53 protein-coding genes are annotated in these 56,483 nt (G+C 63.2%); 26 read left to right on the top strand and 27 right to left on the bottom strand.

What is annotated here, in order from left to right:
- Window positions 1–87 precede the first annotated feature (87 nt).
- The 5 genes from AC1DXU_RS06505 to AC1DXU_RS06485 all read right to left on the bottom strand — a co-directional run bounded on the left by AC1DXU_RS06505 (window position 88) and on the right by AC1DXU_RS06485 (window position 3,295).
- Window positions 88–942 carry a tetratricopeptide repeat protein gene (locus tag AC1DXU_RS06505; RefSeq protein ID WP_477365793.1) on the bottom strand — a complete coding sequence of 285 codons (855 nt, stop codon included), beginning with the start codon at window positions 940–942 and terminating at the stop codon, window positions 88–90.
- A gap of 140 nt (window positions 943–1,082) precedes the next feature.
- Window positions 1,083–1,361 (bottom strand): 30S ribosomal protein S21, encoded by a 279-nt coding sequence (gene rpsU, locus AC1DXU_RS06500; protein ID WP_023671138.1) that lies wholly within the window; start codon window positions 1,359–1,361, stop codon window positions 1,083–1,085.
- 176 nt (window positions 1,362–1,537) lie between these two features.
- Entirely contained in the window at window positions 1,538–1,924 is a 387-nt protein-coding gene (locus tag AC1DXU_RS06495; RefSeq protein ID WP_477313535.1) for an SET domain-containing protein, read from the bottom strand.
- 124 nt (window positions 1,925–2,048) lie between these two features.
- Window positions 2,049–2,819, bottom strand: a complete 771-nt coding sequence (locus AC1DXU_RS06490) for an SDR family oxidoreductase (protein WP_477365790.1) — start codon at window positions 2,817–2,819, stop codon at window positions 2,049–2,051.
- A 107-nt stretch (window positions 2,820–2,926) separates the two neighbouring features.
- Window positions 2,927–3,295, bottom strand: coding sequence for a YrdB family protein (locus AC1DXU_RS06485; protein WP_477365787.1), 369 nt, complete (start codon window positions 3,293–3,295; stop codon window positions 2,927–2,929).
- 216 nt (window positions 3,296–3,511) lie between these two features.
- Between AC1DXU_RS06485 and AC1DXU_RS06480 the strand changes: the two genes are divergently transcribed.
- From AC1DXU_RS06480 to AC1DXU_RS06455, 6 genes are all read left to right on the top strand, one after another.
- Complete coding sequence (locus AC1DXU_RS06480; RefSeq protein ID WP_477365784.1) at window positions 3,512–4,765, top strand: sarcosine oxidase subunit beta; 1,254 nt, start codon at window positions 3,512–3,514, stop codon at window positions 4,763–4,765.
- 8 nt (window positions 4,766–4,773) lie between these two features.
- Window positions 4,774–5,184: a hypothetical protein gene (locus tag AC1DXU_RS06475; protein WP_477365781.1), complete on the top strand. Its 411-nt coding sequence runs from the start codon at window positions 4,774–4,776 to the stop codon at window positions 5,182–5,184.
- Window positions 5,184–5,480 (top strand): sarcosine oxidase subunit delta, encoded by a 297-nt coding sequence (locus AC1DXU_RS06470; protein ID WP_477365778.1) that lies wholly within the window; start codon window positions 5,184–5,186, stop codon window positions 5,478–5,480. The genes AC1DXU_RS06475 and AC1DXU_RS06470 overlap by 1 nt, the downstream gene beginning before the upstream one ends.
- Entirely contained in the window at window positions 5,477–8,470 is a 2,994-nt protein-coding gene (locus tag AC1DXU_RS06465; RefSeq protein WP_477365775.1) for a sarcosine oxidase subunit alpha, read from the top strand. The genes AC1DXU_RS06470 and AC1DXU_RS06465 overlap by 4 nt, the downstream gene beginning before the upstream one ends.
- A complete protein-coding gene (locus AC1DXU_RS06460) occupies window positions 8,463–9,044 on the top strand; it encodes a sarcosine oxidase subunit gamma (protein ID WP_477365772.1) in 582 nt (193 codons plus the stop codon). The genes AC1DXU_RS06465 and AC1DXU_RS06460 overlap by 8 nt, the downstream gene beginning before the upstream one ends.
- 78 nt (window positions 9,045–9,122) lie before the next feature.
- A complete protein-coding gene (locus AC1DXU_RS06455) occupies window positions 9,123–9,353 on the top strand; it encodes a hypothetical protein (RefSeq protein ID WP_477365769.1) in 231 nt (76 codons plus the stop codon).
- Window positions 9,354–9,463: 110 nt separating this feature from the next.
- Here AC1DXU_RS06455 and AC1DXU_RS06450 read toward each other — a convergent pair whose 3' ends face one another.
- The 6 genes from AC1DXU_RS06450 to AC1DXU_RS06425 all read right to left on the bottom strand — a co-directional run bounded on the left by AC1DXU_RS06450 (window position 9,464) and on the right by AC1DXU_RS06425 (window position 13,769).
- A complete protein-coding gene (locus tag AC1DXU_RS06450; protein WP_477365766.1) occupies window positions 9,464–9,700 on the bottom strand; it encodes a DUF680 domain-containing protein in 237 nt (78 codons plus the stop codon).
- 185 nt (window positions 9,701–9,885) lie between these two features.
- Window positions 9,886–10,530 carry a TetR/AcrR family transcriptional regulator gene (locus tag AC1DXU_RS06445; protein ID WP_477313517.1) on the bottom strand — a complete coding sequence of 215 codons (645 nt, stop codon included), beginning with the start codon at window positions 10,528–10,530 and terminating at the stop codon, window positions 9,886–9,888.
- A 92-nt stretch (window positions 10,531–10,622) separates the two neighbouring features.
- Complete coding sequence (locus AC1DXU_RS06440; RefSeq protein ID WP_477365763.1) at window positions 10,623–11,399, bottom strand: SDR family NAD(P)-dependent oxidoreductase; 777 nt, start codon at window positions 11,397–11,399, stop codon at window positions 10,623–10,625.
- Window positions 11,399–12,433 (bottom strand): phosphotransferase family protein, encoded by a 1,035-nt coding sequence (locus AC1DXU_RS06435; RefSeq protein WP_477365760.1) that lies wholly within the window; start codon window positions 12,431–12,433, stop codon window positions 11,399–11,401. The genes AC1DXU_RS06440 and AC1DXU_RS06435 overlap by 1 nt, the downstream gene beginning before the upstream one ends.
- Entirely contained in the window at window positions 12,430–12,957 is a 528-nt protein-coding gene (locus tag AC1DXU_RS06430; protein WP_477365756.1) for a MaoC family dehydratase, read from the bottom strand. Before AC1DXU_RS06430 ends, AC1DXU_RS06435 begins: the two co-directional genes overlap by 4 nt.
- Window positions 12,954–13,769 carry an SDR family oxidoreductase gene (locus tag AC1DXU_RS06425; protein WP_477365753.1) on the bottom strand — a complete coding sequence of 272 codons (816 nt, stop codon included), beginning with the start codon at window positions 13,767–13,769 and terminating at the stop codon, window positions 12,954–12,956. The genes AC1DXU_RS06430 and AC1DXU_RS06425 overlap by 4 nt, the downstream gene beginning before the upstream one ends.
- A 126-nt stretch (window positions 13,770–13,895) precedes the next feature.
- Between AC1DXU_RS06425 and AC1DXU_RS06420 the strand changes: the two genes are divergently transcribed.
- On the top strand, window positions 13,896–15,137 hold the full coding sequence (locus AC1DXU_RS06420; protein WP_477365750.1) for an acyl-CoA dehydrogenase family protein: 1,242 nt from the start codon (window positions 13,896–13,898) through the stop codon (window positions 15,135–15,137).
- A gap of 58 nt (window positions 15,138–15,195) precedes the next feature.
- Window positions 15,196–16,233, top strand: a complete 1,038-nt coding sequence (locus tag AC1DXU_RS06415) for a zinc-binding dehydrogenase (RefSeq protein ID WP_477365747.1) — start codon at window positions 15,196–15,198, stop codon at window positions 16,231–16,233.
- Window positions 16,234–16,248: 15 nt separating this feature from the next.
- Here the strand turns inward: AC1DXU_RS06415 and AC1DXU_RS06410 are convergent, their stop codons facing one another.
- Entirely contained in the window at window positions 16,249–17,076 is an 828-nt protein-coding gene (locus tag AC1DXU_RS06410) for a MurR/RpiR family transcriptional regulator (protein WP_477365744.1), read from the bottom strand.
- Between the two features lie 147 nt (window positions 17,077–17,223).
- Here AC1DXU_RS06410 and AC1DXU_RS06405 point away from each other — a divergent pair, with 147 nt between their 5' ends.
- From AC1DXU_RS06405 to AC1DXU_RS06360, 10 genes are all read left to right on the top strand, one after another.
- Window positions 17,224–18,042 carry an N-formylglutamate amidohydrolase gene (locus tag AC1DXU_RS06405; protein WP_477365740.1) on the top strand — a complete coding sequence of 273 codons (819 nt, stop codon included), beginning with the start codon at window positions 17,224–17,226 and terminating at the stop codon, window positions 18,040–18,042.
- Window positions 18,043–18,060: 18 nt separating this feature from the next.
- Window positions 18,061–19,602 (top strand): amino acid permease, encoded by a 1,542-nt coding sequence (locus AC1DXU_RS06400; RefSeq protein WP_477365738.1) that lies wholly within the window; start codon window positions 18,061–18,063, stop codon window positions 19,600–19,602.
- Between the two features lie 69 nt (window positions 19,603–19,671).
- Window positions 19,672–21,228, top strand: a complete 1,557-nt coding sequence (locus AC1DXU_RS06395) for an amino acid permease (protein ID WP_477365735.1) — start codon at window positions 19,672–19,674, stop codon at window positions 21,226–21,228.
- Between the two features lie 88 nt (window positions 21,229–21,316).
- The gene (locus AC1DXU_RS06390) at window positions 21,317–22,687 is read left to right on the top strand and encodes a glutamine synthetase family protein (protein WP_477365732.1); all 1,371 of its coding nucleotides are present in this window, start codon (window positions 21,317–21,319) and stop codon (window positions 22,685–22,687) included.
- Between the two features lie 161 nt (window positions 22,688–22,848).
- Window positions 22,849–24,237 (top strand): aldehyde dehydrogenase family protein, encoded by a 1,389-nt coding sequence (locus tag AC1DXU_RS06385; RefSeq protein ID WP_477365729.1) that lies wholly within the window; start codon window positions 22,849–22,851, stop codon window positions 24,235–24,237.
- An 18-nt stretch (window positions 24,238–24,255) separates the two neighbouring features.
- Window positions 24,256–25,428 (top strand): iron-containing alcohol dehydrogenase, encoded by a 1,173-nt coding sequence (locus AC1DXU_RS06380; protein ID WP_477365726.1) that lies wholly within the window; start codon window positions 24,256–24,258, stop codon window positions 25,426–25,428.
- A 241-nt stretch (window positions 25,429–25,669) separates the two neighbouring features.
- Window positions 25,670–26,776 (top strand): ABC transporter substrate-binding protein, encoded by a 1,107-nt coding sequence (locus AC1DXU_RS06375; protein ID WP_477365723.1) that lies wholly within the window; start codon window positions 25,670–25,672, stop codon window positions 26,774–26,776.
- Between the two features lie 63 nt (window positions 26,777–26,839).
- On the top strand, window positions 26,840–27,754 hold the full coding sequence (locus tag AC1DXU_RS06370) for an ABC transporter permease (RefSeq protein ID WP_477365720.1): 915 nt from the start codon (window positions 26,840–26,842) through the stop codon (window positions 27,752–27,754).
- A complete protein-coding gene (locus AC1DXU_RS06365) occupies window positions 27,751–28,542 on the top strand; it encodes an ABC transporter permease (RefSeq protein ID WP_477248506.1) in 792 nt (263 codons plus the stop codon). The genes AC1DXU_RS06370 and AC1DXU_RS06365 overlap by 4 nt, the downstream gene beginning before the upstream one ends.
- A gap of 30 nt (window positions 28,543–28,572) precedes the next feature.
- Complete coding sequence (locus AC1DXU_RS06360; RefSeq protein ID WP_477365717.1) at window positions 28,573–29,637, top strand: ABC transporter ATP-binding protein; 1,065 nt, start codon at window positions 28,573–28,575, stop codon at window positions 29,635–29,637.
- 36 nt (window positions 29,638–29,673) lie between these two features.
- Here AC1DXU_RS06360 and AC1DXU_RS06355 read toward each other — a convergent pair whose 3' ends face one another.
- The gene (locus tag AC1DXU_RS06355; protein WP_477365714.1) at window positions 29,674–30,300 is read right to left on the bottom strand and encodes a glutathione S-transferase family protein; all 627 of its coding nucleotides are present in this window, start codon (window positions 30,298–30,300) and stop codon (window positions 29,674–29,676) included.
- A 119-nt stretch (window positions 30,301–30,419) separates the two neighbouring features.
- On the opposite strand from AC1DXU_RS06355, the gene AC1DXU_RS06350 reads away from it, so the two are divergent.
- The 3 genes from AC1DXU_RS06350 (at window position 30,420) to AC1DXU_RS06340 (ending at window position 33,822) form a co-directional block, all read left to right on the top strand.
- Window positions 30,420–31,973, top strand: coding sequence for a cation:proton antiporter (locus AC1DXU_RS06350; protein ID WP_477365711.1), 1,554 nt, complete (start codon window positions 30,420–30,422; stop codon window positions 31,971–31,973).
- 87 nt (window positions 31,974–32,060) lie between these two features.
- The gene (locus AC1DXU_RS06345) at window positions 32,061–32,969 is read left to right on the top strand and encodes an endonuclease/exonuclease/phosphatase family protein (RefSeq protein ID WP_477365708.1); all 909 of its coding nucleotides are present in this window, start codon (window positions 32,061–32,063) and stop codon (window positions 32,967–32,969) included.
- A gap of 7 nt (window positions 32,970–32,976) precedes the next feature.
- Window positions 32,977–33,822, top strand: coding sequence for an EamA family transporter (locus AC1DXU_RS06340; RefSeq protein WP_477365705.1), 846 nt, complete (start codon window positions 32,977–32,979; stop codon window positions 33,820–33,822).
- Here AC1DXU_RS06340 and AC1DXU_RS06335 read toward each other — a convergent pair.
- From AC1DXU_RS06335 to AC1DXU_RS06275, 13 genes are all read right to left on the bottom strand, one after another.
- Window positions 33,809–34,126 carry a Dabb family protein gene (locus AC1DXU_RS06335; RefSeq protein ID WP_477365702.1) on the bottom strand — a complete coding sequence of 106 codons (318 nt, stop codon included), beginning with the start codon at window positions 34,124–34,126 and terminating at the stop codon, window positions 33,809–33,811. The two genes, AC1DXU_RS06340 and AC1DXU_RS06335, sit on opposite strands and share 14 nt — an antisense overlap.
- 17 nt (window positions 34,127–34,143) lie before the next feature.
- On the bottom strand, window positions 34,144–35,772 hold the full coding sequence (locus AC1DXU_RS06330) for a GMC family oxidoreductase (RefSeq protein WP_477365699.1): 1,629 nt from the start codon (window positions 35,770–35,772) through the stop codon (window positions 34,144–34,146).
- Between the two features lie 12 nt (window positions 35,773–35,784).
- Window positions 35,785–36,546 carry a 3-ketoacyl-ACP reductase gene (locus AC1DXU_RS06325; RefSeq protein WP_477365697.1) on the bottom strand — a complete coding sequence of 254 codons (762 nt, stop codon included), beginning with the start codon at window positions 36,544–36,546 and terminating at the stop codon, window positions 35,785–35,787.
- Window positions 36,543–38,060: a GMC oxidoreductase gene (locus AC1DXU_RS06320; protein ID WP_477365694.1), complete on the bottom strand. Its 1,518-nt coding sequence runs from the start codon at window positions 38,058–38,060 to the stop codon at window positions 36,543–36,545. The genes AC1DXU_RS06325 and AC1DXU_RS06320 overlap by 4 nt, the downstream gene beginning before the upstream one ends.
- 5 nt (window positions 38,061–38,065) lie before the next feature.
- The gene (locus AC1DXU_RS06315) at window positions 38,066–39,181 is read right to left on the bottom strand and encodes an ABC transporter ATP-binding protein (RefSeq protein ID WP_477313465.1); all 1,116 of its coding nucleotides are present in this window, start codon (window positions 39,179–39,181) and stop codon (window positions 38,066–38,068) included.
- 4 nt (window positions 39,182–39,185) lie between these two features.
- Window positions 39,186–40,130: a carbohydrate ABC transporter permease gene (locus tag AC1DXU_RS06310; RefSeq protein WP_477365691.1), complete on the bottom strand. Its 945-nt coding sequence runs from the start codon at window positions 40,128–40,130 to the stop codon at window positions 39,186–39,188.
- Window positions 40,127–41,083, bottom strand: coding sequence for a carbohydrate ABC transporter permease (locus AC1DXU_RS06305; RefSeq protein WP_477313461.1), 957 nt, complete (start codon window positions 41,081–41,083; stop codon window positions 40,127–40,129). Before AC1DXU_RS06305 ends, AC1DXU_RS06310 begins: the two co-directional genes overlap by 4 nt.
- 135 nt (window positions 41,084–41,218) lie before the next feature.
- Window positions 41,219–42,472 (bottom strand): ABC transporter substrate-binding protein, encoded by a 1,254-nt coding sequence (locus tag AC1DXU_RS06300; protein ID WP_477365688.1) that lies wholly within the window; start codon window positions 42,470–42,472, stop codon window positions 41,219–41,221.
- Window positions 42,473–42,530: 58 nt separating this feature from the next.
- Window positions 42,531–44,042 (bottom strand): aldehyde dehydrogenase family protein, encoded by a 1,512-nt coding sequence (locus AC1DXU_RS06295; RefSeq protein ID WP_477365685.1) that lies wholly within the window; start codon window positions 44,040–44,042, stop codon window positions 42,531–42,533.
- A 16-nt stretch (window positions 44,043–44,058) separates the two neighbouring features.
- Window positions 44,059–44,835, bottom strand: a complete 777-nt coding sequence (locus tag AC1DXU_RS06290) for an enoyl-CoA hydratase/isomerase family protein (RefSeq protein WP_477365682.1) — start codon at window positions 44,833–44,835, stop codon at window positions 44,059–44,061.
- On the bottom strand, window positions 44,828–46,429 hold the full coding sequence (locus AC1DXU_RS06285; RefSeq protein ID WP_477313453.1) for an acyl CoA:acetate/3-ketoacid CoA transferase: 1,602 nt from the start codon (window positions 46,427–46,429) through the stop codon (window positions 44,828–44,830). Before AC1DXU_RS06285 ends, AC1DXU_RS06290 begins: the two co-directional genes overlap by 8 nt.
- A complete protein-coding gene (locus AC1DXU_RS06280; RefSeq protein ID WP_477313451.1) occupies window positions 46,426–47,442 on the bottom strand; it encodes a Gfo/Idh/MocA family protein in 1,017 nt (338 codons plus the stop codon). Before AC1DXU_RS06280 ends, AC1DXU_RS06285 begins: the two co-directional genes overlap by 4 nt.
- The gene (locus AC1DXU_RS06275) at window positions 47,439–48,482 is read right to left on the bottom strand and encodes a LacI family DNA-binding transcriptional regulator (protein ID WP_477313449.1); all 1,044 of its coding nucleotides are present in this window, start codon (window positions 48,480–48,482) and stop codon (window positions 47,439–47,441) included. The genes AC1DXU_RS06280 and AC1DXU_RS06275 overlap by 4 nt, the downstream gene beginning before the upstream one ends.
- 240 nt (window positions 48,483–48,722) lie before the next feature.
- On the opposite strand from AC1DXU_RS06275, the gene AC1DXU_RS06270 reads away from it, so the two are divergent.
- The 4 genes from AC1DXU_RS06270 to AC1DXU_RS06255 all read left to right on the top strand — a co-directional run bounded on the left by AC1DXU_RS06270 (window position 48,723) and on the right by AC1DXU_RS06255 (window position 53,457).
- A complete protein-coding gene (locus tag AC1DXU_RS06270) occupies window positions 48,723–49,877 on the top strand; it encodes a dihydrodipicolinate synthase family protein (protein WP_477365680.1) in 1,155 nt (384 codons plus the stop codon).
- A gap of 99 nt (window positions 49,878–49,976) precedes the next feature.
- On the top strand, window positions 49,977–51,047 hold the full coding sequence (gene gmd, locus AC1DXU_RS06265) for a GDP-mannose 4,6-dehydratase (protein WP_477365677.1): 1,071 nt from the start codon (window positions 49,977–49,979) through the stop codon (window positions 51,045–51,047).
- A gap of 18 nt (window positions 51,048–51,065) precedes the next feature.
- The gene (gene fcl, locus AC1DXU_RS06260; RefSeq protein WP_477366058.1) at window positions 51,066–52,025 is read left to right on the top strand and encodes a GDP-L-fucose synthase; all 960 of its coding nucleotides are present in this window, start codon (window positions 51,066–51,068) and stop codon (window positions 52,023–52,025) included.
- Window positions 51,970–53,457 (top strand): hypothetical protein, encoded by a 1,488-nt coding sequence (locus AC1DXU_RS06255; protein WP_477365673.1) that lies wholly within the window; start codon window positions 51,970–51,972, stop codon window positions 53,455–53,457. Before fcl ends, AC1DXU_RS06255 begins: the two co-directional genes overlap by 56 nt.
- 4 nt (window positions 53,458–53,461) lie before the next feature.
- On the opposite strand, the gene AC1DXU_RS06250 is transcribed toward AC1DXU_RS06255, so the two are convergent.
- Entirely contained in the window at window positions 53,462–55,798 is a 2,337-nt protein-coding gene (locus tag AC1DXU_RS06250; RefSeq protein ID WP_477365670.1) for an alginate lyase family protein, read from the bottom strand.
- A gap of 224 nt (window positions 55,799–56,022) precedes the next feature.
- On the opposite strand from AC1DXU_RS06250, the gene AC1DXU_RS06245 reads away from it, so the two are divergent.
- On the top strand, window positions 56,023–56,229 hold the full coding sequence (locus AC1DXU_RS06245; RefSeq protein ID WP_477365667.1) for a hypothetical protein: 207 nt from the start codon (window positions 56,023–56,025) through the stop codon (window positions 56,227–56,229).
- The last annotated feature ends 254 nt before the right edge of the window (window positions 56,230–56,483 follow it).

The following is a 56,483-nucleotide window of genomic DNA, read 5'->3' as shown; positions in this document are numbered from 1 at the left end:
GCGCGCTTTGCGGCGAGCCGGATCAGGACTAGAACACTGTTGAAAAAAAGCCGTCGCTGGTGACGGCAGGCGTCGCGCCGGCTGGTATCAGCCGGCGGCGGCGCTGGAAGTGCGCGACAGGCCGTCCTTGGCCGGCTGGTAGGTCGGGTCGAGATGGACCGCCTCGCGATAGGCCTTCGACGCCTTGACCTTGTCGCCGCGCCGCTCATAGACCAGCGCCTGGTTGGCCCAGGCCTCGGCATTCTTGCCATCGAGTTTGATGGCCATGTTGAAGTCGGCGAAGGCGTTGTCCTCGTCGTTCATGGCGAGGTAGGAGAGGCCGCGGCCGTTGTAGGGTTCGGCAGCGTCCGGCGCCAGCGAGATGGCGGTGGAGAAATCCTCGATGGCGAAAGCGTGCTGGCCCTGGCTCTGATAGATCAGGCCGCGATTGTGGTAGGCGCGCGCATCGGTCGTGTCGAGCTGGATCGCCTTCTGGAAATCGTTGAAGGCGTCCTGGGTCTTGCCGGCCTTGCGATAGAGATTGCCGCGGCCGATATAGGCGGCGTCATAATTCGAATTGATCTGGATCGAGCGGTTGTAGTCGGCAAGGGCCGCTGCCTGATTGCCTAGGAAGCGCTGGATGAGCGCGCGGTTCGAATAGGCCTGGTAGAAATTCGGATTGAGCTGAATGGCGGTGTCGAAGTCGTTCAGCGCCGCCTGATACTGGCCGCCGCGGCCATAGGCCGAGCCGCGCACATTGTAGCCTTCCGGATCCTGGGGGCTGCGCTGGATCACAGCCGACAGCGAAGAAATGTTCTCGCTCGAGCCCTGTGCCTTGTCGATGTTGTTGAATTCGCCGGTCGGGGCCGTCTGGCAGCCAGCAAGCGCCAACCCGGAAATCAGGGCTGCCGTCAGGGCGAAACCGCGCAATGCAGTCCTGCGCTTTACGCTGATTGCGTTCATGTCTGCCCTGTCCTCACTTCAGTCGCGTCGCTCGGTCCGGGTCCCCCCTCCGGGCCGGGTCACACGTCAAAACAAAAAGGTGGCGGCGATTCCGCATCGCGCCACCTTGGATATCCTTCAAAAAGGACGAAAAATTGGCGTCAGAACCGCGGCGGACGCGGAGCGCCACCAGGACCGCCGGCAGCACCAGCCGCCACGGGGCGCGGCGTCATCGGCAGCAGACCTTCGCGCTGGGCACGCTTGCGGGCCAGCTTGCGGGCGCGGCGCACGGCCTCAGCCTTTTCACGGGCGCGCTTCTCGGAAGGCTTCTCGTAATGTCCGCGCATCTTCATTTCGCGGAAAATGCCTTCGCGCTGCATCTTTTTCTTGAGCGCGCGAAGCGCCTGATCAACATTGTTGTCGCGGACGAGTACCTGCACGGGCAATCCTGTCTTTCGGGTTTGATATCAACAGGCAAGGGGCCATAGCCACTAGCCTCCGCGGCGGTTTACACCACGAATTGTGGCGGCTGATAGCAGAATCAGGCCGCGCTGTCCACAGCCGAAATGCATGTCAGCGGCCAAAGCGGCGCTGGTTGCCATGATAAGCCGTCAACCTAGGCCGTAGCCAGGTGAAGCTCTTCGAAACCCTCGAAGAATTCGCCGTAGTCGCAGGTAATTTCCTCGCCCGCCGCGATGTCGCGGGTCGCGGTGGCTCCGCCATACTGCGAAAAATCCGTGTTCGGCCTGTCGGCATGGTTCATGAAGCGCCCATTGTCGACCTCATAGACCATGAAGCCGGGCCGGTCGGGGCTTGGATAGGCATATCTGTCGAGCAATTCCCTCAGATGCGAGGGTGCCGCCTCATATTTCTCCATCGGGATCAGCCGGTCGAAATCCGGATCGAGCCGCCAGATCGACGCCCCCTTGCTGATCGGGTCGGCGGCGAACACGCCGACGCCTTCGATTGCACTCGCCGCAACATAGGTTCTGATCAGCAGCATGGTTCCCGCCCGTCTTCGAACAGAAGTCTTCGAAGACAGACGGAATCGCCAAATCGCGCCGAAAAAGCAAGGCCGGTTTTGAGACATTGTGGCCCGCGCGCGGGCGCGCCGGCCACAAAATGCATCACGTCCGGTTGATCGAGACGCCGCCATCGGCAAACAGCGCCGTTCCGGTGGTGAAGCTCGACGCGTCCGAAGCCAGATAGAGCGCCGAGCGGGCGATCTCTTCCGGCCGCGCGATGCGCTTCAGCGCATGCAGGCCTTCGACGAAAGCCAGCACCTCGGGACCGGCATCCGGCGCGTTGGTGATGCTGGCCGGCGTGTCGGTGCCGCCCGGCATCAATGCGTTGACCCGCACGCCCTTGGGGCCATATTCGGCGGCCAGCACCTGCGTCAGTCCGATCAGTCCAGCCTTGCTCGCGGCATAGCTGGTCATGCCCGGCATGCCGACCGTGTGGCCGACAAAGGTCGAGGTGAAGATCAGCGAGCCGCCGCCGCGTTCGACCATTGCCGGCACCTGATACTTCGCGCCGAGGAATGCGCTGGTCAAATTGGTGTCGAGCGCCTCTTGCCAGCCTTTGAGTGACAATTCCGAGATGGGACCCATGGCGCCGACCGAGCCGACATTGTTGAAGGCGATATCGAGCCCACCGAACCTGCCGACCGCCAGTTCGACGAGGGCTTTTGCATAGGCCTCCTCGGTGACGTCGCCAGCAAGGGCGATTGCGGTGCCGTCGGCGTCTTCGATTTCAGCGACGAGGGCATCAAGTTCCGCCTGGCGGCGGGCAGCGACGATGATCCTGGCGCCTTCCTCGGCAAAGAGTTTTGCCGTGGCGCGGCCGATGCCGGAACTGGCGCCGGTGATGATGGCGACCTTGTTGGCGAGTGCGAGCATTTTTCTGCATCCTTTTGTTCGCGCCAGCTTCGCCGGCAATTGGACGCTTTGGTCGCAGACAGGGGCGGCGCGAGCCACCCGATACCTGCGAAGGCGGTCAACACGAGCTATTGCTTCAGCAGCCAGCTGAGGCGATCGAGCGAAAACGCGTAGCTGATGACAATCAGCAAGGCGACGACGATGCCCGTGGTCACGTAGCCGGCCGCATAGAATCCGGCTGCGCCGCCGAACAGGATGACGAGTTCAAGCACCAGCCGCACCGCGCCGGGAACCGGCACCGGTGCGCGCCCCGAGCGGCTTGGATCGTTGAGCACGGCAAAGGTTCCCCAGAGCGCGGCCGCGATAAGTGGCACGGCCAAGGCGAGGAGCCAGCGCCACCACCCACCGGAAAAACTCCAGCCTGCCATGCCGAGGCCGAGCAAAGCGGCAAGCTCCAGCAAGAAGCGCAATGTCAGATTCCACCAGGCGTTACCCAATCGTCCTCCGAATCCCTGAACCGGAGGGATAGTGGCGAAAGGCGGTCCGATCGGCCAGCCCCGGATGCGTCATTTTGGTCGCGGCGCAAAACGGCAAGCGCCGTCGCAAACAGCGCAAGGGTGGCAGCGCTGTTTCGCTAGTGATACACCTCGCGCGCCGGAGCCTGAACGAATGCCCGGCGGCAATCCGCGAGACCTTTGGCGCGAGGCTGGAACGTGAAAAAATATTCGGTATTCGCCATCGCCCGCGAGGCCATGCGCGGCCACAAGGGCTGGGAGGAACAGTGGTCCTCGCCGGAGCCGAAGAAGGAATACGACGTCATCATCGTCGGCGCCGGCGGCCATGGGCTGGCGACGGCCTATTATCTCGCCACGGTGCACGGCATCACCAATGTCGCGGTGCTGGAAAAGGGCTGGCTCGGCGGCGGCAACACTGGCCGCAACACCACCATCATCCGCTCCAACTATCTCTATGACGAGAGCGCCGGCATCTACGATCACGCGCTGAAGCTGTGGGACGGGCTCAGCCAGGAGCTCAACTACAACGTCATGTATTCGCCGCGCGGCGTCATGATGCTGGCCCATAATGTGCACGACATCCAGGTGCTGAAGCGCCATGTCCATGCCAACCGGCTGAACGGCATCGACAATGAATGGTTATCGCCGGAAGCGGCGAAGGAATTTTGCCCGCCGCTCAACATCTCCAAGGACGCCCGCTATCCCGTCGTCGGTGCGGCGCTGCAGCGCCGCGGCGGCACGGCGCGGCACGATGCGGTTGCCTGGGGCTATGCGCGCGGCGCTTCGGCGCGTGGCGTCCACATCATCCAGAACTGCGAAGTCACCGGGGTAAAGCGGGCGCTGAACGGCGCGGTCATGGGCGTCGATACGACGCGCGGCTTCATCGGCGCCAAGAAGGTTGGCGTGGTCGCGGCCGGCCATTCCTCAGTGATCATGAACATGGCCGGCGTGCGCATGCCGCTGGAGAGCTATCCGCTGCAGGCACTGGTGTCGGAGCCGGTCAAGCCGGTGTTCCCATGCGTGGTGATGTCGAACACGGTGCACGCCTATATCTCGCAGTCCGACAAGGGCGAACTGGTGATCGGCGCCGGCACCGACCAGTATGTCTCCTATTCGCAGACCGGCGGCCTGCACATTCTCCAGCATACGCTCGACGCCATCTGCGAGATGTTCCCGATGTTCACGCGCATGAAGATGCTGCGCTCGTGGGGCGGCATCGTCGACGTGACGCCCGACCGTTCGCCGATCCTGGCCAAGACGCCGGTGTCAGGCCTCTATGTCAATTGCGGCTGGGGCACGGGCGGCTTCAAGGCGACGCCAGGGTCGGGCCATGTCTTTGCCCACACCATAGCCAACGACAGTCCGCACCCGATCAACGCGCCTTTCACCATCGAGCGCTTTCGCAGCGGCCGCCTCATCGACGAGGCGGCGGCGGCGGCGGTGGCGCACTGAGCACCGCAATGACGCGCAAGACCCACACCCTGCTTTTCGGATTGGCCCTTCTCGGGGTCACCGTGTTGTTTGCGCTGTTGGTGGTTCGGGAGATTTTGGTTCGATTGGTTGGGTACGAGGCCAATGGGGTCGATCCCGTCATGTTGGCCGTGTTTGCAATAGTCGCAGTGCCGACCTTTGGCTGCGTGGTGGTGTTTATCTTGCCGAAATTTTTCGCGAACATGTATCTGAACGACATCTATACGAGACCTTTCTCTGGGCCCAGAAAGCAGGTGGATGTCGATCGAGCCAGAGCGAATTTGCAGTCGCTAGGATTGCTCCTTGAAGACGGCCCTTCCGAAGAAAATGTTGCGACCAAGCGTGGCAAGCATGACGGCTCTGCGCACGGTGCGTCGATCAAATCCAAGAAAGTTGACTGATGCTTCTCATCCGCTGCCCCTATTGCGAGGAAGAGCGTCCGGAGCTCGAGTTCCGCAACGCCGGCGAGGCGCATATTGCGCGTTCGGCCAACATGGCCGGCGAGAGCGATGACGATTTCGAAAAGTTCTTCTTCATCCGCTCCAACCCCAAGGGCATCATCTATGAGCGCTGGCGGCACATGCATGGCTGCGCGCGGTTCTTCAACGCCGTGCGCGACACCGTCACCGACAAGTTCCTGATGACCTACAAGGCCGGCGAACCGAAGCCGTCAAAACTGCCGGGAGTTGCCAAATGAGCGGCGCGTTCCGCATTCCCGGCGCCGGGCGTTTGAAGCAGGCCAAGACCGCCCGCTTCAGCTTCGACGGCCAGTCCTACATCGGCATCGAAGGCGACACGCTGGCTTCGGCGCTGCTTGCCAATGGCGTCCATCTGGTGGGACGTTCGTTCAAGTACCACCGGCCGCGCGGCTTCCTGTCCGCCGGCGCGGAAGAGCCGAACGCGCTGGTCGAGATCAAGCGCGATGCCGCGCGCAAAGCGCCGAACATTCGCGCCACCGTGCAGGAGCTCTATGAGGGGCTCGACGCGAGCTCGCAGAACCGCTGGCCGTCGCTGGCCTTTGACGTTGGCGCGGTCAACGACATTGCCTCGCCGCTGTTTTCGGCCGGCTTCTACTACAAGACCTTCATGTGGCCGAAGGCGGCCTGGAAGAACCTCTACGAGCCGAAGATCCGGGCCGCGGCTGGTCTCGGTGTCGCCCCCGACAAACCGGATCCCGACCACTACTCCGCCCGCTTCGCCCATTGCGATGTGCTGGTGCTGGGCGGCGGTGCTGCCGGCATTGCCGCAGCACTCGCCGCGGCCGAGACCGGTGCGCGCGTCCTTCTTGCCGACGAGCAGGCGGATTTCGGTGGCAGCCTGCGTTTCGAATCCGGCGCCAAGATCGATGGCCAGGATGGCTATGCCTGGGCGCAAGCCACGGTGGCCAAACTGAGGGCGATGGACAATGTCCGCGTGCTGTCGCGCACAACCGCCTTTGGCTACTACGCGCAGAATTTCGTCGGCCTGGTCGAACGGGTCAGCGACCATCTGCAAAGCCCCGGCCGCGACCTGCCGCGCGAGCGGCTGTGGCAGGTTCGCGCCAGACGCGTTGTGCTGGCCACCGGCGCCATCGAGCGCCACATGGTGTTTGCCGACAATGACCGTCCCGGCATCATGCTGGCGTCCGCCGCACGCACCTATCTCAACCATTACGGCGTCGCGGTCGGCAAAAATGTCGGCGTCTACACGGCCAATGATTCGGCTTACGCGGCGGCGATCGACCTGAAGAAGGCCGGCGTCAATGTGGCGGCTATCGTCGACCTGCGCGACAACCCGACCGGACCGGTGATCGACGCGGCGAGGGCGCTCGGCATCGAGGTCAATTTTGGCCGCGCGGTGATCCGCGCCGGCGGCAAATTGCGCGTGTCGTCGATGACCGTGCAGCCGAAGAATGGCGGCGGCGAGCGCACCATTCCGGTCGATGCGATCCTGATGTCGGCCGGCTGGACGCCGTCGGTGCATCTGTTCTCGCAGTCACGCGGCAAGGTTGCCTTCAACGACGAAACCAAGCGCTTCGTGCCGGGCACATATGCGCAGGACTGCGTCTCGGTTGGCGCCTGCAACGGCACTGACGGGCTGTCGGCGACGATCGACGGGGCCTATGCGGCCGGCGCCAATGCGGCGAAGGACGCCGGCGCCAAGGCGGCCAAGGGTACCAAGCCGAAGGTCGATGCCTCGGAGAGCTGGTCGCGCGGCATGCTGGGTGCTGCACCCGGCGCCGGGCCTGATACGACGGTCAAGGCTTTCGTCGATTTCCAGAACGACGTCACCGCCAAGGATATCCGCCAGGCGGTGCATGAAGGCATGCGCTCGATCGAGCACGTCAAGCGCTTCACCACCAACGGCATGGCGACCGACCAGGGTAAGACTTCCAACATGCACGGGCTGGCGATTGCCGCCGAGACGCTGGGCAAGCCGATCCCGCAGGTTGGCCTGACGACGTTCAGGGCGCCCTACACGCCAGTGACGTTCGGCGCCATCATCGGCCACGCGCGGGGTCCGCTGTTCGATCCAACCCGCAAGACGGCAATCCATCCGTGGGCGGCAGCCCAGGGCGCGGTGTTCGAGGACGTCGGCCAGTGGAAGCGCGCCTGGTATTTCCCCAAGGGCGGCGAGGATATGCATGCGGCCGTCGATCGCGAATGTGTCGCGGTGCGCAAGACCGCCGGCCTGTTCGATGCCTCGACGCTGGGCAAGATCGAAGTGGTCGGGCCGGATGCGGCCAAGTTCATGGAGCTGCTCTACACCAATCCGTGGGAGAAGCTCGAGCCCGGCCGCTGCCGCTATGGCATCATGCTGCGCGAAGACGGTTTCATCTATGATGACGGCGTCGTCGGCAGGCTGGCGCCCGACCGTTTCCATGTGACGACGACGACCGGCGGTGCGCCGCGCGTCATGAACCACATGGAGGATTATCTCCAGACCGAATTCCCGGATCTCAATGTCTGGCTGACCTCGATCACAGAACAGTGGGCGGTCATCGCTGTGCAAGGGCCGAAGTCGCGCGACATCATCGCGCCGCTGGTCGAAGGCATCGACATGTCGGACGAGGCGCTGCCGCATATGTCGGTGCGCGAAGGCAAGATTTGCGGCGTGCCGACGCGGCTGTTTCGCATGTCGTTCACCGGCGAGCGCGGTTTTGAGGTCAACGTGCCGGCCGACTATGGCCAGGCGGTCTGGGAAGCGCTGTGGGCCGAGGGCCAGAAGCATGGCGCGGCCGCCTACGGCACCGAGTCGATGCACGTGCTGCGCGCCGAAAAGGGCTACATCATCGTCGGCCAGGATACTGACGGCACGGTGACGCCGAATGACGCCGGGCTCGACTGGGCGGTGGGCAAGAAGAAGGCCGATTTCGTCGGCATTCGCGGCATGGCGCGGCCGGACCTTGTGGCCAAGGGCCGCAAGCAGCTTGTCGGCTTGAAGACCAAGGACCCGAAAGTGGTGCTGGAAGAAGGCGCGCAGATCGTCGAGGATCCGAAGCAGGCGATCCCGATGAAAATGATCGGCCACGTCACCTCCAGCTACTGGTCGGAAAATTGCGGCCGCTCGATCGCGCTGGCGCTGGTTGCCGGCGGCCGCGACCGGATGGGCGACACGCTCTATGTGCCGATGCCGAACGGGGTGATCGAGGTGGAGGTCACCGGCATGGTGTTCTTCGACGAGACGGGAGGGCGCCTCAATGGCTAAGGCTGCTGCGAAGACGACATCCACTGCCACGGCTTCGGTTGAACGCCGTGCCGCGCTCGCCGGTCAGGAGCTTTCCGCCACTGGTGTCAAACTGGCAATCCTGCCGCCGGCGGAGCGCATTTCGCTGCGCGCGCCGGAGGCTTCGGTTGCAGCATTGTCAAAGGCGCTCGGCGTGACCGTGCCGCAGAAGCCAAAAACCTCCGCAACAAAGGCCGGGCGTACGGCTTTGTGGCTCGGTCCTGACGAATGGCTTGTCATCGACGAGGGTGGAAAAGACCCGCTCGCTGATTGCGCCAAGGTTAGCGCGCTGCATTCGGCGGTCGGCATCTCGCATCGCAATATCGCCATATCGGTCACCGGCCCGGCCGCTGCCACGACCGTCAACGCCGGCTGTCCGCAGGATCTGTCGCTGGAGGCTTTTCCGGTGGGCGCGTGCTCGCGCACCATTCTGGGCAAGGTCGAGATCGTGCTGCTGCGCACCGCCGCCGATGCCTTCCGGGTCGAATGCTGGCGTTCCTTCTCCGATTATGTCTTTACTTTCCTGTCGGAGGCGGCAGTCGACGCGGCGGCGTAGAGCAATCCTTTTCGGCTTGCTCCGGGAACGCCTGCCGCGCTGGATCGTTCTGCGTCAGCACGTCGAGGGAGAATGCCGATGCCGTCGAAATCCGCGCCGAAGTCACCGGTCAAGAAGACGCCGGCCGTCCGCTCGCTCGAACATGAGCAGCATCATGAGGTGAGTGCCGAAGAGGAACTCGAGGAAGGTCTCGAGGATACGTTTCCGGCCAGCGATCCGGTGTCGATCACCGCAACGTCCATTTCCGGTGCGCCAGCAAGACCTGGCAAGGCCAAGGTCGTGGCGGGAATGAAGAAACCCAAGAAATAAGTCCCACCGGGCTGCAGCGGAGCGGGCCGAAGCGGTTGTGAAAACGGGCGGCCAGGAGATCCTGCCGCCCTTTGTCGTTGTGCCGTTCGTGGTCGGGCTACCGGGTCGGCTCAGAACGAGCTGGGCACGATCCACGGGTTGATCTCGATGCCGAGCCTCGGGCCCTTGCTGTCGGCCTTGGCGTCGGACTTTTCGACCGAGCCGGTCGCGCTGCAATCGAGCTTCACATTGGTCTTGGTGTCGACGCAGACAGCAGCGGGCACATGCTTGCTCGGCTGGCTCGTGCCGGCGAAAGCGGCGCCCGAGAATGCCATTACTGCGGCGAGAGTGAGGATTGTCTTTTTCATCGTCAGTCTCCGTTTTCGACCGTTGAATTTCTTCCGTACATGTACGGTGTTACGTACAGATACGCCTGCCGATCGCGAAGTTCAAGCCAAAATCGTACGCGTACGGTAAACTTTTTGTTAACCAAGAAACTCGCCCTCGGTTTGGCTGGGAAGGTTGGCGAGGAAATAGGGAGACGAAAGGCCGTTCAGCAGTTGACGGGCGTCTCGGTCAGCGGCGGCACGTTTTGCGTGCTGAGCGTGGCCAGCGTGAAATCGCACATCCGCTTCACGAAAGCCTGCGGATCGCCAAAGGGGTAAAACGGAAAGGTGATCAGCAGCGAGATCGTACCGTGGCCGACTGCCCACAGCATGGTGGCGATGGCGCGCGGGTCGCCTTGCAACTTGCCGGCGGCGACGCAGGCCTCGACCCTCGAGATCAGCACCTTCATCGCCGGGTTGCCTTCTTCCATGTCCTCATAGCTCCTGCCTTCCGGCAGCTTGGTCTTTTCGGTCATGAACACGGTGCGGTATTCGTTGGGATTGCCGAGCCCAAAGGCGGCGTACTCGGTCATCACAGCCTGCAATGCCTCGATCGGATCGTCGGAGGGATGCTCTTCAATGCGCCGGGCAAGGGTCTCGAACGCATCTTCGGCCAGCGCGAACAGAATGTCCTGCTTGTCGGCGAAGTAGGAATAGACAGACATCGGCGCATAGCCGACCCGCTTGGCCAGCTTGCGGATGGTCAGGCCCTCATAGCCTTCTTCCTGAACGAGCTTGTGGGCTGCGGCAACCAGTTCGGAACGCAGTTCGGCTTTTTGTTTCTCGCGGCGTTTCTGGACGCTCAGCGGCAATGTCTGGTGCCTTTGGTTGGTTGGTGCCTGGCTAAATTATATACGCTGTACGAAAACGGACAAGAGAACGGGAAGTTCCCAAACGGCATGCATCAGATTGCGCCGACGCCGCCATCCACGGCGAGCGCATGGCCGGTCATGAAGGAATTGGCGGGGTCGGCGGCAAACAGGATGGCGGTGACGATCTCGTCGACTTCGCCGACCCGCTTCATCGGCACGCCGCGCGTCAACTCGGCCAGCGCCTCGGCTTCCGGCGCGCCGGAGAGGCGCACGAAGCCGTCGACCATTGCCGTTCTTGTGTGGGCCGGGCAGATGGCGTTGATGCGCACGCCCTTGGTGGCGTATTCGGCGGCCGCCGATTTGGTCAGGCCGACGACGCCATGCTTGGCGGCGGCATAGACCGAGAGTTTCGGGGCGCCGACCAGCCCGGCGACCGAAGCGATGTTGACGATGGCGCCGCCTTTGCCGGTCGCCTTGAACTGTTGTTCCATTTGCGGGATCTGGTGCTTCATCGCGTAGAAGACGCCAAGCAGGTCGATCTCCAGCACGCGGCGCGCCTCATCCGAGGCCACTTGCGGCAAGCGCACGAAGGTCTGGACGATGCCGGCATTGTTGACGGCGATATCCAGTCTGCCGAATTTTTCGACCGCCAGTGCCACCAGAGCTTCCGACACCGCTTCGTCGGCGATGTTGCCGGCCAGGTGCGCCGTCTCCGTATCGAGCGAGGCAGCGAGGCTTTCCAGCGCCGCGTGGTCGATATCGGAAAGGACCAGCCGCGCGCCTCCGGCGGCAAAGCCCTTGGCCGCACCGCGGCCGAGCCCGCCGGCGGCACCGGTGATCAGCACCGTCGCTCCGTCAAAACGGCCCATCACGTTTCCTCGTCGATCAGTTTCACCGCAAGACCGGCGAGCAGCCTGACCGCTTGCGCATAGGTTTTGGCCTTTTCCGGATTGGAGGCGTTGCCGTCCAGCGCGCGTTTGTAGACGCCCTGGCAGATGGCAGCCAGCCGGAAGAAGGAGAAGGCGAGGAAGAAGCTCCAGTTGCCGATGCCGGAGAGGCCGCGGCGTTGGCAGTAGGCGGCGACATAGGCTTCTTCGGAGGGCAGGCCGAGCGCGGCACGGTCGATGCCGCCAAGGCCGCGAAAGCCTGAGGCATGTGGCAGGCGCCACTGCATACACTGATAGGCGACGTCGGCGAAGGGGTGGCCGGATGTCGACAGTTCCCAGTCGAGCACCGCCAGCACTTTCGGCTCACTGGATGCGAAGATCATGTTGTCCAACCGGTAGTCGCCATGCACCAACGAGACGCGACCGTCGTCGGCAGGCATGTGGGTCTCCAGCCAGGCGATCAGCCGATCCATGTCGGCAACGTCTCCGGTTTCGGCGGCGCGGTACTGGCTGGTCCAGCGCGTCAGCTGCCGCTCGAAATAACTCCCCGGCCGGCCGAAATCGCCGAGCCCGGCTGCCTCGACATCGACATCGTGCAAGGCGGCAAGCGTTGCGTTCATGACATCGTAGATGGCGGCGCGCTCATCATTGCTTGAGGTTTCCGGCAGCGCCGGGTCCCAGAAGATGCGGCCATCGACGAAGGCCATCACATAGAACATGCGGCCGATCGGCGAGTCTTCGCTGGAAAGGTGCAGCATGTCGGGCACGGGTACCGCTGTGCCGGCAAGCGCCTTCATCACCCGGAATTCGCGATCGACCTGATGCGCGGATTTCAGCAACTGGCCCGGCGGCTTGGCGCGCAGCACATAGCGGCCACTTGCCGCCGTCAGCAGGTAGGTCGGGTTCGACTGTCCGGATTTGAACTTTTCGATGGAACGAAGCCCGGCAAAATCCGGAATTTCCGCCTCGAGATAAGGCGCAAGCGCTGCCTGGTCGAGCGCGTTCGGGTCGCTCATGCGGTCTCGGGTTGACGCTCGATCAGCGTCAGCGTCAGCCAGCGCGCCGTCAGTGCCGGCTTCTTCGAACCCTCGATCTCGATGGTCACGTCATGCGCCGTCTGCACCCAGCCCGACGGCCGGACCTTGACGTCGGCCAGTACGAAGCGTGTGCGAATGCGCGCGCCGGTCTTTACCGGCGCCAGGAAGCGCAGCGAATCGAAGCCGTGGTTGACGCCCATCTTGCCGTTTTCGAGCGGCGGCATGGTCTCGAAGGTCATGGCGGACAACAGCGACAGAGACAGGAAGCCATGCGCGATGGTGCCGCCGAATGGCGTCTCGCGCATGGCCCGCTCGGGATCGCAATGGATGAACTGGTGGTCGTCGGTGGCGTCGGCGAACTGGTCGATCATGCGTTGCGAGACCACCCGCCACGGCGACACGCCGACTTCCTTGCCGACACTGGCCAGAAGCACATCGAGACTGATCGGTTCCACTGCGATGTCCTCCACTTCAGCCGCCGGCGTTCCGGTCGGTTGTATCATTCCTTGAACAGCGTCAGCCCATGCTGCACCGACTGCCCGCCATCGATCGGCAGGATGGCGCCGGTGACATAGCTGCCAGCACGGCTGCACAAATAGAGGGTTGCGCCGGCAATGTCATCCGGTGTGCCGATACGGCCGATCGGAACATGGCTGCCGACATGTTTGGCCTGTTCCTCGCTGCCGGTGGCGAAAGCGGTCATCCGGCTCTGGAAAGGGCCGGGGGCGAAGGCGTTGACGGTGATGCGGCGGGCGGCGAACTCGATCGCCAGCGTGCGCGTCAGGTGGTGAACGGCCGCCTTGGAGGCGGTGTAGGAATAGGCGTCGTCGGCCAGCGGCTGGGTGCCCATCACCGAACCGAGATTGATCACCCGGGCCGGATCGGCATCGCTGGCGGCGGCATCGAGCAGCGGCAACAGCTCGCGCGTCAGATGGAAGACGGCGGTGACGTTGACGCCGAACACTTTTGCCCAGGCCGGGTAGGGAAACGTCTCCAGCGGCGCGCCCCATGAAACGCCGGCATTGTTGACCAGGATGTGCAGCCGTTCGGTTCGCGCCTTGACCTCGGCAACGAGGGCAGCGATGCCAGCCTCGCTGGAGACGTCGCCGGCAAAGCCCTCCGCCCGGCCGGCCGCGCCCAGCCCATTCAATTCTTCGGCGACCTTGATGCAATCCTCGCCCTTGCGCGAGGCGATCATCACGGTGGCGCCGGCTTTGACGAGTGCTGTTGCCGCCATGCGGCCGATGCCGGTCGCGGCCCCGGTGACCAGCGCGGTCTTGCCGGCGACCGAAAACAGCTCGTCCAGATAGCTCATTGCAGTTCCTCCGCTCCTCTCCCCTCGCGGTCCGGGGCGAAAGGGCTCGCGTTGACAAGGCTACCCGAAGTACGGTCATCCTTGCCACGGGTAAAGTGCCCAGATGCGTGAAAGGGTTGGTGACCGATGGCGGAGATGAATCTCGGCATGACCGAGCGGCTGAAGCCGATCCACGCGCGCGTCACGGCGATGGTTCGCGACGAAATCATGCCGCTTGGCGAGGAATTTTTGGCCGAAATCGGCAGGGATGGTGACCGCTGGGTCTACACCGCGCGCCAGACCGAAATCCTCGAAGGGCTGAAGAAGACCGCGAAAGAGCGCGGCCTGTGGAATTTCTGGCTGACCGGTTCGGACCGTGGCTACGGCCTCTCCACAGTCGAATACGCCTACCTCGCCGAAGAGATGGGCAAGGCCCATCTTGGCGCCGAGACCTTCAACTGCTCGGCGCCCGACACCGGCAATATGGAGGTGCTGGAACGCTACGGCTCAGTGGACCACAAGAAGGAGTGGCTTGAGCCGCTGCTCGAGGGAAAGATTCGCTCGGCCTATCTGATGACCGAGCCGGATGTCGCCTCTTCCGACGCCACCAACATCGCCATGTGCTGCGAGCGGCAGGGCGACGACTATGTGCTCAATGGCGAGAAATGGTGGGCGTCTGGCGCCGGCGATCCGCGCTGCGCCATCTATATCGTCATGGTGCGGACCGGTGGTGACGGCGAGCCGCAGCACCGCCGGCATTCGATGATCCTGGTGCCTTCCGACGCAAAGGGCGTCACCAAGGTTCGGGCGATGCAGGTCTATGGCGACGACGATGCGCCGCACGGCCACATGCATCTCCGCTTCGACAATGTGCGGGTGCCGGCATCGAGCCTGATCCTCGGCGAGGGCAGGGGGTTTGAGATCGCGCAAGGGCGGCTCGGGCCGGGCCGCATCCACCACTGCATGCGCGCCATCGGCCAGGCCGAGATGGCGCTGGAGATGCTGTGCCAGCGCTCCGTGCGCCGCGAGGCGTTCGGGCAGAAGCTGGCGAAGCTCGGGGCCAATTTCGATATCATCGCCGAATGCCGCATGGAGATCGAGATGGCGCGGCTGCTTTGCCTCAAGGCGGCGTGGATGATCGACCAGGGCGATGCGCGGGCCGCCGCGCCCTGGATCAGCCAGATCAAGGTGATCGCGCCGCGCGTCGCGCTCAGGGTTACCGACGAGGCGGTGCAGATGTTCGGCGCGCAGGGCATCAGCCAGGACACGCCGCTGGCACGTTCATGGACGCATCTCAGGACGCTGCGGCTGGCCGATGGGCCGGACGCCGTGCATCGCCGGCAGGTGGCGCGAACGGAGCTGAAGAGGTACACGCAGGAAAAGGTCTGAGCGACGGCTCGGGCCGGCCGCGTTGCGGTCTTTCTGCCGGCAATCAAGGAGTATCCCGATGGCAACCCCGTCTGAAATGAAAGCGCTGCTGCTGGTGGGCGACGGCTACACCAAGACGCCGAGCGGCAGCGTGCTGGAGGCTATGGAGCCTTATCTCGAGCAAGGCACGGTCGCGGTACCGACGCCCGGACCGAGCCAGGTGCTGATCAAGGTCAGCCTCGCCTCGATCAATCCGTCCGACGTCGCCTTCATCAAGGGCCAGTACGGCCAGCCGCGCGTCAAGGGCCGGCCGGCCGGCTTCGAGGGTGTCGGAACCGTGGCCGCGAGCGGCGACGAGCCCTATGCCGCGAGCCTTGCCGGCAAGCGCATCGCCTTCGCCACCGGCCTGTCGAACTGGGGTGCCTGGGCCGACTATGCAATCGCGGAAGCCGCGGCCTGCATTCCGCTTCTCGACACGGTGAAGGACGAGGACGGCGCAGCGATGATCGTCAACCCGATCACCGCGATCGCCATGTTCGACATCGTCAAGCAGGAGGGCGAGAAGGCCTTCATCATGACCGCCGGCGCCAGCCAGCTGTGCAAACTGATCGCAGGCCTTGCCAAGGAGGAGGGCTACAGGCCGATCGTCACCGTGCGGCGCGACGAGCAGATCCCGCCGCTGAAGGAGATCGGCGCGGCGCATGTCCTGAACGAGAAGGCGGCGGATTTCGAGGCGACGCTGCGCGAGGTTATCAAGGCCGAGCAGCCGCGCATCTTCCTCGACGCGGTGACCGGACCCCTGGCCTCGACCATCTTCAGTGCCATGCCGAAGCGCTCGCGCTGGATCATCTACGGGCGGCTCGATCCCGACATGACAATCATCCGCGAGCCCGGCCAGCTGATTTTCCAGCACAAGCATATCGAGGGCTTCTGGTTGAGCGAATGGATGCGCCAGTTCCGCGACCGCCGCGGACCGGCCATCCTGGAGGCGCAGAAGCGGTTTTCCGACGGTCGCTGGTCGACCGACGTGACGGCGGTGGTGCCGCTGGGCGAGGCGATGGCGAAAGTTCCGGCAGAACTGGCCAAGCCCAATGGCAAGGTGTTCATCAAGCCGTAGACAATTGCCCGGCCTCTATCTCAGGCTTTCCAGTTCGCGGATGCGTTTGGCGCCATCGGCTTCAAGCTGTCTGGTGACGGCGCCGATCAGCGTTTCGACAACGACAAAAAGGGCTGCGGACGAGTCCCAGGCCGACGGTACGGCGGTGCGCCCGGCGATGACATGGCGGGCGAAGCGGGCGATCGGCGACAGCCACTGGTCGGTGAACAGCACGATCTGCACGCCACGCTGGTGCGCCATCTCGGCAAAGCGGACCAGGCTGTCCTGGTAGCGCCTGATGTCGAAGATCACAAGCACGTCGCGCTTGCCCATATCGATCAGCCTGTCGCGCCAGATGCTTTCCTGTCCGGCGAGGTGAAAAACATTGGGCTGGACGATGGCGAGGTGAGCGGCCATGTAGCGCGCCAGCGGATCGGTGAAGCGGCCGCCGATCAGGAAGGTCTTGCCGCGCCGGTCGACAAGCTTGGCGACGATGTCGGCAAGCTGCTTGTCGGACAGGTGCCTGAACGTCTCGCGCATATTGTCGAGCGTCGCCTCCAGCATCGGCGATACGGCACCGCCGCCCGGCGACGGTGGATTGAGTGTCCGTGTTGCCGGCGATTGCAATTGTGCCGCCAGTTCGTCCTGCAGCGCCGACTGGAACTCCGGATAGTTCTGGAAGCCGAGCCGGGCGACGAAACGCAGGATCGTCGGCGAGGACACGCCGGCGGTGGCCGAGAATTCGGCGACTGTCTTCAGGCCGATCAGCGGATAGTTGGCAATCAGCGTTTGCGCGGCGCGCCGTTCGCTTGCCGGCATCGTGCCGATGCGGTCCGAGATCAGTTCGGCAATGCTGGAAATCATGTTTTCCCCCGCCCTTGGCCCGGTCGAAACCGCTTTCTCGAAATCGCGTTTGACAAAGCCGGACAAACTGTATGAAATCATCCATAGGGACGCAATGAGGCAAAATACGTAACATACGATACAGCGCTCCCCAGGGGACGGCAGACTATGGAGACAGCACGGCCCGCCAGCCTTGCATCGTCAAATTCCGTCAGGGTGACGAACCCGGGCGGATCAAGCCCATTCGTGCTGACCTGCGACCACGCCTCCAATTTCCTGCCACCGGAATTCGGAACGCTCGGCCTTCCAGCCGAGGACCTTTCCCGTCACATCGCCTGGGATCCCGGCGCGCTGCCTGTCGCCCAGCGCATGGCCGATGCGCTCGATGCGACGCTGGTCGAAACGCGTATTTCGCGCCTTGTCATCGACTGCAACCGCCCGCTCGACGCACCCGACCTGGTGCCGCCAGTCAGCGAAACCACCGCAATACCCGGCAATACCGGTCTCTCGGAAAAGCAGCGCGCCCAGCGCATCGACTTGTCGTGGCGGCCCTTCCATAACGCGGTCGCAGACATCGTCGACGCAAGATTGGCGCGTGGCCAGGAAACGCGGCTGGTTTCGGTGCATTCCTTCACCCCGGTCTACAAGGGCAAAAGCCGGCCCTGGCACATCGGCATCATCCATGACGAGGATCGCCGGCTGGCGTTGCCGCTGATTGCCGCACTCAAGCGGCTCGCCGGCGTCACCGTCGGCGTCAACGAGCCTTATTCGCCGGCCGACCGGGTCTATTTCACACTGGAGCGCCACGCGCGCTCGCGCGGCCTCGCCTGCGCTATGATCGAAATCCGCAATGACGAAATCTCCGGCGAGACCGGGCAGCGGAAATGGGCGGATCTGCTCACAGGCATTTTTCTAGATCTGGAGCCCGAGGAGGCCAAGGGTTCCCGACGGCATGCAATGGGAAAGTCAGTTCAATCGGCCAGCTAGAAACAACAGGGGACGAAAATGGCAGGACCGGATAAATCAGACGCTGAAAGGTCGGAGGACGTAAAAACCCTCCATAGCATGGGCTATGCCCAGGAACTGGCACGCCGCATGAGCGGCTTCTCCAACTTTGCAATTTCCTTTTCGATCATTTGCATTCTGGCGGGTGGCATCACGTCCTTTCCGCTGGCCATGGCTACAGGCAGTGGCTTCGAGGCGACTGTGGGCTGGATCATTGGCGGCGTCTTTGCGCTTGTGGTGGCTGCGTCCCTTGGCCAGATTGGCTCGGCCTATCCGACGGCCGGGGGTCTCTACCACTGGTCGTCCATTCTTGGCGGGCGGGGCTGGGGCTGGGCCACGGCCTGGATCAATCTGCTCGGCCTGATCTTCGTCGTCGCCTCGGTCAATGTCGGTGTCTATGCACTCTTCAAGGACCTCGTCTGGGCCGGCGTGTTCGGTCACGACGTATCCGCCTGGGGGTATCAGGAGCAGGTGATCGGCGTTGTGATCATTACGGTCGCGCAGGCGCTGATCAACCATTTCGGCATCAAGCTCACCACCTTGCTGACGGATTTCTCGGGCTACCTCATTCTGGTCGTCGCAGTGGTGTTGACGGCGATGTTCCTGATCTGGGGCGCGAGCTGGGATTTCTCGCGGCTCACAACCTTCGTCAACAACACCGGTGATGCCGGCGCCGGTTATGTTCCTACTGCACGGACGGCGCTCGTCGCGTTCCTGATCGGCCTGCTCTACCCACTCTATACGATCACCGGCTTCGATGCCTCCGCCCACACTTCGGAGGAGACCCACAATGCCCGCGTGGCGGTGCCGCGCGGCATGATCCATTCGGTTCTCTGGTCACTGGTCTTCGGCTTGGTCATGGCCGTATCGTTCGTGCTGGCCAGCCCGGATCTGGCGGCTACAGCCAAGGATGGCGCCAATGCGTGGTTCAATCTCTTCAACAATCTGCCGGCACCATTCCTGCTGAAGAGCATCATTGCCATCGCCATCGTGCTGGCGAACTTCATCTGTGCGCTGGCAGGGCTCACGTCGACTTCGCGTATGATCTTTGCCTTTGCGCGTGACGGCGGCCTGCCCGGCTCGTCGGTGTGGAAGACCGTGAGCCCGACATGGCGTACGCCGGTGGCGGCGATCTGGCTCGGGGCGGTGCTCGCAGTCGCAGCGACATTGTACTCGCCGGCTTTTGCCGCATTGGCCGCCGGCTGTGCACTGTTCCTCTATGTGTCCTACGCCATGCCAGTGGCGGCCGGCCTGCTTGCGGAGGGCAAGAGCTGGACCGAATTCGGTCCATTCCGTCTCGGCATCTGGTCCAAGCCGTTCGCCATCATCACGGTGCTTGGTGTTCTGGTGCTGATGTATGCCGGCATCCAGCCGCCGTTCGACATCCTGATCAACTATGCCATCGGCCTGATCATCCTGCTCGCGGTTCTGTGGTTCGGCATCGAATCGCGCCGCTTCAAGGGCCCGCCGATCGGCGCCGACATTGCTCGCCGCGCGGCGGAGATCGCGGCCGCAGAAAAAGCCGTCGGCCAGACGGTGTAACGCAAACACACAATCGCCCGATCGGCCGAGGTCGATCGGGCGTCTAACAAAAATCAGGGGAATTCCAACATGACAACACCGGGTTATTCAGACGTTGACAAGGCGGAGGACGTAAAGGCCCTCCACAGCATGGGCTACGCCCAGGAACTGGAGCGGCGGCTGAGCCGCTTTTCGAATTTCGCCGTTTCCTTCTCGATCATCTGCATCCTGTCCGGCGGTATCAACTCGCTGGCGCAGGCAACGTCGGGAGCCGGCGGCATCGGCATCGGTATTGGCTGGCTAGTCGGCTGCTTCGTCTCGCTGACCTTCGCGGTCGCCATGTCGCAGATCAGCTCGGCCTATCCGACGGCCGGCGGCCTCTATCACTGGGGTTCGATCCTCGGCAATCGCGGCACCGGCTGGGTGACGGCATGGCTCAATCTGCTTGGCCTGATCACCGTGCTCGGCGCCATCAATGTCGGCACCTGGACGTTCTTCATTGGCGCGTTTGGACCGGCGCTCGGAATTGAAGGCTCGCTGCTCAACCAGATGATCTTCCTGGTCATCATCACCGGCGCCCAGGCATTGATCAACCATCTCGGCATCAAGCTGACTGCAAAACTGACCGACTTTTCGGGCTACCTGATCTTCTTTGGCTCGATCCTGATCGCGGTTGTCTGCCTGGCCTCCGCCGAGACCTGGGATTTCAGCCGTCTCTTCACGTTCAAGAACTATTCCGGCGAGGCCGGCGCCAGTGTCTGGCCGTCAGTGTCGAACGCCTGGGTGTTCGCGCTCGGCCTGCTGCTGCCGATCTACACGATCACGGGTTACGACGCTTCGGCGCACACCTCCGAGGAAACCATCAAGGCGGCCAGTTCCGTGCCGCGCGCAATGGTGATGTCGGTGATCTGGTCGGCAGTCTTCGGCTATTTGTTCCTCGCAGCCTTCATCCTGATGATCCCGAACATGGACGATGCCGCCAAGCAGGGCTGGAACGTGTTCTTCTGGGCTTTCGACCAGCGTGTCGGCACGGGGCTCAAGGAGTTCGTCTACCTCGTGGTGTTCATTGCCCAGCTGCTGTGCGGCCTCGCAACCGTCACCTCGGCCTCGCGCATGATCTTCGCCTTCTCGCGTGACGGCGGCCTGCCAGGCTCCTCGGCACTCGCCAAGGTCAGCCCGACCTATCGCACGCCGGTGGCGGCGATCTGGACGGCGTCGGTGTTGTCGGTGCTGTTCGTCTGGGGCTCGACGCTGGTTTCGGTTGCCGGCACCTCGGCATACACCATCGTCGTGTCCTGCACCGTCATCTTCCTGTTCCTGTCCTTTACCGTGCCGATCGCACTCGGCATGCTGGCCTGGGGCACGCCGAAGTGGGACAAGATGGGCCCGTGGAACATGGGCCGCGCCATCTTCATGCTGTTCGGCGTTCTCTCGATCCTGTCGATGATCCTGATCTTCATCCTCGGCATCCAGCCGCCGAACGACTGGGCGCTGTACATCACCGTCGGTTTCTTCATCCTGACGGCGATCGTGTGGTTTGCCTTCGAGCGCAACCGCTTCCAGGGCCCGCCGCTGGGCGACATCATCGCGGCACGCCAGGCGGCGATCAAAGCGGCGGAACAGGCGGTCGGCGAAACCGGCCACTGACGTCAACCATCACGGCCATGGCCGGCCTCGCGCCGGCCATGGTCTCGTTTATCCCTTTCAAACGACCAAGCGCTGGAGTGCCAAAAGAATGGCCGGAAATTTCTCGTTCGATCAATTGAAGAAAGCGGTCTCCAGCGGTGAGATCGACACGGTGCTGGCCTGCATCGTCGACCTGCAGGGCCGGCTCGCGGGAAAACGTTTCCTGGCGCAGTATTTCGTCGACTCCGCCCATGACGGGACACATGGCTGCAACTATCTGCTGGCGGCCGACATCGATATGGAGCCGGTTCCGGGCTACAAGGCGGCGAGCTGGTCGAAGGGCTATGGCGACTTCGTCATGAAGCCGGATCTGGCGACATTGCGGCGCATTCCGTGGCTGGAAAAGACAGCGCTGGTGATCTGCGACGTGCTCGACCATCACACGCATGACGACCTGCCGCATTCGCCACGCGCTATCCTAAGGAAACAGGTCAAGCGGCTCAAGGAGCGCGGCTATATCGGCTATTTCGCTTCGGAGCTTGAATTCTATCTGTTCAACGAGACCTACGATTCAGCCCGCAAGAAACATTGGCAGGGCCTCGACACCGCCTCGCCCTATATCGGCGACTACCAGATCGGCATCACCACCAAGGAAGAAGGCGTCATGCGCCGGCTTCGCAACGAGATGGATGCCGCCGGCATTCCGATCGAGAACTCCAAGGGCGAATGGGGGCCGGGCCAGGAAGAGATCAACGTGCGCTATGCTGAGGCGCTCGACATGGCCGACCGCCACGTCATCCTGAAGAATGGCGCCAAGGAGATTGCCGAGTCCGAGGGCAAGTCGATTTCCTTCATGTCGAAGTACAATTACGGGCTGGCCGGCAATTCCAGCCATATCCACAATTCGCTGTGGAGCGCCGACGGCAAGACGCCTTTGTTCTTTGACAAGAAGGCCGACTGGACACTGTCGACACTCGGCCAGCAATGGGCAGCCGGCCAGCTCAAATACGCCAAGGAATTCACCTGGTTCCTGGCGCCCTACATCAACTCCTACAAGCGCTTCCAGGCCGGCACTTTCGCGCCGACCAAGATCATGTGGAGCGAGGACAACCGCACCGCCGGCTTCCGCCTGTGCGGCGAGGGCACCAAGGGCATCCGCATGGAGTGCCGCATCGGTGGCGCGGATCTCAATCCCTATCTCGCTTTCGCAGCGCTGATCGCCGCTGGCCTTGCCGGCATCGATGAGAAGCTGGAACTGCAAAAGCCCTTCGTCGGCGATGCCTATCAGGCGTCGCGCCTGCCGGAGATCCCGAAGACGCTGCGCGACGCCACCGAGACGCTGGCCAAGTCGAAGATGCTCAAGCAGGCACTCGGCGAGGACGTGCTCGAACACTATGTCCACACCGCGAAGTGGGAGCAGTTCGAATACGACCGCCGGATTACGGATTGGGAACTGCACAGGGGCTTCGAGCGGTACTAAGCTGGCCCCGAACGCCCTTGCCCTCTCGCCGTGAACACCGGGGCGCGGACGCTGGAGCTTCGCTCTTCTCCCCGTCCCTATACGGGGAGAAGGTGCCGGCAGGCGGATGAAGGGCCAAACCATATGATTTTCGATTGCTACAAAGTGCGAGGACTTAAAGAATGACCGAAACGGTCAAACTCAAATCACCCATCGATGGTTCGATCTACGCCGAACGGCCGATCGCCACCGACCAGGCCATCAACGCCGCGGTCGAGCGGGCCAAGGCAGCGCAGGAGAAATGGGCGCTGACCCCGATCGTCGAGCGCGGCAAGTACATGCTGGCCATGCTTGAAGCGCTGGTCGCGATGACCGACGAGATCGTGCCGGAGATCGCCTGGCAGATGGGCCGCCCGGTGCGCTATGGCGGAGAGTTCGGCGGCGTCAAGGAACGCACCAACTACATGGTCGAGATCGCCGAAGCCGCTCTCAAGCCGGTCCTGGCCTCCAACCCGAAGGACGGCTTCCGCCGCTATGTGAAGAAGGTGCCACTCGGCGTCGTCATGGTGATCGCGCCGTGGAACTATCCGTATCTGACCGCGGTCAACACCATTGTGCCGGCATTGATGGCTGGCAGCGCCGTCATCCTCAAGCATGCGGCGCAGACGCTCTTGGTCGGCGAACGGTTTCAGCAGGCTTTCGACAAGGCCGGTCTGCCCAAGGGGCTGTTCCAGAACATCGTGCTGAACCACAGCCAGACCGAAAGGCTGCTCGGCTCGGGCAAGATCGACCATGTCAATTTCACCGGCTCGGTCGGCGGCGGCCGCGCCATCGAGAAGGCCGCGGCCGGCACGTTCATGAGCCTCGGCCTCGAGCTTGGCGGCAAGGACCCGGCCTATGTGCTGCCCGACGCCAAGTTGGACCACGCGGTTGCCAATCTGGTCGACGGCGCCTTCTTCAATTCCGGCCAGTGCTGCTGCGGCATCGAGCGCGTCTATGTGCACGAGAAGGTCTATGACGAGTTTGTCGAAGGCTTCATCGCCGAGACGAAGAACTATGTCGTCGGCAACCCGCTCGACCAGGCAACCACGATGGGGCCGATGGCGCAGGCACGCTTTGCCGATCTGATCCGCGAGCAGAAGGCCGAGGCGCTGCGCAAAGGCGCCAAGGCGCATGTCAACATGAAGGTGGCCAACGACCAGGCAGGCTCGCCCTATCTGGCGCCGGAGGTGCTGACGCAAGTCGACCACCAGATGAGCGTCATGCGCGAGGAAAGTTTCGGGCCCATCGTCGGCATCATGAAGGTGCGCAATGACGAGGAGGCGATCGCGCTGATGAACGACAGCCCCTACGGGCTGACGGCCTCGATCTGGACCCGCGATACCGACCATGCGGCGGCGATCGGCGACCGCGTCGAAACCGGCACCGTGTTCATGAACCGCTGCGACTATCTCGATCCGGCGCTGGTCTGGACCGGCGTCAAGGACACCGGCAAAGGAGCGGCCCTGTCGGCCATCGGCTACGACAATCTGACCCGGCCGAAGTCGTTCCACCTGCGTGAAACCATCTGATTTTTTCGAAAGACAAAAATGTCCAAGCTGATCTCGAAATGGAATTTCCCCACCACCGTCCGCTTCGGCGCCGGGCGCATCAAGGAACTGCCCGACGTGCTGGCGGCAACCGGCATCAAGCGGCCGCTGTTCGTCACCGATCCGGGCCTGGCGAAGCTGCCGGTCGTCGCTTCGACCTTGAAAATCCTCGACGACGCCAAGGTGCCCTATGGGGTGTTTTCCGAAGTGAGGCCGAACCCGGTGGAGTCCAACCTCACCGCCGGCATCGCCGTGTTCAAGAAGGGCAAGCACGACGGCGTCATCGCTTTCGGCGGCGGCTCGGCCCTCGATCTCGGCAAGCTGATCGCCTTCCAAGCCGGGCAGACACTGCCGGTCTGGGATTTCGAGGATGTCGGCGACTGGTGGACGCGCGCCAATTCGGATGCGATCGCGCCGATCATCGCGGTGCCGACCACAGCCGGCACCGGCTCCGAGGTCGGCCGCGCCGGTGTCATCACCAACGAAGCGACCCACACCAAGAAGGTGATCTTCCACCCGAAGCTTTTGCCGGCGATCGTCATTGCCGACCCTGAACTGTCGGTCGGCATGCCGGGCTTCATCACCGCCGGCACCGGCATGGACGCGCTTGCCCACTGCCTCGAAGCCTATTGTGCGCCGGGCTATCATCCGATGGCTGACGGCATTGCCGTGGAAGGTGTGCGGCTGGTCTTCGAGAACCTGCCGAAAGCCTATGCCAACGGCAAGGATCTGGTGGCGCGCGCCCACATGATGAGTGCGGCCGCCATGGGCGCCACCGCCTTCCAGAAGGGGCTGGGCGCCATCCATTCGCTGTCGCATCCGATCGGCGCGCTCTACGACACCCACCATGGCATGACCAATGCCGTGTTCATGCCCTATGTGCTGGCCTTCAACCGGGACTCGATTGAAGAGCGGATCGCCCGGCTCGCGGCCTATTGCGGCATCAAGGGCGGGTTCGACGGCTTCGCCAAGGCGGTCATCAAACTGCGCAAGGAGTTGAAGGTGCCGCATGCGCTGCCCGGCCTGATCAAGGGGCTCGACATGGACAAGAAGCGCAAGGGCTTGATCGCCGATATGGCGGTGGTCGATCCGACCGCCGGCGGCAACCCGGTCAAGCTGACCAAGAAGGCGGCGCTGACGCTGCTGGAAAACGCCATCGCCGGCACCGTCTGAGGCGGATTTGGTGCTGGAAAGTGAATTGGAAAACGAGGGGAAAGGAAAGGGGAAGGGGCGAAAGGCAGGCAGAAACTAGTTAGCCGGAAAAATAATCGCGAGGCGATTGCTACCACCGGTTAAAAAGAGTTTACTTTTTCGTACTGCGGGTGCCGGTTTCACAATGCTTTCATCTGGCTGTCACATGAAAACGATACCGCATCGCAGGCGTCCAACGGCGTCAGTTCAACGGAGAGAACACATGTTCAAATTCACGGGGAAAGTGCTTTCCCTCTCGGCCGCGACCCTTTTTGCGTCGTCGGCGATTTCGTCCGCAGCTTCGCTGGACGATCTCGTCAAGGCCGCCAAGGCGGAAGGCCAGCTCACGACCATCGCCCTGCCGCATGACTGGTGCGGCTATGGCGCCGTCATCGACGGCTTCAAGGCGAAATATCCTGAGATCACCATCAACGAACTCAACCCCGATGCCGGCTCCGGCGACGAGGTTGAGGCGATCAAGGCCAACAAGGACAACAAGGGCCCGCAGGCGCCTGACGTCATCGACGTTGGCTTGTCCTTCGGTCCGACCGCCAAGGCCGACGGCCTGATCCAGCCCTACAAAGTGTCGACCTGGGACTCGATCCCCGACTCGGCCAAGGATGCCGATGGGTTCTGGACCGGCGACTATTACGGCGTGCTGTCCTTCCTGGTGAACAAGGACCTTGTCAAGGAATCGCCGGCCGACTGGGCTGACCTGCTGAAGCCGGAATTCGCCAACACCGTGGCGCTTGCCGGCGACCCGCGCGCCTCGAACCAGGCCATCCAGGCCGTCTACGCCGCTGGCCTTTCCGGCGGCGCTGCTGCCGGCGAAGCTGCCGGCACCGCTGGCCTTGACTTCTTCAAGAAGCTCAATGCCGCCGGCAATTTCGTGCCGGTCATCGGCAAGCCGGCGACCCTGGCTCAAGGCCAGACGCCGATCCTGGTGACCTGGGATTACAATGCACTTGCCGGCCGCGACACGCTGAAGGGCAATCCGCCCGTCGACGTCGTCGTGCCGAAGACCGGTGTCGTTGCCGGCGTCTACGTGCAGGCGATCAGTGCTTTCGCACCGCATCCGAACGCTGCCAAGCTCTGGCTGGAGTATCTCTACTCCGACGAGGGCCAGATCGGCTGGCTGAAGGGCTATTGCCACCCGATCCGCTTCAACGATCTTGCCAAGAACGGCAAGCTCCCGGCGGACGTGATGGCCAAGCTGCCGCCGGCCGAGGCTTACACCGCTGCGGTGTTCCCGACGCTCGACGAGCAGGGCAAGGCGAAGGAAGCCGTCACCAAGAACTGGGATGCCGTCGTCGGCGCCAACGTCAAGTAAGGCTTCAAGCCAACCGGGCGGCCTCGCGGCCGCCCGGTGTTCATCGGAGACGGTAGCCGGCGCATGACAGATCTCTCGCTTTCCGATCACGCAGTTGCCGGGAAGGCCGCACCCCCCAGCGAGGCGCGCGCATTGCGACTGCCGACGCAATGGCTCGGCGTTGCGCCATTCTTTATCTTCGCCATCATGTTCCTGATCTTGCCCACGCTCTATCTGATGCTGGGCGCATTCCAGAACGATGCCGGCGAATTCACGTTCGAAAACATAGCGGCACTGGCGCAGCCATCGATTGTCGCCGCCTACTGGATCTCGCTCAAGGTCAGCCTTTCCTCGGCGCTGATCGGCGCCTTTGCGGGTCTCGCCATCGCCATAGCCATCGTGCGCGGCGGCCTGCCGGAGTGGATACGCTCGGCAACGCTAACCTTTTCCGGCGTTGCTTCCAATTTCGCGGGCGTACCGCTGGCCTTCGCCTTCCTCGCGACACTTGGACGGCTCGGTCTCGCCACGGTGCTCCTCAACACCGTATTCGGCCTCAACATCTATGCACACGGCTTCAACATCCTGTCGTTCTGGGGCCTGACGCTGACTTATGTCTATTTCCAGATCCCGCTGATGGTGGTCATCATCACGCCGGCGATCGACGGCTTGAAGAAGGAATGGGGCGAGGCCGCCGCGACGCTCGGCGCCACCCAGGCGCAATACTGGCGCATGGTGGTCATCCCGGTGATCTGGCCGAGCTTCCTCGGCACGGTCATCCTGCTCTTCGCCAATGCCTTCGGCGCCATCGCCACCGCTTATGCGCTGACCGGCTCCTCACTCAACATCGTGCCGATCCTGCTCTATGCGCAGATCCGCGGCGACGTGCTGCACAATGCTCATCTCGGCTATGCGATCGCCTTCGGCATGATCGTCATCACCGGGCTGGCCAATGTCTTCTACATCTGGTTCCGGACGCGTTCGGAGAGGTGGCTGAAATGAAGTCCGGCAAATTCTGGGCCTGGGTCGTCTTTGCGCTTGGCGCGGCCTATTTCTTCATTCCGCTGATCGCGACGGTGGAATTCTCCATGCGCATGCGGCGTGGCGAGTATTCCTTCGACGCCTACAAGATCGTGCTGGGCGACGCCCACTTCCAGGCGACGTTCGGCTATTCCGTGGTTGCCGCCATCTTCACCATCATCCTCGGTGTGCTGATCGTGGTTCCCGCCGCCTACTGGATTCGACTGCGCCTGCCGCAACTGAGGCCGATCGTCGAGTTCATCACGCTGTTGCCGCTGGTCATTCCGGCCATCGTGATCGTCTTCGGCTATATCAGGATGTATGGTTCGAATTCGCCGCTGCCGTTCCTGGCGACCGACATGGGTACCAATGCCTTGCTGGTCATCGGCTATGCGATGCTGGCGCTGCCCTACATGTACCGCGCCGTCGATACCGGCCTTCGCACCATTGACGTCAGGACGCTGACGGAAGCGGCGCAGATCCTTGGCGCCGGTTGGGGCACGATCATTGGTCGAGTGATCCTGCCCAATGTGCTGATCGCGGTGTTGTCGGGCGCCTTCCTCACCTTCGCCATCGTCATTGGCGAATTCACCATGGCCAGCCTGCTCAACCGGCCTGCCTTCGGTCCCTATCTGCAGAACGTCGGCGCCAACCGCGCTTATGAGCCTGCGGCGCTTGCCATCATCGCGTTCGCCATTACCTGGGGCTGCATGTCGCTGATCCAGATCCTGTCCCGCTTTGCGCCGAGATCGGCGAACCGCCCAAACTGATCGACAAAGTACTGATCGAAAGAAAAAGCCATGGCCGAACCATTCCTCTCCATCCAGCATGTGCGAAAATCCTTCGGTGCCACCACCGTGGTCGAAGATTTCAATCTTGATGTCGAGCCGGGCGAATTCGTTTCCTTCCTCGGGCCGTCCGGGTGCGGCAAGACCACCGTTCTGCGCATGGTCGCCGGTTTCGAAGAGCCGTCGGCGGGCAAGATCGTCGTTGCCGGCAAGGACATCACGAGGCTGAAGCCAAACCAGCGCAATGTCGGCATGGTGTTCCAGGCCTATGCGCTGTTCCCCAACCTGACGGTGGCGCAGAACATCGGCTTTGGACTCAAGGTCGCCGGCATGCCCAAGGCGGATATCGACAGACGCGTGGCCGAGATGCTCGATATCATCAAGCTGCCGCAGATGGCCGACCGCTATCCCTACCAGCTCTCCGGCGGCCAGCAGCAGCGCATCGCGCTGGCGCGGGCGATCGCGCCGAAGCCGAAGCTGCTTTTGCTCGACGAGCCGCTGTCGGCGCTCGACGCCAAGGTGCGTGTGTCGCTGCGCGAGGAAATCCGCTCGATCCAGAAGAAGCTCGGCATCACCACCATCTTCGTCACCCATGACCAGGAAGAAGCGCTGTCGATCTCCGACCGCATCGCCGTCATGTATGGCGGCAAGGCCGAGCAGGTTGGCACGCCGTTCGAGATTTACAACCGGCCGGCGACCAAGTTCGTCGCCAACTTCGTCGGCACGCTGAACGTGCTCGAAGGCACTGTCACCGACGCAGCGGCGGGCACGGTGCGCGTCAACAGCGAGGAGGTTCTGCTCAAGGGCAAGCTCAACGGCTCCAAGTCAGGCGACACGCTGTCGCTGGCTTTGCGGCCGGAAGCGATTTCGCTCGGCCGTCAGCCCGGCCGCGATTCCAGCCTTTCGGGCGAAATCTCCGAGGTACATTTCCTCGGCTCAGTGATCCGGGTTCGCGTCGGCATCGGTGGCAGCACGGTGTCGCTAGACACCTTCAACAGCCCTGCTGCTCCGCCGCCGGCTGTCGGCGAAAAGGCTGAGATTTCCTTCTCCTCAAGCGACATGCTGGTGCTGCACTAGCAAAAGCAGCATCCTGCGAGAACTGAGGCGGGCTCCTCAAGCCGGCGCAATGAACGGCTGCATCACTGCCTGAAAGACCGGCAGCGCTTCCATCAGCGCGGCATGGGCTTCCAACGCTGGAAAGTCCGTGATCGAAATCAGGCCGGGATGCGCCTCGCTCAGAAAACGCAGCACGGCGGCAACCGCGATGTCGGCGTGGCCGATGCGGTTGCCGAACCAGTAGGGTCGGGGCCTCGTGGCGCGATCGGCTTCCAGGACCGCCAGGGCGTTTTCTATCTGCGTGCGGCAGCGCCCGACCCAGAGGTCGGAGGCTTTTTCGTGCAGCCGCGTTTCGTAAAACAGGCCGACGGCCTTGTCGCCCAGCCCGGTCGCCAGGGCAGATATTTTGAGGGCCTTATGGCGCGCCGGCTCGGCGGTAGGAAACATTCTGCGTTCGGTCGGAACAAGGCCGTCGAGATAGTCGAGCATCAGGTGGCTCTCGATCAGCACCTCGCCATTGTCCAGCACCAGGGTCGGCACCCGCGTCAGCGGATTGTAGGGCCGGATTTTGTCCGCATCGCTGAAACTCGACCACGGGCGATGCTCGAACGGCAGGCCGTACAAGGTCAACGCAATGCCGACACGGCGGACGAAGGGGGAGTCGTACTGGCCTATGAGGATCATGGCCGAGGCTTACAGGCCGGCCGGCGGTATGCATACAGCCAGGCGAGCAGGCCCCGCTGGACAATCAACAGCATCCTGTGTTCCTGCTAACGAAGCTGCCTAGCCGCTAAGATGATGTCATGGCCCTTTTCGAACTCACCCTTGTCCTGCTGCTGATCGCCGTCGCGCTGACGGCGCTGTCGCGGCGGCTAGAGATTCCCTACCCTTCGCTGCTGGCTCTCGCAGGCGCCGGTCTCGCCTTCGTGCCTGGCGCGCCGACCATCGAGATCGACCCGGAACTGGCGCTGGCGCTGTTCATCGCGCCCGTGCTTCTGGATGCCGCCTACGACACGTCGTTGCGCGATCTCAACCGCTATCGGCTGCCGCTCGTGGCCCTGGCGCTCGGGGCCGTCACATTCACCACGGCGATCGTTGCTTTCGTCGGTTGGAAAATGGCCGGGCTGCCGATCGCGGCGGCCATTGCACTCGGCGCCATCGTCGCGCCGCCGGACGCAGTGGCGGCAAGCGCCGTGCTCGGGCAATTCAAGGTGCCGCACCGCATCACCGCGATCCTGCAGGGCGAGAGCCTGCTCAACGATGCCACCGCGCTCCTTATCTACAGGTTGGCGGTTTCGGCAGCGCTCGGCTCGATCATGCTGAGCAACGCCATTCCGACGATCCTGTTGTCAACGATCGGCAGCCTGGTCGCCGGTTATCTGCTTGGCCGCTTCTCATTGCTGACGCTCACCCGTATCGAGGATGCGGCGAGCAGCACGGTAATACAGTTCGCCGGAACGTTCGGCGTCTGGATCCTGGCCGACAGGCTGGGTCTTTCCGCCATCATCACCATCGTCGTCTATGCCATGACCCTCGCGCGCAGGGCGCCGCGCCGCATGTCGGCAAGGAGGCGCGTTAGCACCTATTCGGTGTGGGAGTCGGCGGTCTTCGTGCTCAACGTGCTGGCCTTCGTGCTGATGGGCCTGCAGGCACGGTCAATCGTCGGCCGGCTTGCCGGGGAAGGGCAGGGCGAAGCCTTCGTCTTCGCCGCAACGGTGTTGGCCGTCGTCATCGTGTCTCGCCTCGTCTGGGTGTTGAGCTATGGCGTGATCGTACGATGGTTTGCCCGCTTCGGCAGTGACGACCAAAGGCGAGACGCGCCGTCGTTTCGCGGCGGTGTGCTTGTGGGCTGGTGCGGCATGCGCGGACTGGTGACGCTGGTGGCCGCAATTGCCTTGCCGGCCAACTTCCCGGGCCGCGATCCGATCGTGCTTGCCGCCTTCGCGGTCGTTCTCGGCACGCTGGTGCTGCAAGGCATGACGCTGAAGCCGCTGCTGCGCTGGCTCGCCTTCGATCCGGACACCACAATCGACCGCGAAGTGGCGCAGGCGCGTGTCGCCATCATGCAAGCCGCGCTCAACGTGTTGAGCGGCAAGACCTCGAATGCCGCTGCTGCCGTGCGCGAGCAATATACGGCCCAGCGCACGATCGCCGAAAACCCTGAAAACGCGCAGGCGGCGACGGAATATGACAGGCTGCGCCTCTATGCCATCAACAGCCAGCGCGATGCGCTTGAGGAACTGCGCCGTAACGGAACCATCGGCGACGAAGCCTATCATCGCCTGGAGGAAGAAATCGACTGGACGGAATTGGCGGCCTCGCCGGCAGGACGGTTCCAGCCGCTGACGACGAATTAGGCTGGCCCAAGCTCCGTCCATTCCGCTGCACATTGCAAGCAAATCGCCGAACGGCTACTGCCATCACGAAAATGAGCCGGATAAGCAATGAAGCTGGTCAGCTACAACATCCAGTACGGGTTCGGCAGCGACGGCCGCTATGACCTTGCGCGCGCGGCACGCGTCGTTGCCGGCGCCGACATTATTGCGCTGCAGGAAGTGGAGCGGCACTGGCAGCGGAGCAACGAGGACGATCAGCCGGAAATCCTGTCGCGCCTGCTGCCCGGCTACCACTGGGTCTACGGCCCGGCCTTCGACATGGACGCCAGCGAGCGGCGCGACGGCCGCCTCGTCAACCGGCGCCGGCAATTCGGCACCATGGTGCTGTCGAAGCTGCCGATCGTCTGGTCACGGCTGCACACGCTGCCGCTGCGCCGCACGCTGAGTCCGCTCAACACCCGCAATGCAGCGCTCGAATGCATGATCCGCACGCCCGCCGGTCCGGTGCGTTTTCTGTCGTTGCATCTCGCCCATATCGCCGCCGAGGAGCGACTGGAGCAGATTGACTATCTGCTCGCCCAACATCGCCGGGCGCCGTCCGACGGCGGCCCATGGAGCGGCGTCGACGACGAGCCGGCGCGCAACTGGAGCAATGGCGAGGCCGAGCCGGAGAACCCGCTGGCGGCGATCTGGATGGGTGATTTCAACATGGAGCCGGACAGCGCCGAATACAGGCGCATCGTCGGCAGCACGCCCTATCATCGCGGCGCCGCCTATCTCGACGGGTTCGTCGATGCAGCAGCAATCGCCAGCGAGCCGACGGCGGACTTCCATACTCATGTGAAGATCATCGACGGCAGGCTGACAACACGCCGGCTCGACCATTGCTTCGTCGGCGGCATGTTTGCCGGGCGGGTGCGCTCGGTCGGTGCCGACATCGGCGAAATCGCCTCGGACCATTTCCCTCTGCGCGTCGACATCGATCTGGAAACGCCACTCGCCATGCAGGGCGGATGAGCCGCCAATGAGCTTGTTCGTCTTCTTCGCGGTGCTTGCCGCAGCCGCCATGCATGCGATCTGGAACGCGCTGGTCAAGGTGCATCTCGACCGCTTCCTGTCGATCACGCTGATGACGCTTGGCATGGGCGCTGCGGCGCTGGTGGTGCTGCCTTTCGTCGAGGTGCCGAAGGCTGAAGTGTGGCCCTACATCATCGCCTCGGTCCTTTTCCACATGGGCTACCGGACCTTCCTGATCGGCGCCTACAAGGCCGGCGACTTCGCCCAGACCTATCCGCTGGCGCGCGGCACCGCGCCGCTGCTGGCAGCCCTTGGCGGCATGTTCGTCGTTGCCGAGGTTCCCGGTCCATTCGCCATAGCCGGCATCGTTCTGTTGTCGGCCGGCACGCTGGTGATGTCGTTTCGCGGCGGCGTGCATCTGGAAAAGTTCAACCTGCGCGCCGTCGGCTTTGCGCTCGGTACCTCGATCTTCATTGCCAGCTATACGCTGTCCGACGGCAGCGGCGCGCGGCTGGCCGCCACGGCGCAGAGCTATGCCGCCTGGCTGTTCATCTGCGATGCCTTTGGCGCGCTGGTGCTGTGCCTCATCTTCCGCGGACGCCAGGCGCTGCCGGTGCTGGCACGGGACTGGAAGGCCGGACTGTTCACCGGCGTGCTCAGCGGTGCGGCCTACTGGATCGTGATGTGGGCGATGACCAAGGCGCCGATCGCCTCTGTGGCATCGCTGCGCGAAACCTCGATCCTGTTCGCCATGATGATCTCGGTGTTCGCGCTCGGCGAGAAGATGACGGGCTGGCGCGGTGCTGCCGCGCTCAGCATCGTCGCCGGCGTCATCGCGCTCAGGATGGGTTGATTTCGAGGTCGAACACCATCAGCCCGTCGGTGCCGCCTTCGAGCGCAGCCACCAGTCTTGCACCGGCGCGCTGATGCGCTTCATGCACCAGATAGGCATCGCGCGCGGCGGCATCGCGAAAGTCGATGGTGAAGCCATGCGTGAAACCGCGTGCGAACGGTTCGGGACTGACATTGGCGCTGAATTCGACCTTGTCCATGCCGTCGATCGCCCAGCGCAGCGCCTCGAGATCGGCGTGGATCGCCGCGAGCTCGGCGGCGTCGACATCTCTACGGAATCTGGCGAAGACACAATGCCTGATCATTCTTCTGCCCCTCAGGTTTACGCAGCACGATTGCCGGAAAACACCGCCGGCGGCAACGGCTCGCGGCCAAGGATGAGGTCGGCGCCCTTTTCACCGACCATGATGGTCGGCGCATTGGTGTTGGAGGAGGGGACGCGCGGCATCACCGAGGCGTCGCAGACGCGCAATCCCTCGATGCCGCGCAACCTGAGGTCCGGCGTCACCACCGCCATCTCGTCATGGCCCATGCGGCAGGTGCCCACAGGATGGTGGTCGGTCTTCGAACTGCGGCAGGCATAGTCGAACAATTCGTCGTCACTGGCGAGCGAGGGGCCCGGCAACACTTCGCGCATCACGTAGGGCTGAAGCGCCTTCTGCCGCATGATCTCGCGCGCCAGCCTTAGACCTTTGATCGACATGGCGCGGTCATAGGGGTCGGACCAGTAGTTCGGATTGATCAGCGGGTGATCGGCCGGATCGCCGCTCTTCAGCCGCACGGTGCCGCGCGAGCGCGGCCGCAGGAAGGCCGAATTGAGGGTTACGCCGGGGTTTTTCAGCTTCTCGACGCCGGCCTCGATGCCGGAACCGAGGCCGAGATGGAACTGGATGTCGGGCGAGGCGGCGGTCGGGTCGGCGTACCAGAAGCCGCCGGTCTCGAACAGGCTGGAGGCCACCGGCCCCTTCTTCAGCAGCAGATACTGCAGGCCGGCCCAGGCCGTGCGGTGCAGCTTGGCGTAGTTGTCATAGGTGTGGTCGCCGGTGCATTCAGCGATGACGAACAAATCGAGATGGTCCTGCATGTTGGAGCCGACGCCGGGCAGGTCGTGCACTGGTGTGACGCCAACTGATTTCAGATGGTCGGCCGGACCGATGCCCGACTGCATCAGAAGTTTTGGCGAGCCGATGGCGCCGGACGAGACGATCACCTCGCGCTCGGCGCGCAGGATTTTTGTCTCGCCGCCTGGTCTGTCGACGATCTCAACACCGATGGCGCGGCCCTTTTCGACAACGATGCGGGTGACCAGCACATCGGTCCTGACGGTCAGGTTCTTGCGGGCGCGGATCGGCTTGAGATAGGCAACGGAGGCGGATGAGCGCCGCGCGTCCTTCTGGGTCAGTTGGTAGTAGCCGACGCCTTCCTGGGTGGCGCCGTTGAAATCCGGATTGAAGGGGATACCCATCTCCTGGCCGGCGCGGAAATAGGCCTCGCAGATCGGCAACGGTGAAATCGGGTTCGACACGCCGAGCGGACCCTGGTCGCCGTGGAAATCGTTGGCGTAGCGCTGGTTGTTCTCGGCGCGCTTGAAGTAGGGCAGCACGTCGCGGTAGCCCCAGCCGGCGAGGCCTTCTTCCTTCTCCCAGGCGTCGTAGTCGCGGGCATTGCCGCGGGTGTAGATCTGGGCGTTGATGGAGGAGCCGCCGCCGACCACCTTGGCCTGCGTGTACCAGAAGACGCGGTCCTTCATGTGCTTTTGCGGCACGGTCGACCAGCCCCAGGAAGCGATGCCCTTGGTCATCTTGGCAAAGCCGGCCGGCATGTGGATGTAAGGATGCCAGTCCTTGCCGCCGGCTTCCAGCAACAGCACCGAACTAGACGGATCTTCGCTCAGCCGGTTGGCCAGAACGCAACCGGCCGGGCCGGCGCCAACGATGATATAGTCGGTCATTGTCTCATCCGTTCACAGCCGCGGCACCGAGAGTGCGCCGTCGACATTGATGATCGAGCCGGTGGAAAAGCCGAGTTTGCCGCCAGCCAGGGTCGCTACCACGGCGCCGATGTCAGTGCCTTCGCCCCAGCGTTTTGCAGGCACCAGCCCACTGTCGATCAGCGCATCGTATTTGGCTGATACACCCGACGTCATGTCGGTGCGGATGATGCCCGGCCGTACCTCGAACACGCCGATGTTTTCCGGGGCGAGCCTGAGCGCCAGGGTCTTCACCCACATCGAGAGCCCGGCTTTCGAGATGCAGTAGTCGGATCGCTCCGGCGAGGCCATTTCGGCGCTAACCGAAGTGATGGTGATGATCGATTTCGGGTGATCGCCGGGAGTGGCCAGCATTGCCTTGGCGACGACCTGGCTGAGGAACACGGTGCCGCGCAGATTGATGCCGAGGGCGCGGTCGAAATTCTCCGGCTTCAGCTCCAGCAGGTCACCGCGCACGACGGCGCCGATGCCGGCATTGTTGACCAGACAGTCGATGCGGCCGAAGACGGTTGTGGCCGTGTCGACAAGGGCTGCATGACCATCGAGGTCGGCGATGTCGCAGCGGGCATAGGCGAATTTCGCGCCACGCCCGATCATGTCGGCGGCAAGCCCCTCTGCGGGTTCTTCGGCGAGGTCGGCAATCAAAATGTCGAAGCCGGCATCGGCCAGCGCCTCGGCGCAGGCGAGGCCAATGCCACGCGCGCCGCCGGTGACGATGACCGCCGGGCGGGTCATGCCGCAAGCTCCGTCTTGCGGATATGGTCCGCCACGCGCAGCGCCTGGGCCGCGATTGACAGCGCCGGGTTCACTGCAGCCGAAGTCGGCAGGAAGCCACCGTCGACGACGAACAGGTTCTGGTGGTCGTAGGCACGGCAGAACGGATCGAGCGGCGAGGTGGCCGGGTCATTGCCCATCTTCACCGTGCCGCACTGGTGCGAGGGCGTGCGCTTGTCGAAGGGGCGCGACAGCACGATCGGGTAACCGCAGGCGCGGAAATTTTGGCGCATCACCTTGGTCAGCCCATCGAGCGACTGCATGTTGGAGCGCCGCCACTGCATGACGATGTCCTTGCCGTCGACCATGATGCGGCTTTCGGGATCGGGCAAATCCTCGCACATCAGGTACCAGTCGACGGCGTGGCCGGCCATGTAATCCAGCGCGAATTTTGGCGCGAGCTTGACGTTGGCCTTCAGCATGTTGCCGTCGATCTTGCCGAGCAGCTGCACATTGCCGAGCGGCTTGCCGCCCTTGCCGTCGGACAGGTAGTAGTCGTTCAGCATCAGCGTCTTCTGGTAGACGGCATCGTTCCTGCGGCGCGGATCGATCGCCAGCATGGCGCTCGAATTGTGGTTCATGAAATTGCGGCCGACCTGGTCGGAACGGTTGGCGAGGCCCTTGCCCGCTCCCGTGCCATTGTTGGGTGAGGGCGAGCGCAGCAGGATGACGGCAGAATTGACCGCACCGGCAGACAGGATCACCAGTTTTGGCGACACCTTCTTCAGCGTGCCGTTCTGCCTGTAGTGAATGGTGGCAATGGTCTTGCCGTCGGCCGAAGCTTCGAGATACTCGACATAGGCGCCGGTTTCGAGCCTAATGTTGGTGTCGGTCAGCGCGGTCGCCAGCGGTCCGGTTTGTGCATCAACCTTGCCCTGGCCGGTGTTGGGAAACGCGTCCCAGCCGGTCTTGCCCTCCTTCAGCCAGGTGTCGATGTCGACGCCGAGCGGCAGCGACGCCGGATGCAGGCCGAGGCTCTTCAGTTCGGCGCGGGCGCGCGCGATCGGCGCTTCGTCCGGCACCGGCTTGAAGGCATAAGGAAGCGAATGGAACGGCTCGGTCGGGTCTTCGCCCAACGTGCCGTGCACGCGAAACAGCTGCTCGGCCTTCGAGTACCAGGGTTCGAATTCGTCATAGGAAAACGGCCAGGCCGGCGAGATGCCGCCGAAGTGCTCCATGGCGGCGAAATCTTCCTTGCGGTAGCGGATCAGCACTGCGCCATAGAATTTCGAGTTGCCGCCGACATAGTAGTAGTTGCCGGGGTTGAAGGCGGCGCCGCCGGCCTCGCGCCACATCTCCCTCGGCCGGTAGTGGCCGTCGACGAAGATCGAACGGGTGTCGCGCGCATGCGGCGTCACCGGCAGCTTCTCGCCGCGCTCCAGCATCAGGATCGACGCGCCGCTGCCGGCAAGGCCGGAGGCGATCGTGGCGCCGCCAATGCCGGAGCCGATGATGACGATGTCGGGATTTGCCATCGTCGTCAGCGAATGCGGTTCTCGGTCGCCGGATCGAAGAACACTGCCTTGGTCAGGTTGAAGGCGAGCGGCGTGCTGGTGCCCGGCTGGATGTTGGCATCGGCGCGCAGCCGCGCCACCACGCCCTTGCCGCCGAGATTGGTGACGGCAAAGGTGTCGGAACCCGCCGGTTCCACCACTTCGATATGACAGTCGGCTGTGGCAATGTTCGACGCATTGCGCTCGGCACCTTCCGGATCGGTCAGCGCTTCCGGGCGGACGCCGAAGATGATCTGCTTGCCCTGGAATGCCGACAGGCCCGCCGGCGCATTGGCCATTGGCAGCGAGATCGGCTCGCGCGCCTCGCGCTGCAGCACCACGGAAAGCGCGTTGCCGCTGGCGCCGATCGTTGCCGGGATCAGGTTCATCGCCGGCGAACCCATGAAGTCGGCGACGAACAGATTGGTCGGGTTGTTATAGATTTCGGCCGGGGTGCCGAACTGCTGCACCTCGCCGTCGCGCATGACAGCGATCTTGGTGGCCAGCGTCATCGCCTCGATCTGGTCGTGGGTGACGTAGACGATGGTGGTTCCGGTCGTGGCGTGCAGGCGCTTGATCTCGATGCGCATGTCGACGCGCAGCTTGGCGTCGAGGTTGGAGAGAGGCTCATCGAACAGGAACAGTTTGGGGTCGCGCACCAGCGCCCGGCCCATGGCGACGCGCTGGCGCTGGCCGCCGGAAAGCTGGCTTGGTTTGCGCTGCAGGAGGTGGCCGATCTGCAGCACTTTGGCCACCTTGTCGATCGCCTTCTGGCGCTCGTCCGCCGGCACGCCACGCATCTCCATGCCGAAAGAGATGTTCCCGGCCACTGTCATGTTCGGGTAGAGCGCGTAGCTCTGGAACACCATGGCGATGTCACGCTTGGACGGATGCAGATCGTTGATCTGGCGGCCGTCGACACGGATTTCGCCCGAGGTGATCGTCTCCAGCCCGGCGATGGTGTTGAGCAGCGTGGACTTGCCACAGCCGGAGGGGCCGACCAGCACCAGGAAGCCGCCTTTTTCCAATTCGACGTCGATCCCTTTCAGGATCTCGACCTGGCCGAAGCGCTTCCTCAATCCATCAATTTCCAGAAAAGCCATCAGATTATCCTTTGACCGCGCCCGCCATCAGGCCACGCACGAAGTAGCGGCCGGCGACGACGTAGACGAGAAGGGTGGGCAGTGCGGCGATCATCGCCGCCGCCATGTTGACGTTGTATTCGACGACGCCGGTCGAGGTGTTGACGACGTTGTTGAGCGCCACCGTCATCGGCATCGAGTCGCCGGTGCCGGCATAGGCGGAGGCGAACAGGAAGTCGTTCCAGATGTTGGTGAACTGGTAGATCACGGTGACGACGAAGATCGGCATCGAGTTCGGCAGCATGATGCGACGGAATATCTGGAAGAAGGAAGCGCCGTCGACCTGTGCAGCCTTGATCAATTCGGTCGGGAACGCCTCGTAGTAATTGCGGAAGAACAGCGTGGTGAAGCCGATGCCGTAGACAACGTGGACGAAGACGAGGTTGACGGTCGAATTGCCGAGACCGAAGCTTGTTCCGACCGAGTTCTGCAGCGTCACGCCGAAGCGGCCGACGCTGCCAAGGATCGTCGCCATCGGCAACAGCACCGACTGGAACGGGATGAAGCAGGCGAACAGCATCAGCCCGAACACCAGCGTTGCGCCACGGAAGCGCCATTTGGTCAGCACGTAGCCGTTCAGCGCGCCGAGCATGGTCGAAATCAACACGGCCGGAACCACCATCTTGATGGAGTTCCAGAAATAACCCTTGATGCCGGCGCAGGTGAGGCCGACGCAGGTCTCGCCCCAGGCCTTGAACCATGGATCGAAGGTCGGCGCCTTGGGCAGCGCCAGCATGTTGCCGTTCTGGATCTCGTCCATTGTCTTGAACGAGGTCACCAGCATGACGAACAGCGGCATCAGGTAGAACAGCGCAAACAGCGCCAGCAGCCCGTAGATGACGACACGGTTGACGATCTTCATGTTGACGCCGCCGGAGGCCTGGCGGGCAGGGGTGGCGACAGCGCTCATCGCGGTTTCTCCCTGAGTTCGGAATAGAGGTAGGGCACGATGATGGCGACGATGGTCATCAGCATGATCACAGCGCTGGCCGAGCCGACGGCCATCTCGTTGCGCTTGAAGGTGTACTCGTACATGAAATTCGACGGCAGCCAGGCCGAGCCGCCCGGCCCGCCGCTGGTCAGCGCCACCACCAGATCGTACGACTTGATGGCGAGGTGGGCGAGCACGATGAAGGCCGACAGGAAGATCGGCCGCAACAGCGGAATGACGATGCGGCGATAAAGCTGGAAGGTGGTGGCGCCATCGATCTGCGCCGCCTTCATGATCTCGCCGTCGATGCCGCGCAGGCCGGCCAGGAACATCGCCATGATGAAGCCGGAGGCCTGCCAGACGCCGGCGATGACCACGGTGTAGATGACGAAATCCTTGTTCTTGATCCAGTCGAAATGGAAGCTCGTCCAACCCCACTGATGCAAGGTTTGTTCAAGGCCGAGGCCGGGATCGAGGAACCATTTCCAGGCGACGCCGGTGACGATGAAGGAGAGCGCCATCGGGTAGAGGTAGATCGGGCGCAGCACGCCTTCGCCGCGGATTTTCTGGTCAAGCAGGATGGCCAGGAACAGGCCGAGCGCCAGGCAGATGAAAATGTAGAGAAAACCGAAAATGCCCATGTTGGTGATCGACGTGTACCAGCTCGATGGCGGGTCGGTGTCGAAGGTCCATCCCCACAGCCGCTGATAGGCGCGCGAACCGGTGATGACATAGGACGGGAAGGTCTTGGAATTGGTGAAGGACAGATAGATCGTCCACAGGATGAAGCCGTAGACGAAGACAATGGTGATGGCGAAGCTCGGCGCCAGCACGATCTTCGGCAGGGCGTCCTGCAGCCGCGAGCGCACGGAGGCGCGCGGCCGGGCATGCTCCGGCGTCAGCTTGATCTGGCTTGTTGCTAGCGTGCTCATGAGCTCCTCCCGTTCTGGGCCGTCCGACCGCGTGGCGGGAAGACGTGCTTACGGGTTTCTGGTCGACGCGAGGGCCGGCCAACCGTGAGATGGAACCTTCCCCGCCGGAGCGGGGAAGGTTTTCATATGCGGCGCTTACTTGGCGTCGTCGATCGCCTTGACCAGTTCGGTCACGGCCTCGTCCGAGGTCTTGATCTGACCATGGACGAACTTCGACACGACGTCCTTATAGGCATTGGCTACCGCCGGAGGCGCGCCATAGCCCTGGGCGAGCGAACCGAACAGCGTGCCGCCATCATTGGCAGCCTTCAGGTCAGCGATGCCCTTCTTGCCGCAAGCGTCGAAGTCGGTGTCCGGAACGTCGGTACGGGCCGGAACCGAACCTTTGACGACGTTGAAGGCCGACTGGAAGCTCTTCGACAGCGTGGCGGTGGCCAACGCGATCTGGGCAGCCTTGCGGTCGTCCGGAACGTTGAACATGCCGAACATGTCGGAGTTGTAGACCACGGAGCCGTCGGTGCCCGGGAAGCGATAGCACAGGAAGTCCGTGCCCGGGGTCTTGTTGGCGGCGTGGAACTCGCCCTTGGCCCAGTCACCCATGACCTGCACCAGGGCATCGCCCTTGATGACCATAGCGGTGGCAAGGTTCCAGTCGCGGCCCGAGAAGTTCGGGTCGACATAGGTGACGAGCTTGGCGAGGTTGTCGAACGACTTCTTCATCGTGTCGGATTTGAGGGACGCGTCGTCGAGGTCGTTGAAGGCCTTCTTGTAGAACTCAGGTCCGCCGGTCGACAGCACGACCGAGTCGAACATGGTGGCTTCCTGCCAGTTCTGACCGCCGAGAGCGAGCGGGATCACGCCTGCCGCCTTGGCCTTGTCGAGCAGGGCAACGAAGTCGTCGAAGGTCTTCGGCTCGGTGCCGCCGATCTTGTCCATGACCGCCTTGTTGATCCACAGCCAGTTGACCGAGTGGACGTTGACCGGAGCCGCGACCCACTTGCCGTCATAGACCGAGAACTTCTGCAGGGCCGCCGGAACCGACTTGTCCCAGCCTTCCTTCTTCGCCGTCTCGGTCAGGTCGCCCATGACGCCGGCAGCGGCATAATCGAGCACGGTATAGCCGAGCATCTGCGACGCGGTCGGGTAGTTGCCGGCCGCGACCATCGCCTTCAGCGCGGTCATGGCAGCGTCGCCGCCGCCGCCGGCCACCGGCACGTCCTTCCAGGCAAAGCCTTCCTTGGCTAGGTCGCCCTTGAGGACGTTGAGAGCAGCCGCTTCGCCGCCCGACGTCCACCAATGCAGCATCTGCACTTCCTTGACGTCCTCGGCATGGGCCGCGAAAGCCAGGCCCGATGCGAGAGCCGTTCCGATAAGCAGTTTGCGCAACATGTACTTCCTCCCTTGTTGCATGCACATAACCGGCGGATGTCCGCCGGGGTCTCCCAACTCAGCCGACCCACCAACCGGTGCGCTGGCCGCGATGAAACTGGATTGTCTTTTCCTCGGTATAGTCCTCGACGGCGCGCTTGCCGAGTTCGCGTCCGAGACCGGATTGCTTGTAGCCTCCGAAAGGCAGCTCGGGATAACCTTCCATGAACGTATTCACCCACACGGTTCCCGAACGCACACCCCGCGCCACCGACATGCAAGTGTCGATGCTGGCGCTCCACACACCCGCCGACAAACCATAGGGCGTGTTGTTGGCGATGTGCAACGCCTTTTCAATCGATCCAAAAGTCAGCACCGAGAGCACCGGTCCGAACACTTCCTCGCGCGCGATAGCCATGTCCTCGGTGACGCCACGGACGATGGTCGGATCGAGATACTGGCCGGCGCTCGAGGCGAGCTGCTTGCCGCCGCTGTAGACCTGGCTGCCATCAACTGCCGCCGCCGCGACATAGCCGGCTACCTTTGCCAGATGGTCGGCGGAAATCATCGCGCCGACCTTGGTGCGGTCGTCGAGCGGATCGCCAACGACCACCTTGGCAGTGAGTGCCTTGACGGCGGCGAGGAAGTCGTCGGCGATCGCCTCATGTACGATCAGCCGGCTGCCAGCATTGCAGCATTCGCCGGCGTTGAAAAAGCCGCCGAAGACAGCCGCGTCGGCGGCCGCCTTGAGGTCTGCGTCGGGGAAGACGATCTGGCCGTTCTTGCCGCCGAGTTCCATCGAGACTTTCTTCAGCGACTGCGCGGCCGCGGCCATGGTCATCTTGCCAACGCGGGTGGAGCCGGTGAAAGACACCATCTCGACCAGCGGATGGCTGACCATCGGCGCGCCGACATCGGCGCCAAGACCGGCGAGAATGTTGACGACGCCCTTCGGCACGCCGGCCTGCAGCAGGATGTCGCCGAGCACGAAGGTCGAGGCCGAGGTCATCTCGCTCGGCTTGACCACGGCCGTGCAGCCGGCGGCCAGCGCGAAAGGCAGTTTCTGGCTGACGATCAGGAAGGGGAAATTCCATGGCGTGATGATCGAGACGACGCCGATAGGCTCGCGCAGCACGACGCCCAACATGGCGTCGCCGAGATTGGCGTAGGATTCGCCGGAGAGCGTACGGGCAAGTGCTGCCGCATAGCGCCAGATGTCGACGGCGCCGCCGATCTCGCCGCGCGCCTGGGCGATCGGCTTGCCGGATTCCAGCGCATCGAGCCGGGCGATTTCTTCCAGCCGCGCCTCGATCAGGTCGGCTGCCTTAAGCAGGATCGCGGCGCGCTCGGCTGCCTTCATGCGCGGCCACGGGCCGGTTTCGAACGCCTTGTGCGCGGCTTGTACCGCAGCGTCCACTTCGGCCTCGCCAGCCTGTGCATAGTGCGAGACGGTGAAGCCATGGCCCGGGCTCTTGCGCTCCAGCGTGCGGCCGTCACGGGCGTCGACATGCTTGCCGTCGATCAGCAGCCGGTAGGTCTTCGGCGCTGCGGATGCCTCGGCGGGCATGGCGATCTTGAGGGGTGCGTTCATCGGGTTTTGTTCTTCTCTAGGATCTTGAAAATGTGGGCTTCTGCTTGGCCTTGAAAGCGTCGACGCCAGCCTTGAGATCGCCGGTCAGGGCGATGAAGCCGCTGGCCAATGCTTCGACAGCTGCAGCGCTCTCTTCGCCTTCGGCCACAGCGATCATCAGCTTGGCAGCTTCCGTCGCCAGCGGGCCGCGCTCGGCGATTTTTTCGGCCCAGGCCTTGGCTTCCGCTTGGCCTTTGCCGGTTTCAACCACTCGGTCGACGATGCTCAGCGCAAGGGCCTCCATCGCCAGAAAAACCTCGCCGCCGAGCGCCATGCGGCGCACGGTCTGGGCACCGAAGCGGCGCACGGCGCGCTGCGTGCCGGACCATCCGGGGACGACGCCGATCGATGTCTCGGGGAAACCCAGTTTCACCTGCGCCTCGGCGACACGGAAGTCGCAAGCCACAGCCAGTTCCAGCCCACCGCCCAACGCATGGCCGGACAGAACGGCGATGGTTGGCTGCCTGAGCCGCGCCAGCCGGTCGAAGACGCGGTGGCCATAGCGCACCCATTGCACCTGAAAATCGGCGGCGCTCATCTGCGCCCAGGCCTCGACATCGCCGCCGGCGCAAAAGCCCTTGCCTTCGCCGCAGAGCAGCATGACGCGCACGCCCTCCGCAGCCTCCGCCTCGTCGAGCGCAGCGTCCAGTGCACGCAGCATCGGGATATCGAGGGCGTTGAATTTCTCCGGCCGGCGCAGCGTGACAATGCCGATGGCGCCGTCCTGCTCGAAGGTGACGAGACGCTCAGCCATGCCCGCCTCCAAGTGAAGCGCCGCCATTGAGCGACAGGCCGATCGGTCCGTCCTGATAGAGTGCGGATGGCGTCACCTTGAGGTCCTTGGCGACGCCAAGCGGAATTTCCGCTTGCGCCAGCACATCGCGCTGGAGATCGATGCCCGGTGCGAGTTCAGTCACCACCAGACCTTCGGGCGTCAGCTTCATCACGCAGCGCTCGGTAACGTAGGTGATGTCCTGACCCTGCGCCACCGCGCGCTTGCCGGAGAAGGAGATGTGCTCGACCTCTGCGACCACCTTCTTGACCTTGCCTTCCGCGTCGATGCGAATGCCGCCATCGGCCAGCGACAGTTTGGCCCCGGCGTTGAAGAAGCCCGAGAAAACAATCTTCTTTGCCCGCGCGGTGATATCGACAAAGCCACCGGCGCCGGCGGTGACATGCGGCCGTGCCGAAAGCTTGGAGACGTTGACCGAGCCGTGGCGGTCGATCTGCAGGAAGGACAAAAGCGAGGCGTCGAAACCGCCGGCCTGGAAATAGATGAATTGGTGCGGCGAGGGCATGAAGGCGTCGGCGTTCGATGAGCAACCGAATTTGAAGTCGAGCAGCGGCACGCCGCCGACGGCACCCTGTTCGATCACCCAGGTGACCTTGCCGTGCTGGCCTTCCTCCAAGAGGATGCGCGGCACGTTGGCGGAGATGCCGAAGCCGATGTTGACGGCCATGCCGTCGCGCAATTCCAGGGCGACGCGGCGCGCGATGACCTTCTGGACGTTCATCTCGGCGTTGCGGAAGCTCGACAACGGCCGGAAGATTTCGCCTGATATGGCCGGGTCGTAGGGCGTCAGGGTCGTCTGCAACTGGTCGGGCGCGACGACGATATGGTCGACCAGCACGCCGGGCACGCGCACGTCATGCGGCTTCAGCGTGCCGTTCTCGACGACACGCTTGACCTGCGCGATGACGACGCCGCCATTGTTGCGGGCGGCAAGCGCCTGCTCAAGACCGCCGAGATAGGCGCCCTCATGCTCATAGGTGAGGTTGCCGCGCTCGTCGGCGGTGGTGGCGCGAATGATCGAGACGTGCGGGACGATCGAACGGAAATAGAGCCATTCCTCGCCGTCGAACTGCTGCACCGAAACGATCGGCTCGCTGGCCGCCGCGTTCATGGCGCAACCCTGATGACGCGGGTCGGCAAAAGTATCGAGTCCGACCTTGGTCAGCACGCCCGGCCGCTTGGCCGCGGCCTCGCGGTGCATGTCGAACAATATGCCGGACGGAACATTGTAGGCGGCGACCGAATTGTCGCCGATCATCTTCCAGATCTGCGGCGGTTCGGACGAGGAGGGGCCCGACGGATAGGAGCCGCACAAAGTGCGCTTCAACAGGCCAGGCTTGGCCAGATGATCGATGCCTTTGATGCCGTACATGTCGCCGGCGGCGATCGGGTGCAGCGTGGTTATGTTCTTCGGATGGCCTTCCGCGCCGAAGCGCTCGCCGATGGCGGCGAGCACCGCATCCGGGCAGCCAAGGCCGCTCGACGACGACACGGACACGACCATGCCGTCCTTGATCAGGCTGGCGGCCTGCGCCGCGGAGACGAGCTTGCTCAAGCGGCACTCCCGAGTTTCGGATCGATCGCGACCGCCTTGCCGGATTTGGCCGACTGCAATGCCGCTTCGGCTGATGTCAGCGACCAGACGCCGTCGTCGCCCGTGGCGGACGGCTGGCCTTCGCCGCGGATCGCGGCATGGAACTGGCGCAGCGAACGGGCATAGAGATCTTCGCGATCGAAGCTCAATTCTTCCTCGCCCTTTGCGGTGCGCAGCAGCACCGTGCCGACCGGCTTCTGCGTCATCACATTGCTGGCGATCAACGAGCCCTCGCTGCCATGCACCTCAAAGCCGGTGCCTGCGAATTTGGTGGTGAAGCCTTCGTGCGACTGGGCGATGACCCCAGACTTGAAACGCCAGATGCACATGGCGCCATCTTCCAGCCCGCCGCCGGCCATGCCCGCGGTCTGCGTGAAGGCGGAAATCTCCGAGGGATCGTCGCCAAGCACAAAGCGCAGCGTGTCGGCATCGTGCACGGTGATGTCGAGCACCACGCCGCCACCAGCCTCCGGCCTGGCGATGCGCCAGCCCTGGAGGTTTTCCGGCAGATAGACGGAGTGGAACACGCGCGCCGCGATCGGCTTGCCGATGCGGCCGGCTGCGATGGCGTCGCGCATCGCCCGATGCGAGCCGGCATTGCGCAGATGATGGTTGGTGCCGAGCACGATTCCGGCGGCTTTCGCGGCTGCGAGCATCTTGCGCGCATCAGTGCTGGTCAGGGCCAGCGGCTTTTCGCACAGCACATGTTTTCCCGCCTTGATGGCGGCCAGCGCCTGTTCGAGATGCAACTCGTTGGTGGTCGAGATGTAGACAGCGTCGATGTCCGATTTCAGCAACCCATCGAGTGTCGAGACGCCGAGCGGAATGCCGTTTTCGCTGGCATAGGACGTGGCGCGCTCCGGGCTGGAGCTCATCACCGCCGCGATCTCGCCACCGGCTTGCGCGCGGATGGCGCCGATCATGAACTGTTTGGCGATCGTGCTGGCGCCGATCAGTCCCCATCTGACGGTCATGCCGCGTCTCCCAGTCCGGCGCGGCGATCGGGACCGCAACTGTCCCTGACCACGAGGTTGACGGCGCCGATATGATCCTCGGCGCGCGTGGTGCGCGACTGGATCATCTTCAGCATGACATGGGCGGCGCGCTCGCCGAGGCCTGCCGTGTCCACCGAAACGCTGGTCAGCGCCGGCATATAGTGCTCGGCCTCGACCACGTCATCGAAGCCGACGACAGCGAAATCCGCGCCGGGCTCGAGCCCGCGCTTACGCAGCGCCAGCATGACGCCAAAGGCGACCGCATCGTTGAAGCACAATGCCGCAGTCGGCGGCTCGGCCAGTGCAAGAGCCGTTTCCAGACATGCAATGCCGCCCCTGCGGTTGGTCTCGCCTTCGACGACCAGCGTATCCGCTGCAGCGATGCCAAGCGCCGCGCAGGCCTCGCGAAAACCCCCGCGACGCTCGTGATAGACCACCAGATCAGACGAGCCGCCGAAGAAGGCCAGCCGGCGATGCCCCTTGCCGATCAGATGGGCGGTGGCGAGATAGGCACCGCGATGATTGTCCGGTGCGATCACCGGGATGCGGCTTTCGGGAAGACGACGCATGGCGAAGACGACGGGAAGGCCCGCCGCCTCGATGCGCCGGAACGCGCCCGGCGTCGTGCCGCGCGCCGGCGACACGATCAGTCCGGCGACACCTTGCTCCATCAGCGACTTCAGCACTTCTTCCTGGCGCACGGGATTTTCAGCCGTGTTGGCGATGAACGGCACGATTCCGGCCGACTGGAAGACGCGCTCCATGCCGACCGCCAGTTCGGCGAAAAAAGGGTTGGTGAGATCGTTGATGACCATGCCGATGACGTTGGAATGAGACTTGCGCAGATTGGCGGCGCCGCGGTTGTAGACATAGCCGACATCCTCGATCGCCTTGCGAACCTTGCTTGCGGTTTCAGGCCGGATCAGCCCGCTGCCCTGCAGCACGAGCGATACCGTCGACTTGGACACGCCCGCTTCGCGAGCGATGTCGAGTATCGTCGACTTGGCCCGGCTGGCCATCCAGATGCATCCTCCCGGCATTATGATCGAATTTATTGGAACGTTCTAATACCGGTCGTGAATTTGAGTCAACGGGAAATTTTCCAAATCTGAAAATTTGACCGGAAAGTGCCTGAGCATGGCCGCCATCAAGGGTTTTCGTGCTGCGTTGCAGCATTTGTGGCGCATCGAACCATGAATCATAAAGGGTCTTGATCTATTGGAACGTTCCATTTATAGGCACGACCAAGGGAGAGATCGATGGACATTTCCTTGCCAGGAGAGGGCGGTCGCAGCGACCGCTACCGCCTCGTCGGTCAGCCGGTGCAACCGGCGATCGGCGCGCGGTTTTCACGCATCGCCTATGCTGCCGCCCACGTCGTTGCCGATCCGTTCGCCATGACCGATCCTTGGGCCAAGCCGGCGGTCGACTGGGAACGCACGATGGCGTTTCGCCATCATCTGTGGCGGCTCGGCTTCCGCATCGCCGAAGCGATGGACACGTCGCAGCGCGGCATGGGTTTCGACTGGTCGAATGCGCGGGAGTTGATCCGCCGCTCGATTGCCGAGGCGCGCACCGTCGACGGCGCCGATCTCGCTTCGGGCGCCGGCACCGACCATCTGGCGCCGGGCGCCGCCCGGACGCTCGACGATGTTATTGCTGCCTATGAGGAACAGTTCGGTTTCATCGAAGGCCTCGGCGGCAAGGCAATCATGATGGCCAGCCGCGCGCTGGCGGCCGTTGCCAAGAGCCCGGACGACTATGCACGTGTGTACGATCGAATCCTGAGCCAGGCCTCCGGCAAGGTCATCCTGCACTGGCTGGGCGACATGTTCGATCCGGCCCTGAAAGGCTACTGGGGCAGCCACGATTTCGACGCCGCGCTCGATACGGTCGTCGCCATCATCGAACGCCATACCGACAAGGTGGAGGGGATAAAAATATCGCTGCTCGATGCCGGCAAGGAGATCGCGCTGCGCAATAAGCTGCCTGACGGCGTCATCATGTTCACCGGCGACGACTTCAACTACCCCGAACTGATTGCCGGCGACGGCGAAAGACACTCGCACGCGCTGCTCGGCATTTTCGACGCCATCGCGCCGGTTGCCACTGCCGCGCTGGCGAAGCTCGCCGAGGGCGACCGCGCCGGCTACGACGCGCTGATGGCGCCGACCGTGCCGCTGTCGCGGAAAATCTTCGAGGCGCCGACCGAATATTACAAGGCCGGCATCGTCTTCATGGCGTGGCTGAACGGCCATCAGGACCACTTTACCATGGTCGGCGGCATGCAATCGGCACGCGGCATCCGCCACTATGCCGATTTGTTCCGGCTTGCCGATCAGGCTGGGTTGCTGGCCGATCCGGAGCTTGCGGTCGCCCGAATGAGAAGCTTCTGCACGGTGGCTGGTATCTGATCACGGCAGCTGACCGCTTCTGGTCCAAGGCCACGGATTTGCCTTGTCCGGGCAAATCTGTATTCGCTATGCGCGATCGGAAGCGGACGAAACACAGCGATGACGGACAAAGTGGCTCTCATTACCGGCGTGACCGGTCAGGACGGAGCCTATCTGGCGCAACTGCTGCTGCAGAAAGGCTATGTCGTCCATGGCGTCAAACGCCGTTCATCCTCGTTCAACACCGAGCGCGTCGACGACATCTATGTCGATCCGCATGAGCGCGGCGCCCGTTTCTTCCTGCACTATGGCGACCTCACCGATGCGACCAATCTGATCCGCCTGGTGCAGGAAACGCAGCCGAGCGAGATCTACAATCTCGGCGCCCAAAGCCATGTCCAGGTGAGTTTCGAGACGCCTGAATACACCGGCAATGCCGATGCGTTGGGAACGCTGAGGCTGCTCGAAGCCATCCGCATTCTCGGCCTGGAAAGGTCGGTGCGCTTTTATCAGGCCTCGACATCGGAACTTTACGGCAAAGCGCAGCAAGTCCCGCAGAGCGAGACCACGCCCTTCCATCCGCGTTCGCCCTATGCCGCCGCCAAGCTTTACGCCTACTGGATCACGGTCAACTATCGCGAGGCCTATGGCATGTTTGCCGCCAACGGCATCCTGTTCAACCACGAGAGCCCGACGCGCGGCGAGACCTTCGTCACCCGCAAGATCACGCGGGCTGTCGCTGCAATCCATCGCGGGCTGCAGGAAACCCTCTATCTCGGCAACATCGATGCCCGGCGCGACTGGGGTCATGCGCGTGACTATGTGGAGGGGATGTGGCGTATCCTGCAGCACACCGAGGCAGACGATTTCGTGCTGGCGACAGGCGAGGCGCATTCCGTGCGCGAATTCGTCGAGCTGGCCTTCGCGGAGACCGGGCGCGCCATTGCCTGGCAAGGCAAGGGTGTTGATGAAGTGGGCGTCGATGCCAGTTCGGGCGCCGCCCTGGTGCGCATCGACCCGCGCTATTTCCGGCCGACCGAGGTCGACCATCTCGTCGGTGACGCCGCCAAGGCCAAGGCCAGGCTGGGCTGGTCGCATACGGTCGGCTTCAGGGATCTGGTGGCGGAAATGGTGCAGGCAGATCTGGCGCGCGCCATTGGCGGCACAGGGCAGAGCGGTCGCTCGGCATAGGATGCGCTGATGGGCGACATGTTTGAACTTCAGGGCAAGCGGGTTTTCGTCGCCGGGCATCGCGGCATGGTCGGCGCGGCGATTGTGCGCCGGCTGGCGTCCGAGGGCTGCGAGGTCCTGACCGTATCTCGTGACCGGCTCGATCTTCTCGATCAGGCCGGTGTGCGGCGCTGGATGGCCGAGCACAGGCCGGATGCCGTGGTGTTGGCTGCCGCCAAGGTCGGCGGCATTCTGGCCAATGACCGGTTCCCGGCGGATTTCCTGCATGAAAATCTCGTCCTGCAGAGCAATGTCATCGACGGCGCCTTTCGCAGCGAGGTGGGCAAACTGCTGTTTCTTGGCTCGTCCTGCATCTACCCGAAGTTCGCGGCGCAACCGATCTCGGAAGATGCTTTGCTGACCGGCCCGCTCGAACCCACCAACGAAGCCTATGCGATCGCCAAGATCGCCGGGCTGAAACTGTGCCAGGCTTATCGGCGCCAACATGGCGTCGACTACATATCGGCAATGCCGGCCAGTCTCTTTGGCCCGGGCGACAATTTCGACCTCTCCAGCAGCCATGTCATACCGGCGCTGATGCGCAAGGCGCATGATGCCAAGCGCGCTGGCGGCAAGACCCTCGAGGTCTGGGGATCGGGCACGCCGATGCGCGAGTTCCTGCATGTCGACGACGCCGCCGACGCGCTAATCTGGCTGCTGAAGACTTATTCCGCCGACAGCCACGTCAATGTCGGCTCGGGGAAGGATATCACCATTGCCGAGCTCGCCCGCACTGTCGCAACCGTCGTCGGCGCCGATGTCGCGATCACCTTCGATCCGACGAAGCCGGACGGGACGCCGCGCAAGCTGATGGATGTGTCGCGCCTGTTTGCGACCGGCTGGAGGCCCGGATACTCGCTTCGCAGTGGATTGGAACAGACATATGAGTGGTTTCTCCGCCACGTGGAAAAGGGCGACGTCCGGCGCGAAACCGCGTGATCCCCTTTCGACGCTGATTGCCGCGACCAGGGACGATGGCTTGGGCGGCCGTCTACTGGCGATGGCGAATGCCAAAACGCTGGCCGACACATTCGGCTATCGCTTCGGCTTCACCTGGAACCGAAAGGCCATCGCCGACAAGGCGTTCCACGTCGTCGATACTGCCGACAAAATTTTTTCGTCCGATTTCATCGAAAGGCATTGGCTGGGCGAAAAGGTCAAGGCGTCCAATTTCGGCATTCTCGACGCGGCCGCCCTTGCCGGGCGCAGTCTTGGAGAGGTCGCGAAAGAGAGGAAGCTGCGCGGTTGGATTTGCGATGATTTTCACATCCTAAGCCACTATCGCGGCGATCCGACGCAACTCGTTGGCCGGTCAGCAACACTGCGCAGCTTCGATTATTCAACGGTGGTGAAAGTGGCCATCGACGCCGCCAATGGCAGCCGGTTTGCCGGTCCGACGGCAGCACTTCACCTGCGCAGCGGCGACATCGTGCACGGCAAGCATCGCGCGAGCCTGGTCTTTGCCGGAAAGGTGATCCCGTCGACGCTGGCCAGGGCGATCGTCTCGCAGCTTTCGTCGATGGGCATGGCGACCCTGCTGATCGGGCAGCACCGTCCGACGCTCGACTATCTCAAGGCCGAAACCGGCGCGGTGCTGAGCAGCGATTTCGGCGCCGACGCATTTGAGGACGAGACCTTGAAATCATTCTTCGAGATGGCGCTGATGGCGCGCTGCCGGCAAATCTATTCGGGAAGCAGCATCTTCGCGCAGATAGCGTCGTTGATGGGCGATGTCCCCCTCATACGCGCGGCTGCCTTGTTCGATGCGCCGCGGGCCGCGAAGATCATCCTCGATGAATTGGAGGATCGCCAGGCGCATTATCATCCGCGCGAAGCCGCCTTCGGCTATCAGGCGGCACTCTTGGCGATGGAAGACAAGATCGCGCCCAAGCAGGCACGTGAGGTCCTGGACAAGGCCTATGCGCTTGATCCGGAAAACGATGCCTATGCCTTGAAGATCGCCTCGGCATATTTTCGCGAGCGCGACTATGCTTCGGGCGAAACTGTCTTGAAATCCGTGATGACCCGGCAGTTTCGGGAACGTCCCAAAATCCCGCTGATGATCATGCGGCTGCTTGGCGACATGCTGTGGCACAGATATCCGTTTGCGGGGGATTTCGAGTTCTTCCTTGCCRCTGCGGAAGCAGGTTATCCCTATGCTGCGGCATGTTCGGCCTGGATACTCCAGCAAACGACGGCGGACCGCGGGCGGGCGCTGGCGATGGCGGACAGCGCGGTAACCGCCTCCCCTGCGGATCCGATCCTGAGGAAGGTCAAGCGGCAGATCCTGCAGGGCAAGAGGCCGGAGTCCGGCCTGATCGCCAAGGCAAGTTGGCGGCTCGCCTGGCTGCGTGGTCTCGGAGCGACGTGAGAGATCAGGGCCGGCGCAATATCCAGAATGGCGGGATTGCGCAGTCCGGATGGAAGATCAGCTTCGTTGCTTCTGCTTGCACGCCTGCAGGCACGGTTTCGTCGAAATGATGCCGCGCCAGATCGTCCAGCAAAGGCCGGATGCGCTCCTGATCGAATGTCTCGCTGGGTATCGTGGCCAGGGTATCGGCATGTGCTGCCACCCAGCGCAGAGCCTTGACCAGCCCCTGTCCGTCCTTCGCCCGGTACTCCCAAAGATCGTCGCCGACCAAGGACAAGATTCGCGCCAGCGCCGTCCATCCCTGCAAGGCAAACATGGCGTAGTGTCTCGGACGAGTGCGTGACAGTTCCTCGGGCAGGCAGCCATCGGCCGCGATCTGGTCCGCGATCCTTTCGCGGGCAAAGAGTCCCGCTTTTGCAAGCGCCGCGCCGTCACCCAGGAATGCCGCGATGGCCGCCCGCTGCAGGTCGAAGAAAAGACCGTGGTTGTTGAGTCGGTAGAATTCAAATTTCGCGGCCGGCGCGGTGTCCAGCCATTCACAGTATGAACAAAGCCAGGCTCTGAAGGCTAGCCTGTCCCGCTCGTCCAGCGCTCCGCTTCGCTCGATCAACCTGACTGCATCGAGAAAGAAGTAGAGATCCCCGAGTTCAATGATGCCGTATCCCCGGCCTTCATTGTTGTCGCGCCCGCATCGCACCTGCGCGTAGCGCATGTTCGGGTTCATTCTCGTCGCAGGGTCCACGAACCATGCACGGATGAGCCGCGCGGCATGACTGGCGTAGCGTACCTCCCCAAGCACGGTCGCCGCCAAGGCAAGCACGGTGCTGTCGTCGAGAACCCGTTGCAGGCGTGTTCGATCGTAGGCCTCGCCGCCTGCTTCATACAATGCGGTGCCGGGGGCATGTTCGCCGTCGCGCCGGACGAAGGGAAGGCCATCCGGCTTTCGCGGATCCGGCCACCAGTATGGGGCCGGCTGGAAATAGTCGTGCGGATCGCCGCTCGGGGCACGGCCACTCTTGTCCATAACGCTGAACGGACCGCGGACGAGCGCTCGCTCCGCGCAGGCACGCAGCTCTTGTTGAACGTGCACGTTTTGCCTTCGCGTGGCGACGAGCATGTCCTCGTCGTAGTAGGCTAGGCATGCGGGATCGAGCCTTTGGGCGTTCGCATTGGCGTCGCAGCGATCGAGCATGCCGACGATCGCCTCGTCGCGCCTGACCAGCCGAGCGCGGAAACCGGCCCGGCCGATTTCCAGATGCGAACGTCCTGAATCCAGGCGCGCAACCCAGCCCGCATTCTGGAAAAGCCCGGCATCCGCTGCAAGGCGCGGGCGCGGGATATCCCATACGTCGTCGCGAAACCGATCCCATAGCCCGGGGATGCCGAGCCGCCACAGCATTTCGATCTTCGGCCGGCGCCCGTAGCCGTATTTTTCGTCGAACAGCTCGGTCGTGTCGCTGCGAAAAATGATTTGCGGCTCTTCGTTCGCCGGCGGCCTGAAAGTCTCGTCGAGCAGAAGCGCGTTGTCGACGATGCGCGCCATCGGCACGACGACGTAGCGAAAATGAGGATTTTCCTCGATCGCCGCCCGGATCTGCTGGAAGGCCGGCAGCGTCAGATAGCAATTGCCGTCCCAGGGCATCAGCCACTTGGCACGCCCGCGGGCAATCTCCAGGGCCGCGTTGCGCGCCCCGTTGTTGTTCATCACATAGAGGTTCTTTCGGTGCCGGACATGCGTTTCGTAACGCGATGCATTCTCTCCACCCGGCCGGTTGTCGGCGTTGGAAAACCTGGATTCGTCCGCCGCCAGCCCGTCGGTGTTCCACGGAATTTGCCGATAGGCATCGAGCTCGAACGGGATCCGATGAAAGCTTTGACCGCGGCTTTTCAACAGGCCGATGATGCGCGCTTCCTCGCCGGGGTCCGTTATCCGGTTGACGATCCAGATCTTCTCACAGTCTGGGAAGTCGGATTCATTGTCCAGAATGAACAGGGCGTTGTCGTATGACTGGCCCTTTCGGTGCCGCGGCTCCAGATCATTGCCGATGATTCGGACAAGCATGAAGCTGTCCTTCGTTTCCGAAATCGGCAGAGCCTTGTAGCCGTCGCGCGCGGCTTTGATGCGGCGCCTGACGACATATCCGTATTCGAGCTTGCGCTTTGCCCAGCCCAAGGCGCCGCCGAGGCTCGACAATGGCGATCTGAAATGCTTCTTCGCCCGCTTGAGTTCGAGATATATCTTTTGCCAGGTGGGTCGGCGCGGCGCTGCCGGACTTGAAGTCATGACTTTGCGCCGGACAGGGCGCATGAACGGCCGCGACCGCAAGCCGTCATGGACCATCCTATTGCCGTCATGCGGGCTGTTCCCTCGAACGTTCAGCTCGGTTCCAGCCTTTAACGCCACAAAGCGCGTGCGTCACGGCTGAAATTCGGCCGGCGGCGGCATTGTCGTGCCCGTCTGCCGGGGAAAGACCCCGCCGACAATTTTTGGGTTCCTTGAACCAATTCGTTTCGGGACGCGACATAGCGCTGCGTCGAAACGCAATCCATCAAGGAGAACGTCCCGTGTTTATTGTTTCAAGAAACGTCTTTCTCGCCGCCATTGCCGTTTCGGTGCTGGCAGGCTGCAAGACCACCACCCCACCGGAATGCGACAACCTGAAGCCGAAAGTTACCTACAACGGCAAATGCTGCGGCATTGGCGATGGGACCTGCAAGGAAGGCAGGAATAGCCCGCCGCAGAGTCATACGCCCAACCCCACACCGCAGTGATCTGATCGCTGCCAGATCGTCCCGGCCAGGCTGGGACGGTCAGCATCCAAATTGCGGGTTCGTGGGCGCCGGCCAGCGCTGCCAACCGGAGTGGCATTTGACCCTGAGCCCGAAAAGGCGAGGCCACGATCGGCGTCGCCGAGGTCAATCAACCTACGGCCACGTGCGGTGCAGACAAAAAGCTGGTGTTGGATGGTGGGCGTGACAGGGATTGAACCTGTGACCCCTGCAATGTCAATGCAGTGCTCTCCCGC

It is taken from the genome of Mesorhizobium sp. P3_A10 (assembly GCF_056403175.1).
This window is presented reverse-complemented; position numbering and strand designations above follow the sequence as displayed.

Bases quoted from the DNA above. Each gene is read 5' to 3' on its own strand.
- AC1DXU_RS06295 (WP_477365685.1), bottom strand. From the start codon at position 44,042: ATGAACGCACCCCTCAAGATCGCCATGCCCGCCGAGGCATCCGCAGCG.
- AC1DXU_RS06390 (WP_477365732.1), top strand. From the start codon at position 21,317: ATGGCCGGAAATTTCTCGTTCGATCAATTGAAGAAAGCGGTCTCCAGC.
- AC1DXU_RS06470 (WP_477365778.1), top strand. From the start codon at position 5,184: ATGCTTCTCATCCGCTGCCCCTATTGCGAGGAAGAGCGTCCGGAGCTC.
- AC1DXU_RS06475 (WP_477365781.1), top strand. From the start codon at position 4,774: ATGACGCGCAAGACCCACACCCTGCTTTTCGGATTGGCCCTTCTCGGG.
- fcl (WP_477366058.1), top strand. From the start codon at position 51,066: ATGTTTGAACTTCAGGGCAAGCGGGTTTTCGTCGCCGGGCATCGCGGC.
- AC1DXU_RS06370 (WP_477365720.1), top strand. From the start codon at position 26,840: ATGACAGATCTCTCGCTTTCCGATCACGCAGTTGCCGGGAAGGCCGCA.
- AC1DXU_RS06315 (WP_477313465.1), bottom strand. From the start codon at position 39,181: ATGGCTTTTCTGGAAATTGATGGATTGAGGAAGCGCTTCGGCCAGGTC.
- AC1DXU_RS06395 (WP_477365735.1), top strand. From the start codon at position 19,672: ATGACAACACCGGGTTATTCAGACGTTGACAAGGCGGAGGACGTAAAG.
- AC1DXU_RS06290 (WP_477365682.1), bottom strand. From the start codon at position 44,835: ATGGCTGAGCGTCTCGTCACCTTCGAGCAGGACGGCGCCATCGGCATT.
- AC1DXU_RS06505 (WP_477365793.1), bottom strand. From the start codon at position 942: ATGAACGCAATCAGCGTAAAGCGCAGGACTGCATTGCGCGGTTTCGCC.
- AC1DXU_RS06250 (WP_477365670.1), bottom strand. From the start codon at position 55,798: ATGGTCCATGACGGCTTGCGGTCGCGGCCGTTCATGCGCCCTGTCCGG.
- AC1DXU_RS06275 (WP_477313449.1), bottom strand. From the start codon at position 48,482: ATGGCCAGCCGGGCCAAGTCGACGATACTCGACATCGCTCGCGAAGCG.
- AC1DXU_RS06270 (WP_477365680.1), top strand. From the start codon at position 48,723: ATGGACATTTCCTTGCCAGGAGAGGGCGGTCGCAGCGACCGCTACCGC.
- AC1DXU_RS06420 (WP_477365750.1), top strand. From the start codon at position 13,896: ATGGCGGAGATGAATCTCGGCATGACCGAGCGGCTGAAGCCGATCCAC.
- AC1DXU_RS06355 (WP_477365714.1), bottom strand. From the start codon at position 30,300: ATGATCCTCATAGGCCAGTACGACTCCCCCTTCGTCCGCCGTGTCGGC.
- AC1DXU_RS06335 (WP_477365702.1), bottom strand. From the start codon at position 34,126: ATGATCAGGCATTGTGTCTTCGCCAGATTCCGTAGAGATGTCGACGCC.
- AC1DXU_RS06430 (WP_477365756.1), bottom strand. From the start codon at position 12,957: ATGATACAACCGACCGGAACGCCGGCGGCTGAAGTGGAGGACATCGCA.
- AC1DXU_RS06465 (WP_477365775.1), top strand. From the start codon at position 5,477: ATGAGCGGCGCGTTCCGCATTCCCGGCGCCGGGCGTTTGAAGCAGGCC.
- AC1DXU_RS06345 (WP_477365708.1), top strand. From the start codon at position 32,061: ATGAAGCTGGTCAGCTACAACATCCAGTACGGGTTCGGCAGCGACGGC.
- gmd (WP_477365677.1), top strand. From the start codon at position 49,977: ATGACGGACAAAGTGGCTCTCATTACCGGCGTGACCGGTCAGGACGGA.
- AC1DXU_RS06300 (WP_477365688.1), bottom strand. From the start codon at position 42,472: ATGTTGCGCAAACTGCTTATCGGAACGGCTCTCGCATCGGGCCTGGCT.
- AC1DXU_RS06495 (WP_477313535.1), bottom strand. From the start codon at position 1,924: ATGCTGCTGATCAGAACCTATGTTGCGGCGAGTGCAATCGAAGGCGTC.
- AC1DXU_RS06415 (WP_477365747.1), top strand. From the start codon at position 15,196: ATGGCAACCCCGTCTGAAATGAAAGCGCTGCTGCTGGTGGGCGACGGC.
- AC1DXU_RS06425 (WP_477365753.1), bottom strand. From the start codon at position 13,769: ATGAGCTATCTGGACGAGCTGTTTTCGGTCGCCGGCAAGACCGCGCTG.
- AC1DXU_RS06460 (WP_477365772.1), top strand. From the start codon at position 8,463: ATGGCTAAGGCTGCTGCGAAGACGACATCCACTGCCACGGCTTCGGTT.
- AC1DXU_RS06325 (WP_477365697.1), bottom strand. From the start codon at position 36,546: ATGACCCGCCCGGCGGTCATCGTCACCGGCGGCGCGCGTGGCATTGGC.
- AC1DXU_RS06435 (WP_477365760.1), bottom strand. From the start codon at position 12,433: ATGAGCGACCCGAACGCGCTCGACCAGGCAGCGCTTGCGCCTTATCTC.
- AC1DXU_RS06365 (WP_477248506.1), top strand. From the start codon at position 27,751: ATGAAGTCCGGCAAATTCTGGGCCTGGGTCGTCTTTGCGCTTGGCGCG.
- AC1DXU_RS06280 (WP_477313451.1), bottom strand. From the start codon at position 47,442: ATGACCGTCAGATGGGGACTGATCGGCGCCAGCACGATCGCCAAACAG.
- AC1DXU_RS06380 (WP_477365726.1), top strand. From the start codon at position 24,256: ATGTCCAAGCTGATCTCGAAATGGAATTTCCCCACCACCGTCCGCTTC.
- AC1DXU_RS06350 (WP_477365711.1), top strand. From the start codon at position 30,420: ATGGCCCTTTTCGAACTCACCCTTGTCCTGCTGCTGATCGCCGTCGCG.
- AC1DXU_RS06320 (WP_477365694.1), bottom strand. From the start codon at position 38,060: ATGGCAAATCCCGACATCGTCATCATCGGCTCCGGCATTGGCGGCGCC.
- AC1DXU_RS06450 (WP_477365766.1), bottom strand. From the start codon at position 9,700: ATGAAAAAGACAATCCTCACTCTCGCCGCAGTAATGGCATTCTCGGGC.
- AC1DXU_RS06330 (WP_477365699.1), bottom strand. From the start codon at position 35,772: ATGACCGACTATATCATCGTTGGCGCCGGCCCGGCCGGTTGCGTTCTG.
- AC1DXU_RS06405 (WP_477365740.1), top strand. From the start codon at position 17,224: ATGGAGACAGCACGGCCCGCCAGCCTTGCATCGTCAAATTCCGTCAGG.
- AC1DXU_RS06305 (WP_477313461.1), bottom strand. From the start codon at position 41,083: ATGAGCACGCTAGCAACAAGCCAGATCAAGCTGACGCCGGAGCATGCC.
- AC1DXU_RS06455 (WP_477365769.1), top strand. From the start codon at position 9,123: ATGCCGTCGAAATCCGCGCCGAAGTCACCGGTCAAGAAGACGCCGGCC.
- AC1DXU_RS06385 (WP_477365729.1), top strand. From the start codon at position 22,849: ATGACCGAAACGGTCAAACTCAAATCACCCATCGATGGTTCGATCTAC.
- AC1DXU_RS06340 (WP_477365705.1), top strand. From the start codon at position 32,977: ATGAGCTTGTTCGTCTTCTTCGCGGTGCTTGCCGCAGCCGCCATGCAT.
- AC1DXU_RS06440 (WP_477365763.1), bottom strand. From the start codon at position 11,399: ATGGGCCGTTTTGACGGAGCGACGGTGCTGATCACCGGTGCCGCCGGC.
- AC1DXU_RS06360 (WP_477365717.1), top strand. From the start codon at position 28,573: ATGGCCGAACCATTCCTCTCCATCCAGCATGTGCGAAAATCCTTCGGT.
- AC1DXU_RS06400 (WP_477365738.1), top strand. From the start codon at position 18,061: ATGGCAGGACCGGATAAATCAGACGCTGAAAGGTCGGAGGACGTAAAA.
- AC1DXU_RS06490 (WP_477365790.1), bottom strand. From the start codon at position 2,819: ATGCTCGCACTCGCCAACAAGGTCGCCATCATCACCGGCGCCAGTTCC.
- AC1DXU_RS06410 (WP_477365744.1), bottom strand. From the start codon at position 17,076: ATGATTTCCAGCATTGCCGAACTGATCTCGGACCGCATCGGCACGATG.
- AC1DXU_RS06310 (WP_477365691.1), bottom strand. From the start codon at position 40,130: ATGAGCGCTGTCGCCACCCCTGCCCGCCAGGCCTCCGGCGGCGTCAAC.
- AC1DXU_RS06375 (WP_477365723.1), top strand. From the start codon at position 25,670: ATGTTCAAATTCACGGGGAAAGTGCTTTCCCTCTCGGCCGCGACCCTT.